Below are 56,976 nucleotides of genomic sequence, written 5' to 3'. Positions count from 1 at the left end.
GCGCCCGCGAACATGCGGAATCCTGGATTGACCGGCTGGGTCCGGCCTGTGCCGACGGTTCCGGGGTACGGTTCACCCCGGCGAATATTTTTGCCGATTCCCTGGGCCAGGACCGGGACGCGGTTCTGCTGTTCTATAATCCGGGCGGGAAAAATCCCGAACTGCTGGAACGCATTTACGCCTGTCTGCGCCCTGGGGGACTGTTCGTGAGCAAACACGCGTTCTATGCCCGGGACGAGGGATCCAAGGACGCGCTTTCGGACGTGGAATGGAACATGACCGCGTTTCCTGGCGTGCGCAAGGGACCGCATGTGTACAGTTTTGCCGGGGATCTCTGCCAGGAGGACTATTTTGATCTGCTGGGGCAGCGTTTTGAAATTCTGGCCGAGTACGGACCCGAGGACTTTGCCTCGCCCGATCTGGGCAAATTCGGGGATCGCCTCGATTCCCGGCTGGTGGTCTGCCGCAAACCTTTGGAGCAACAGGCATGAGTCGTAGTATCTTCCGTTTTCTCACGTTGACGCTCGGCGTCCTGCTCCTTTCAGCCTGGACACCCTCCCAGGCCATGGCCGGGGAACGGCCCTGCGCCCTGGCCGGAACCAGTACCGTGGCCGACATCCTTACGGACCTGGGCGGCGACCGGCTCCAGGTGCGCCTGCTCATTCCGGGCGGTTCCTGTCCGGGGCATTACGACCTGCGGCCCGGGGATCTGCGGTTTTTGGGTCAGGCCGACCTGTTGGTTCTGGAATATTTTCAAAAAGATATGCCCAACATGCGTAATTTGGTTCGGGCTGCGGCAAATCCCGAGCTGGAGTTGCTGAACCTGCCGGAAGAGACCTGCGCCCTGTTGCCCAAGGCTCAGGAACGGCTCACCCTGTTTTTGGCGGATCGGCTCGCTTCGCGTTGGCCAGGGGAGGCAACCGCGATTCGCGGCGCTGCCGACCGGCGCATTGAACGGATTCGGGCTGTGGGTGATCGGGAGCAGCGTCGCCTGGCCGCGCTGGGCCTGCATCCAGGAAAAGCCGCTGCCGATGCTCCGGCCGTGCTCTGTTCCGCCCTGCAGGAGCCGCTGGCGGACTGGGCTGGATTGCGTGTGGTCGGAACCTATGGCCGACCCGAGGATTTGACCCCGGAATGTTTTGAACGCCTGTTGAATCTGGGCCGGGAACACCGGGTCCGGGCCGTGTTGGACAACATTCAAAGCGGTCCTGGAGCCGGGCGGGGGCTGGCCGAATCCCTGGGCGCGGGCCGGGCCGACCTGAGTTCATTTCCGGGCGGCGTTCCTGGCGAGGATCAATGGGAAGCCGTGTTCACGGGCAATATCGACCGGATGATCCGGGCATTGCAACACAACGGCGAATAGAATCATGCTGGTCCGTCAAGCGGGCCGGACACCACACACGGGAGTGGCCATGCGGCATGTGCAGCCAGGCGGCGGAAGCGTTGCCGAAGTAGGGGAGGATTCCCCGGTTTTGATTTTGGAGGACGTGGCTGCCGCCTACGGGCGACATGTGGCCATGCGTGGGGTGAGCCTCCGTCTGCGGCGTGGTGAATTTCTCGGTGTGATTGGTCCGAACGGCGCGGGTAAGACCACCCTTCTGACCGTGCTGAACGGACTTGGCCGCATTGTGGCCGGGCGGGTCGAGGTGCTCGGAATTCCCGTGACCGGGCGCACGGCCCGCCATTTGCGCCGCCGCATCGGGTACGTGGCCCAGTTGCAGGAATTTGACCCGCTTCTGCCCATGACCGTGACCGAGAGCGTGCTCACGGGATGCTACGGACGGCTTGGGCTGCTGCGGCGTGTACCGGCTTCGGAGCGGCGCAAGGCCGAGGAATTTATGCAGTTGGTGGGGCTTTCGGGTTTGGAGCATCGTCCCCTCGGCCATCTTTCGGGCGGGGAACGGCAACGGGCCGCCATTGCCCGCGCCCTGCTCCAGCGGCCGGAGATCCTGCTGCTCGACGAACCCACGGCCTCCCTGGACTGGCAGGCCCAGCGGGGCATTCTCGAATTGATCCGTACCGTGCACGAGCGGTTCGGTCTCACCAGCCTGATCGTCACCCATGATCTGAACACCCTGCCCGACGTGTGCACGCGCATCGCCAGCATGAAGGACGGGCGGCTCGTGCGTGTGGATACGCCCCGGGCCATGGCGGACCCGGAAATGCTCAGTGAGCTGTACGGAACACGTATCCGCGTGATCGAGGACGGCGGCCGCACGCACCTGGTGTACTGAGCCGGATCAAACAGGGAGGACGGGCATGGACTGGGGATTTTTGAGTTACGGATTTATGCAGAAGGCATATCTGGCCGGGCTGCTGGGCGGCGCTTCCTGCGCGGTCACCGGAGTGCTGGTGGTCACCATGCGTATTACGGCCATCGGTACATGCATGGCCCACGCCGCGTTTGCCGGCGCCTTGCTGGGCATTCTGCTCGGCGTGGACTGGCTGCCCCTGGCCTTTGGCTTCAGCATTGCCGCGGCCGGACTGATCGGTCCATTGTCCGACCGTGCGGATTTTGCCCCGGAAACCGTGGTGGGCATCGTGTTTTCCGCCATGCTCGGGCTGGCTTTTTTGTTCCTCGGGCTGATGACCGGGGCGCGCACCAGCGCCCTGAACCTTTTTTGGGGCAGCATCCTTACGGTGGAACGGATGGATCTGGCGCTCATGGGCGTGGTCTGTGGCCTGCTGCTGACAGGGCTGGTGCTGTTTTTCAAGGAGGTCCGGGCTGTGCTCTGCCATCGGAGCGCGGCGTTGGCCGTGGGCATTCCCGCCACAGCGGTCTATTACGTCATGCTGATCTGCACGGGCCTGACCGTGACCGCTTCGCTCCGCAGCATCGGCGGGCTGTTGATCTACAGTCTGGTCATCAATCCGGCGGCGGCCGCCTATCAGCTCTCCTACGATCTTAAACGCATCTTTGTGCTGGCCGCGCTGTTCGGGGTGGCCTCCTGCTGGATCGGGCTGACCTGTTCCTATTGGCTGGACGTGCCGTCCGGCGCGGTCATCGTGCTGGTCTCCACGGTGCTGTTCATTCTGGCCACGCTGTTTTCTCCGAAAAAACGTTCGTTGTCCCGCCGGGAACGACTGGAAATCGGATATTCCGGGCGGATCGGCGCGCCCGCGCAAGAGAAGTGAGGAACCCGTGTACGAAAGCAAGATCAAGTTTTTTGATGCTCAGGCCAGGGCGCCGTGGGCGGACGCTCCCTACGGGGAGGACGAGGAAGGCAAGCTGGAGCGGCTGCTTGCGTTGTTGCCGCCGGGCCGGGGGCATGACCTCCTGGAGCCGGGATGCGGCACCGGGCGGCTGACCGAACGGCTGGCCCAAACCGTTGGACCAAAGGGGTCGGTCACGGCGCTGGACATCAGCCCGCGTATGGTGGAATCGGCCCGAACCCGGCTGACGGGGATGGACAACGCGGAGGTGCTGGTCGCGGACCTGGAGCGTTGCGTGTTGCCGAAGCGGGCCTACGATGCCGTTGTCTGCCATCAGGTTTTTCCGCATTTCAATGATCCGGCCCGGGCGCTGGAGCGCATCAGCAAACTGCTCAAGCCGCGCGGACGGGTCATCGTTTCCCACTTCATCGGCCGCGACGAGGTCAACGATGTCCACCGCAAGGCCGGGACTGCCGTTGAAAACGACCTCTTGCCCGACGCCGAGGGCATGCACGCCATGTTCGAGACCGTGGGGTTCTCCATCGCCGTATTGGAGGATCTGCCGGGGCTGTACCTGCTTTCCGCGTCCCGCGCCTGACAGGTTGGGCGCGGCTTCGGGAGGACGCCCCATGGACAAAAAGGCCGTGTTGTGCGTATGCACGGAAGCATGACTGACGCGGAACTTGAACGTTGTGTGGGATGCGGCTCCCGCGAGAACCTCGGCCTGGGCGTGTATTATTACGGCAAACAGCTTTCCGTGCAGGAACGCATGGAAGGTTCCTGTTGCCGCACAAAACAGACCACCACCGCTTATGAAATCGTAGGACGCGGAAGCGATCCGGTGTGCCCCCGGTGCGTTGCATTGCGCCGGTTGCGGCATGCCGCGTGGATTGTTCCCGTGCTTGCCATGGGCGGGTTTGCACTGGCGTTTCCGCAGTGGATTCCCCCGCACGGACCGCTTCGGCTGGCTTTTTTCGGCACCATGGCCCTGCTGCTGTTCCCGGCCTGGATATGGGGCCGCCGCGCCGTGTATCCGGCGGACCTGCTGCGGGATGAAGTTGCCGCGGCCCGCGCCCGTAAGCGCATGCGTGGCAAGGCCGAGTATGAACGCGAAAATCGGGGCGTGATCCAGGGGGGACTCGGCACGGACCGGGAATGGAGCTGCTCCACACCCATGCGCGACTATGTGTTTTTCACGCGTGCGCAGTACCGCCGCATGGGGGGCGCGGACCGTCCCTCCAAAAAATGACGGACGAATCCCCCAGGCCGCTTGGGGGATGCGGAAAGGAACTTCGCGCCGGGAGGTGCGCGTCTTTCCTGTTCACAACCTCGCGAGGGCGCATACGCCATGAACGAGAACATGACCATCCGCACCTTGCTTGTGGATGATGAACCTCCAGCCCGGGACGAACTGGCATATCTGCTTGCCAGCTTTCCGGATTTGGAACTTTCCGAGGCGCCCAATGCCTCTGGTGCGTTGCGGGCCATCCGTGAGGACGCGCCGGATTTGGTTTTCCTGGATATTCAAATGCCCGGACGGGACGGGTTCTACGTGCTCCGGGAATCGTTGCGTATGCCTCGACCGCCGCTATTCGTGTTCGTCACTGCCTACAATGCGTACGCGGTACGGGCGTTTGAGGAAAACGCGGTGGACTATCTGCTCAAGCCCGTGACCCTGGACCGGCTGCACAAAAGCGTGGAGCGGGTGCGTGGCCTGTTGCGCGGGCGGGCGGATGCGGCTCCTCCACAGCAGCCCGGTGTGGCGGGGCTGGCCCGGACCACGATTCCGGGCGGACTGGTGCGGCTCACCGTGGAGACCGGCGGGCGGATCCAGCTGGTGGACGCGTCCGAGGTGACCCATTGCGAACGGCATGACAAGCGTATTCTGGTGCATACCGGCCGGGACAGCTATCCCTGCCACGGTCCCACCACCTTGGATGAGCTGGAGGATCGGCTGCACGGCCTGTCCTTTTTCCGTGCCAATCGAGGCACCGTGGTCAACCTTGAGCGGGTGCGCGAATTTTCCCCCTGGACCGCGGGCAAATATTGTCTGGTGCTGGACGACGATGCCGGGACCGAGGTGACCCTCAGTCGGGGACGTGTCCGGGACTTCAAGCAACGTCTGGGCATTCTCTGATTCTTTGGCCGGAGTCGTGGCAACGTGACCTATCACATCCTCAATCTGCTGCTGACCCTGATCGAGCGATTCGGCGCCATGCTGGCCATGGGCCTGTTCGTGCTGTCGCTTACGCCCGTGGGCAGGCTGGGGGTCATTCGCAAGCCCGAGCCGCGGTACCGATTGCTGCTGGCCCTGATCTTCGGCTGTTTCGGCATCCTTGGCACGTATGGCGGGGACGTGGTGTTCGAGTCCTACGCCAACCTGCGCGGGGTCTCGGTGATCACGGCCGGACTGCTGGGCGGACCCAGCGTGGGCTTCGGGGCCGGGCTGATTGCCGGGGGACACCGTTACCTTATCGATCCGGGCGGATTCAGCTCTCTTCCCTGCGGATTGGCCACGTTTTTGGAGGGCTGTTTTGCCGGTTGGGTACACCGCCGCTTGCGCGGCAACAGCCTGAACTGGCGCGTGGCTCTTTGGGTCGGACTGGTGGGGGAGACCGTGCACCAGCTCATGGTCCTGACCATGGCCAAACCTTTTGAACAGGCGTTGGAACTGGTCAAGGTCATCACCATTCCCATGATCACGGTGAATACCTTCGGGGCCGTGCTTTTCGTGCAATCTCTGCACATGCTTTTCGAGTACCGCAGCCGCCGGGATTCCAGCCGCATTCATCAGATTCTGGACATCGCCAACAAGACCGTGGGGCATCTGCGCTCCGGCCTGAACCGGGATTCGGCCCGGGCCACGGCATCCATTATCTGGGAACGGGTACCCGTGGCCGCCGTGGACATCGCGGACACCACCAAGGTGCTGGCCCATATCGGGGCGGGCGACGATCATCATGAAATCGGCAAGGGATTGCGAACCCAGGCCACACGCAAGGTCTTGCGTACCGGGGTTCCCATGTTCCTGCGCAACCGGGAGGCCATCGGCTGCGACGTACCCCATTGTCCACTCAGTTCCGCAGTGATCGTACCCATGCGCAAGGGCGGGCGCATTGTGGGCGCGCTCAAACTTTACGGCACCGAGGACGTGCGCCTGGACGAGGTGCATTTCGAATTGGCCAAGGGGCTGGCCGATCTGTTTTCCACCCAGCTGGAGCTGGAGGATATTCAGATCAAGAATCAGCTATTGGCCCGGGCCGAGATTCGGCGGCTTCAGGCCCAGATCAACCCCCATTTTTTGTTCAACGCCCTGAACACCATTGGCTCATTTTGCCGCACCAAGCCGGAGCGCGCCCGTTCGCTGCTGTCGGAGCTGGCATTGTTTATGCGCCGCAACCTGGCCTCGGACGGCAGCTTTGCCCCACTTGAATCCGAGCTGGAACAGGTGCGCTCCTATCTGGAGATCGAAAAGGCCCGATTCGGCGAGCGTATTCAAAGCGAAGTGCGCGTGCAGCCCGGGCTGGAGGACTGCATCATTCCTGCGCTGATCATTCAGCCCCTGGTGGAAAACGGGGTCAAGCACGGTATTCTGGGCCGGGAGCAGGGCGGTGTGGTGCGTTTGGACATCACTGGAGAGAACGGGTTGGTGCGCGTGCAGGTGGAGGACGACGGCGTGGGCATGACCGGGGCGCATGTGCGTTCCCTGCTGGAAGGCGAGGGCGAATACGCCGGGGACGACCATATCGGTGTGCGCAACTGCAAGAACCGTCTGGAGCAGATGTTCGGGCCGGAGCATTCCCTGCGCATCGACAGTCTGCCCGGCCGGGGAACCACGGTAAGCTTTACGGTGCCGCGCCGGTCCGTAAACTGAGTGCGGCCTCCCGGCTTGTTCGCCAGCACCGGCGTGTTCTCCGATTCAGATCTATCCGGTCCGTGCCCGGGCTGGACAATTCCACAGAAATATGGGTTAGTATATTTGAAACACATACTCTTTTGAAGCGAAGGGCGGAGCATGGAGTCAGGGGCCATAGGAAGCAGGCGAAAGACGGGGCTGTTGCGTTCGCCGCGGCGGAAGGCTGCTGTGGCGGCCCTGGTGGTGGCGGCCCTGGTGGGGACGTTGCTGCATGGTTTGGAGCAGCGTTATCGCGGATATCTTTTGGAACAGAATCGCGCCGAGGTCCGGGAGCAGCTCGACCGTTACAGCATTGCCCTGGCCAATGCCGTGAACCGCCGTCTTTCCCTGTTGCAGGGGCTTAAGGTCTTCACTGAAACCGCGGTACAGCGGGGTGAGGCCATGCGGATCCTTGAAGAATCCTTTAATCTTTTTGCCTCGGGGCTGCACTCCTCTGCCTCGGGAGTCCGGAATTTCATTGTGGCGCCCGGTGGGGTGAACACGTTTGTCTACCCGCTGGAGCGCAACCGCAAGGCCGTGGGCCACAACCTCCTTGAGGACAAGCGCCCCCAGGTGCGAAAGGATGTGCGGCGGGCCATGGAAACCGGGCATGTGGCGTTGAGCGGTCCGTATGAACTGCGTCAGGGCGGACTGGGGCTTGTGGCCCGTATTGCCGTGTTTGATGGTGCGACATTCTGGGGGCTGGCCACCATGGTGGTGGATGTGCCGCCCGTGTTTCGGGAAGCAGGCATTGCCTCGGACATGGATCAGATGCATCTGGCCCTTGTGGATGTGGGGGGCAACGTCTTTTACGGGCGGCCCGAGGTGCTGGAGTCGGACCCGGAAACCGTGGACGTGCTGCTTCCCGAAGGAGTCTGGCACCTGGCCATGGTTCCGAAGGACGGCTGGCGTTCACTGATTTCACTCTCCATTCGTGCTTTTCGGACACTTGCCGTGCTCGTGTTGTTCCTCAGCGGGGTTGTGGCGTACCTGCTGGCCTATCGGCAGAGCACGCTGCAACGCGATGTGGGGCGGCGGACCGAGGAACTGGGCCGCACCGTGGAGCGTCTGCACGCGGAGAATTCCAGACGCCGCAAGGTGGAGCATGCCTTGGAGCGGGCCAAGACCGCAGCGGAACAGGCAAATCAGACCAAGTCGGAATTTCTTGCCCGCATGAGCCATGAAATCCGTACGCCGCTCAACGGGGTCATGGGCATGCAGCAGTTGCTCCAAACCACGGATTTGAATCCGGAGCAGGCCGAATATGTGGACCATGCGCAACGGGCCGCCAAGCGGCTGATGACGCTTTTGAACGATATCCTTGATTTGTCCCGTGTGGAGGCGGGACGGCTGGAGCTGGCGGACCAGGTTTTCCAGCCCCGCGAGGTGTTGCAGCAGGTGGAGCACCTTTTTGCTCCGGCCTGCCGCGAAAAGGGCGTGGCCCTGGTGCTGCGAGCGGACAGGGCGCTTCCGCAATTTTTACGCGGCGATGCCCTGCGCTTGCAGCAAATTTGCAATAATCTGCTCAGCAATGCCGTGAAGTTTACGGACGCCGGGAGCGTGGAAGTGGATGTCGGACGGCTTCCCGGGCCTTCCAGCGACAAGATCCGCATGCTCTTTTGCGTTGCGGACACGGGGCGCGGCATTGAGGAATCAGCCCTGGACACCCTTTTCAATCCTTTTGTGCAGAGCCGTCCAGGTGACGCGGCCGTGGGGCGTGGGGCCGGATTGGGGCTGTCCATTGTGCGGCGTCTTGTGGAGGCCATGGGCGGTGGTGTCAGCGTCACCAGCGAAGTCGGACAGGGAACCTGCTTTTGCTTCAGTCTGCCTGTCTCTTTGGTCCGTGAGGAGGAACGGAAAGAGGCCTCACCGTCGTGAGCCGCGACGGGCGGTTGTTCCCGAACGGATGCACATGCTACGGGATGCGGGATCGCAAGATGCGATAACGGTGCGGCCGCGCCCAGCAGTATTCCACCCTGTTGCACGGCTGCATTTCAAGCTGTCGTATCGACCATTCGTTCCGCAAAAATGCAATTTCTCCACTTCATATTGAATGATGCTCGGGATCATGCATAGATCGTGGGCAACATCCGGACCGGGAGGGGCGGCCAGCCCGCATGGCGGCCGCGGGTCCGGACGCAATGCAAAACCAAAGTGGAGGGACGTGTATGGACGCCTTGTTCATGATGCTGATCGCATTTTTTGGCTATCTGATCATGTACCGGCTCTATGGTCGGTACATTGGGAAAAAGATTTTCGCCCTTTCCGGCGACACCAAAGCCCCGTCCGTGGAATTTGAGGACGGCTACGACTTCGTACCAACGAAAAAAGAAATCATCTTCGGTCACCATTTTACGTCCATCGCGGGTACCGGTCCCATCGTGGGTCCGGCCATCGCGGTCATTTGGGGCTGGCTGCCGGCCATGATCTGGATCTTCTTCGGCAGCATCATCATGGGTGCGGTGCACGACTTCGGCGCGCTGATCCTGTCCATGCGCAACCAGGGCAAGTCCGTATCCGAATTCACGGCCAAGTACATCAGCCCGCGCACCAAGATTTTCTTCTTTGTGGTGGTCTTCCTTGATCTGCTGATCATCACCGCCATCTTCGGTCTGGTCATTGCCGTGATCTTCCACATGTACCCCGCGTCCGTGCTCCCGGTGTGGCTGGAAGTGCCCATCGCCATGGGTCTCGGCTACATGATCTACAAGAAGGGCGTGAACAGCCTGACCTGGTCCATCGGCGCACTGATTCTCATGTACGTCACGGTGGTCATCGGCACCTACGTGCCCATTGACCTGCCCACCATCGGTGGCATGCCCGCCACCGGAACCTGGACCCTGGTGCTGCTGGCCTACGCCTTTATCGCCTCGACCCTGCCCGTGACCCTGCTGCTCCAGCCGCGTGACTTCATCAACTCCCACCAGCTGGTGGTGGCCCTGGCCCTTATGGTCGTGGGCGTGTTTGCGGCTTCGTTCAGCTCCGGCGGTCTGGAAATGGTAGCCCCGGCGGTGCAGGCGCATCCGGACGGCGCTCCGTCCATGATCCCGTTCCTGTTTATCACCATCGCCTGCGGCGCCATCTCCGGCTTCCACTCCCTGGTTTCCTCCGGCACCACCTCCAAGCAGGTGCGTAGTGAAGAGGACTCCCTGTTCGTGGGATACGGCGGCATGCTCACCGAAGCGACCCTCTCCACCCTGGTCATCGTGGCCGTGGCCGCGGGCATCGGCCTGGGCTACACCACCAAGGACGGCGCGGCCCTCACCGGTCTGGCCGCCTGGACCACGCACTACTCCTCCTGGGCCGCGGCCGCTGGTCTCGGTTCCAAGGTGGCGGCCTTTGTGGTCGGCGCTGCCAACATGATCGAAACCATTGGCCTGCCGCATAACGTGGCCCTGGCCATCATGGGCGTGTTCGTGGCTTCCTTCGCCGGAACCACCATGGATACGGCCACCCGCATCGAGCGGTACGCGCTGACCGAGCTGTTCAGCTCCACACCGCTCAGCGGCCTGTTCAACAACAAGTTCTTCTCCACTGCCGTGGCCGTGTTCCTGGCCGGTTGCCTGGCCTTCAGCTCCGGTGCCAACGGCAAGGGCGCTCTGGCGCTGTGGCCCCTGTTCGGTTGCGTGAACCAGATTCTCGCGGCCCTGGTGCTCACCACGGTCACCGTGTACCTGAAGCGGCGCGGCGGCCTGGCCTGGCTCATCTCCGGTCTTCCGGCCCTGTTCCTGGCCTCCATGACCATCTGGGCCATCTTCATCAACCAGGGCATCTACGCGGCCAAGGACAACATGCTGCTGATGACCTTGAACATGCTGGTGCTCGGCGTGTCCATCTGGGTCATCCTTGAGGGATTGGTCCGGTTCTTCAAGACCGATGGCTCTGAAGCCATGCGCGACGCCGGCTAGCGGTCCGTACAACGAAACATCCTGTCCCCGGCCGGGTTTGTCCCGGCCGGGGCTTGAATGAAGGAAAGAGCATGCCCCAGACTGTCGATACCCGAGTGGAGCTTTTGGAACAGCTGCGGGGGAATCTGCTCCGCCATTACTTCGTCTTGCTGGTTCCTGCCGCGGCCCTGGCCCTGCTGGGGTTGGTGCTGCGTTTCTTTCAGGCCCAGCCCGTGGACATGATTCCTTTGGATGTGGCCGGCCCTGCGGTGTTGATCGTTGCCGTGGTCCTGGCGCTGGCTTCTCCCTTGTGGATGCGTGTGCGTTTCGTGGGGCGCGTGGCCGAAGCCCGCAGCGTGGATACGCCGGATTTTCTGGCGTTCGAGAAAAATTTGCTGAACACGGCCCTGCCCGCCACCTGGGTCGCGGCCTTGGGCTACCTGCTTGGGGTGAGCCTGTTTCATTTTGCCGGAGCCACCCTGGCCGCGCTCTATGCGGCCTACTATTATTTCCCGTCGCGGGAGCGCGTCACGCACGAGATGCGCCTGTTCCGCGTGGGGCGGGAGTCCGCATGAACGACCTGTTGCGAAATCTGCTGGACAAGCTCCGCCGGGGCTGGAAGCTGGCCGAGGAGGTCCATCGCCACCAGGCCACGGATCGGCTGGAGTGGGAGACCCGGGAACTGGAAAACATCTTCAGCCTGTTGGTGCTGGGATCCTTTGTGGGCATTCAGGCGCCGCCCATGTATATTTCTTTGGAATTGCTGCCCGAAATGGAAAAAGAATTGACGCTCATGGCGAACCGGGCTTGTACGGCCCAGGATCCGCTGGCGGATTTGTTTTCCATGTTTGACGTGCTCTGACAGGCGGCCCGCGGTGATCATGTCGTGGATCAGGGAGTGAACCGATTATGCAACGCTATTATTTTCATGCTGGAAAGGGAGGGGTGGGCAAATCCACCACATCGTCGCTCACGGCCATGCAGCTGGCCCGGTCCGGACGCGAGGTGCTCCTGGTTTCTCTGGACCCGGCCCACAACCAGTCCGACATTTTCGATATGGAATTCGGGGCCAAGCCCATTGCCGTGGCCGACCGGCTGCGCGTGGCCCAGGCCGACATTGACGATTGGATTCGGGAGTACCTGCGCGGCATTGAGGATCAGGTGCGCCGCACCTACACCTATCACGCGGCCTTCAACCTTGGCGACCGCCTGAATGTGATCAAGCATTCCCCCGGCCTGGAAGAATACGCCTTGCTCCTGGCCTTCAAGCATTACCGCGATAAAAATCCCGGGCCGGACATCATCGTCTACGACATGCCGCCCACGGCCCTGACCATGAAATTTTTCAACCTGCCCGCTCTTTCCCTGGTCTGGCTGGAACAGCTCCTGGCTCTGCGCAAGGAGATCATGGAGAAAAAGAAGATCATCACCAAGATTCACATGGGCGCGTGTGAGATCGAATGTGACAAGATCAGCTCCCGGCTGGACAAACAGCGTGTGTTTTTTACGGAGCTGCGTGATTTGTTCCGCAGCGGGGAGCGTTGCCATATCCACCTGGTGGTCAACCCGGACCGGCTTTCCTTTGCCGAGGCCGGACGCATCTGCACCAGCCTGGACGAGATGGAGATCCCCCTTGCCGGCGTGCTCATGAACAAGGTCACGCCGGAAAGCGTCTGGGACGAAGGGCACGACATCTTCCGCCGCACGACAGTGCATCCCCTGGCCCTCTCCAGCGAGCCGCTCATCGGCCTGGACGTGTTGAACGGGTACCTGGACACCCACCAGGACGACTTCGGCTTTGCCGAGTCCGACAATGGATAGCGCAGGCGCGACCGGGAGCCTGCTTTCCCAGGGGGTGTCTTTGTCGGGCCGTTGTCCGGGATCGTTTCTGCGCATGTCCGTTTCTCCTTGGAAGGCGCTGCGGACGTCCGCTCTTTCGCTTTTGTCCGCAACCTGATAGAGCAATCAAGGAAGTGTATGGGCCGCATCCTCGCGGCGGCCCGAACTCACGGAGCGGACATGGCAATAGGAAAGGGACGGCCCGGAAGATTCTGGGGACTGATGTGCGTCGTATTGATGCTGCTGCCGGGTGTGGCACAGGGTCAGGACGATTTCCCCCTGCGTCCGTTTTATCCCGCCGTGTCCGTGGTGGATTCCGAAACCCTGCTGAAAATATATCCCCGCGCCGTGATCGTGGATGTGCGTTCCGAGTTTGAATACGAGGTGGCGCGCATCAACAAAGCCGTGAACGCGCCCATCGCCCATGGCCGTCCCCTGGCCGTGGTGGAACGCATCCGCGCCCGCGACGCATCCTCGCCATTGGTGTTCTATTGCAATGATCCGGCCTGCTCCCGGGCCTTTCGGGTGGCTCAGGAGGCCGTGAACCAAGGCTGGGAAAACGTCTACGTCTATGACGCGGGCGTGTTCGCCTGGATCGCGGCCGCACCGGACAAGGCCACGCTTATGGGCAATTCCCCGGCCAGCCTGGAGCGGGTTATTTCTCCGGCCCTGTATCGTCGCCATTTGCTTGCCTATGACGAATTTGAGCGGCTTTCCTACGAGCCGGGCGCGCTGGTGGTGGATATTCGGGACATCTACCACCGGGAGCGGGAACCGCGCCTGCGCGACGTGCGCAACATCCCCATGGAGTCGTTGCTGCAGGCCGTGACCAACCGGGTCTGGGTGGAGCGGCGACTGCTTATTTTCGATGCGGACGGCGGCCAGACCCGTTGGCTGCAATATTTCCTGCAAGCCAATGGATATACGGATTATTATTTCCTGGACGGCGGAGTGGAATCCCTGGGCCGCAGCGCCAAGACCCGCCTTGTGGATGTGGGGACGTCGTCCGTGTCCTTTAGCCAGCACAATATGTTGCGGTTGTTGAAGGATCGACAAATTCAGGAGTTGGACCGGCGGTTGTTGCTGTATGTGGCGGCGCGGTTGCGTTTCGACAATTACGCCCTGCTGGTGCGTTCCGAGACCATGATCCGGCTGGGTGTGGACGAGGGGGCGTTGTTCGAGGCCTCGGATCGGCTGGCACGAAGCGGCTGGCTGCTCTATACCCGGGTGAACGGTTCCCTGGTCTACCGTGTGAATCCCCGGCTGGCCTGGCGGGGCGAGATGGAAGGCAAGGTCTGGATGTCGCGGGTGCATGAATTTGAAAAGGCCGTGGGGAGGTAAGGGAATGCAAGGCAGACCGCACGGCACCGCGTCTGTTTGGATGGTCCCGGCCTGGCTGCTGATTCTGACGGCGGCTGTTTGCCTGTCGTATGTTCCTGCCCGGGCCGGGCAAAAGCGGCTTGAACGGGTTTCCCTGATGCTGCAATGGTCGCCGCAGGCCCAATTCGCCGGTTTTTACATGGCCGAGAAGAAGGGCATGTACGAACAACGCGGGCTGGACATGCGCCTGATTCCCGGCGGGCCGGACCGGGTGGCCTCGGACTGGCTGGATTCCCGGGACACGGATTTTTGTACCATGTTTCTTTCCACGGCGTTGGAACGCTGGGATTCGGGCATGCCTCTGGTCAACGTGGGCCAGTTCGTGCGGCATTCGGCCCTGATGCTGGTGGCGCGCCGGGGCCAGGGCATCCGCACCGCAGCGGACCTGCACGGCCGCAAGGTTTCCATGTGGGCCAACGAATTTCAAATCCAGCCCCGCGCCCTGTTTCGCAGCTTGGGCGTGCGCCCTGAGATCGTGCCGCTGGGGTCGTCCATGGACCTGTTTTTGCGCGGTGCGGTCCATGCCACCACGGTCATGTGGTATAATGAATACCATACCCTGCTTTCCGCTGGATTGCGGGAGGAGGAACTGCAACCCATCTTTTTCCGGGATACCGAGTATGATTTTCCCGAGGATGGCGTCTACTGCCTGCGCTCCACAGCAGAGCAGCGTCCCGAGGTGGCGCTCGCCGTGGTGGACGCCACGCGGGAAGGCTGGGAATACGCCTTTGCCCACGAAGAGGAAACCCTTGACGTTATCGTGGAACACATGCGGGAGGCCGGATTGCCTGTCACGCGGGTGCATCAGCGCTGGATGCTGCGGCGTATGCGCGATGTGATCCTCCCGAAGGGCGAGACCCGGGTGGACCCGTCGCTCAATCCCGCAACGTTCCGCCGGGTGGCCGGGCAGCTCCTGGAAGCCGGGGTGATCCGGCGTTTGCCGCAGTATGAGCATTTTTACAAGGGACCGGACCATGCCCGCTAAACGTCTGGATCATCACAGTCTGGCCGTCCGGCTGGCCATGATCGTATTGGGAGTCTGCGCGTTGCTTTTTGGCGCGGCCCTGGCCTACAACTACATGGCTTCGCGTGCGATCATCGTGGAGCAGGCCGAGGAAAACAGCCGGACCCTCGGGCGCGAGGTGGCTAACCACATTGCGGCCCAGTTGCGGCCAGTGGAGCAGGTGGTGCGCAACATCGCCCTGGCTCTGGAGGACGCCTCCCTCACCAGCGGAGAGGTCACGTCCCTGGCCCAGCGCGTGGTGCAGAGCAATGATGACATCTTTGCCATGGCCATTGCGTTCGAGCCGTTCGGGATGGATCAGGACCGCCTCTTTTTTGCGCCCTATTGCCACCGCACCGACAACGGGGTCCGGGTCACCGAGCTTGGCGGGCCGGATTATCGGTATTTTTACAAGGATTGGTATCAGCTCCCGCGGGAATTGAACGGTCCGGTCTGGACCGAGCCGTACTTTGACAGCGGGGGCGGCGGCGTAATGATGACCACCTATGCCGCGCCGTTTTACCGTCTGCATCACGGTCAGCGTCGTTTTGCCGGGGTGGTCACCGCAGACATCCCCTTGTCCTGGATGCAGCGCATGGCCCGGGGAACCAAGCTCTATGACACGGGGTACACCTTTCTCATTTCGCGCAACGGCACGTTTATCCACCATCCGCTGAAGGCTTTGATGCTCAACCACACCATTTTTTCCCTGGCTGAGGAGCGGGGAGACACGGAATTGTGGAACGTGGGGCGGGACATGACCGAAGGCGGTACCGCGTTTCTGGAGCGGGTCAGCGTCAAGGGCGGGGTGGAGAGTTTTTTGTTTTATACGCCCCTGCATGTGGGCGGCTGGTCCCTGGGCATGCTTTTCCCCAGGGATGAGGTATTGCAGAAGGCCACCACGCTTTCGCGCAATCTTTTGCTCATGGGGGCACTGGGCTTTCTGCTGCTGGCAGGGGCCGTGCTCTGGGCGGCAGGAGGAGTCACCCGGCCCTTGCGCCGGCTTTCCGCTGCGGCCCGGGAAATAGCGGGGGGCAATCTGGATGCGGCGGTGCCGCCTCCGGCACGGCGCGACGAGGTGGGCGAACTGGCCGAGGCCTTTGACCACATGCGCGGAAGCCTGCGCCAGCATATGCGGGAATTGCGGGAAACCACGGCGCAAAAAGAACGTATCGAGTCTGAGCTGCGCATTGCCCGTGACATCCAGATGGGCATTTTGCCCAAGCTGTTTCCGGCATTTCCCGAACATGAGGAATTCGACGTATTCGCTTCCATTGAACCGGCCAAGGCCGTGGGCGGCGACCTGTACGATTTCTTTTTCATCGACGACCGGCATTTTTGTTTTTTGGTGGGCGATGTTTCGGACAAGGGCGTGCCTGCGGCCTTTTTTATGGCCGTGACCAAGACCCTGCTCAAGGCGGTGGCTCCCCGAAGCGGCGGACCGGCGGATATTTTGGAAAAGGTCAATAACGATCTGGCCGAGGAAAACGATTCCTGCATGTTCGTGACCCTGTTTCTCGGCATTTTGGACATTGATACGGGCGAGGTGCGCTACGCCAATGCAGGCCACAATCCGCCCATGCTGCTTCGGGATCGGCGGGCGCGTCTGGTGCCGCCGATGAACGAGCCTATGGCCGGAGCCATGCCCGGCATGACCTACACCGAACGAAGCATGACCCTGCGGGCCGGGGATGTGTTGTTCCTCTACACCGACGGAGTCACCGAAGCCATGGACCATGACCAGGGGCTGTTCAGTGAGGAGCGGCTTCGCGAACTGCTCGCTTCCATGGAGGATACCGGTGTGCAGCGCGTGGTGGCTGAAGTGGACCTGGCCATCAAGCATTTTACGGGAGGCGCCAGCCAGTCCGACGACATCACCATGCTGGCATTGCAGTATAAGGGGTCCGGGCGCTGATGCGTCTGGTCCGGGCATGCCCGGCAGGACAGTACCCGGTGAACCCGCTTCTCCCGTATTCGGGCGGGGGGAGCATGCCCCAGGCAACAACAACGGATGGCGCGGCCTTCCGTTGAACAAGGAGCGAAACAAATGGAGTGGACGACCGGAACCGTTGGAGAATATGTGTTGCTGGCCGTGAGCGGACGGATGGACGCGGTCACGGCCGGGGATTTTGAAAAAGCCTGCACCGAGATCATGGACCAGGGCAAGACCCATGTGGTGGCCGACCTTTCCGGCGTGGAATACATCAGCTCGGCCGGGTTGCGGAGCATTCTTTCCTCGGCCAAGAAGTTGCGCGGCGTGAACGGGGAGATTCGTTTTTGCGGACTCAACGGCATGGTGCGCGACGTGTTTACGGTTTCAGGCTTTGCCGCCATGTTCAAGCTGTTTGATTCCGCCCAGGAAGCGGCGCAGGACTAACGCGCATGGCGGACGCGTTGCGCCTTGAGGCGAAGCTGGACAACCTGGAACCCCTGCTGGATTTCGCGGCCGGGCAGTTCGAACGGCTGGGCGCCCCCGGCGAATTGGGCGGGCGTCTGCGGCTCGTGCTTGAAGAACTGCTGGTGAACGTGTGCCATTATGCCTACGCCGTGCCGCAGGCTCCCGGCGCACCGCACGAGGGGCTGGTGGAAGTGACGTGTCTGCGTGAGCCGGGGACCGACGGAAAACAACGGTTTTGCGTATGCGTTCGGGATTGGGGCGTTCCTTTTGATCCATTGCAGCGCGAGGCTCCGGACGTGGCTCTGGGAGTGGAAGAACGGCCCGTTGGGGGGCTGGGAATTCTCCTGGCTGTGGAAATGGCCGATCATCTCCAGTATGCGCGGCAGCAGGGAGCCAATGTGCTCACGGCCTGCTTTGACCTCTAGGCGCGTCATGACCAATCACCCGGAATCGCCTGTAAACGCTGGAAAAGAATTGGACGGCATTGGGGTGTCCGGCATTGACGTGGTGCGTTTTCCCACGTTCCGGGAGTGCCTGCCGTTGCTGGAGTCCGTTTGTTCCGCCGGGTCCGGCCATGCACCGTTGCTGCGGCTGATGCGTCCTTCCGGCGACCGGTCACGGCCGGAACCGCAATGGCTTGTGGCCATGTTGCAGGGCAGGCCGTGCGGCGTTGTGACGTGGACCGTGGATGCCAACAACGTGGCGGAGTGCTGTGGTCCTTTGTGTCCGGGGCTTGATCGCAACATGGTCCAGGATTGCGGGGAGCTGCTGCTTCAGGCGCTTACGAGCGAACTGCGTTCCCTTGGCGTGGGACTGGCCCGAACCCATCCGGCCGGTCCCGAAGTGGAATTTGCTCTGCTGCAACGGCTGGCTGTGTTGCCCTGGCAGTCGCCGCACCAAGGGCGCACCGAGCGCACGATCCGCTATTGGCGGCCTTGCCTTGATCCATTGCCGGAAGCGTGGTGCCATCCGGTGCTGGAACATTTCATGGAGCATTTTTTGGAGCAGACCGGGTGGCGGTGCGATCTGAACATGGTTGTCCCTGGTTCCCGGGAAGACGCGGCCGAGCCGGACGACCTGCGGGATTGGCCGAACCCGGCGGATTCTGCCGTGGGCTGGGGCTGCATTGCGGAACAGGAAATAGGCCGGGTCACGGTTTTGTCGGGCCTCTCCGGGGAGCCGGGGACCGGGATGCGGGAAGCGGTCCGCTCCGGTCTGGATGCAAACCTTCCCAATGTTTTTGTGCGGCTCCCACTGGACTGCGCGGCGCACGCGAACCAACTGCCCTGGCTGGTGGGCCTTGGATTCCAACCGCGCTATCTGGAGCCTGGCCAGGTTGTCAGCTGTATATTGCAGTATGAGGATTTGTTGTTCTGACGAATCTTTCCTCCCTTATTTCTTGACGAAAGACATTTCAAATTGACCTTTGTCCGGTTCACGGGCTATTCTTGAGATATAGATACCCTGCTATACACCTGGAAGTGGAATGGCGAACGGAACCTACCGACGCATTTCCTCCGCAGACCTGCTCATGGCAGTGGCTGGCGGAGCCGAAGAACTGTCCCATGCCGATGGCTGGCCAGACGGGGTGAACACCCTGCTTGCCGGCCTGGGGAAGGTCACGGGGGTGAGTCGGGTGTGGATTTTTCAGAAAATCGAACTTACCGACGAATACGTGCTCCAGGATTATGTCTTTGAGTGGGCAGCGGCACCGCGCCATGTGCAGATCGGCATGCCCATGTTCAGCATGTTCCGCAGTTTTCGGGACAATCCCGAGTACGAAACCCTGGTGCAAAGCCGATTGCGCGGCGAAGTTCAGGCCGTAATGGTGAATCAGCTCCCCGAGGGAACCTGGCTGCACGGCAATTTGGCCCGGCAAAAAATCCTATCCATGCTTACCCTGCCCATCATGGTGGACGGCGAGTGGTGGGGGGTTTTGGGGTTCGACGACTGCGAGCGGGAATACTCCTGGTCCGAAACGGAAATGGCGCTCTTGCGCACTGCTGCGGGGCTGATCGCCGGGGCCATTGCCCGAAACAGGCTCAGTGCGCGTGTGCGGCAGTTTCATATCCTGCAAGGATTGACGGACAGCGCCACCTGGGCCTTGGATTGGCGGCGCGGACGGCTGTGGTTTGCGGGCAATCTGGCGGGCCGATGGGACATCCCCGAGGAGGGACGTTATTTTTCCATGCTCGGGGCGTTGCGCATGGTGCATCCGCAGGATCGCCGCGGGTTGCTTCAGGAGTTGCGCTTTGGTTTGGGGAACGGGGCCACGCGGTTGCGGCGCGATGTGCGCGTGCGCGCCAAGGATGGCAGCTTCATATGGGTGGAGCTTATCGGCGAACTGACCCTGGACGGGGAAGGTCGCCCGGTGGAGTTGTCCGGCATTGCCGTGGACATCCGGCACCGCAAGCGCACCGAACACAAGTTGCAACGGGAAGCCGTGACGGACGCCCTCACCGGCGCGGCCAATCGACGTACCTTCATGCGGGAGATTCAGGATCTTTTTGATCAGGCCATGACCTCGAATGATCCTCTGTCCCTTCTCTTGATGGACCTGGATCATTTCAAGGGCATAAACGACACCTGGGGGCATCAGGTGGGCGACGCCATGCTGCACCAATTTGCGACATTTTGTCGGGAAAGCCTGCGGGAGGGGGATGTTCTTGCGCGCATCGGCGGCGAGGAATTCGCCGTACTCCTGCCCGGCACGGATTCCGCCAGCGCCGCAGCTGTGGGGGAGCGCATCCGTGAGGCCGTGGGCCATGCGCCGGTGCAACATGGTGACCAGAATATCCCCATGACCGTGAGCCTGGGGGCGGCCACGGTTCCCGAATCCCTGCCCGGTTCGCCGCTCATTAAGAATGCTTCGGAATTGTTCGTCTGGGCGGATAAGGCGCTCTACGCGGCCAAGCGTCAGGGCCGTAACCGGCTGGTGCGCGCCACTATGGATTTGAAAGAGGATTGATCAGCGGTGATTTTGTTTCCCGGTTTTCCCGGGAGAATCCCCTCTTTTTTCGGGAAGGCTTGCGCATACTCTGATTCCCGGTATGCTGTACGCTCTTGAAAGACTATCCGGTATATTGGGGGGAATCCGCATGAAACGCCACATCCTGTTTTTGACCATCGCTTTTTTGTTGACGATGACTACCACGACATTGGCAGTGCCGTTCAATATTACCTATACAGCTGACAACAGTCTGAGGAATTTTTCCTACTCCGTGGACGGCGGCGTGCTGCAAAGCGTGCCCGGCTTCGTGGATGAAGGGAGTTCCGGAGACTGGACCACGCCGCAGAGCCTGAGTTTTGATATGGCCGTGGGATCGACCTACCAGTTCGTCTGGCAGGTGGACAATACCGGGGCCGTGGGCGCCGATGACAACCCCATGGCGTTCCTGGCGGAAATTTCCAATGCCTGGGGAACCGTTGAAACCTCCTCGATTTGGGAAGTGGCCAACAACAATGGCGGCACACCCGGCACCTGGGGGGCGGCCACGGAATACGCCCTGAACAGCGGCGCATGGCTCACCGGCGAATCCGGAAATAGCATCTGGTTCAAAGGAAACGGCAATAGCGGCGTTGCGGGGATTTCCGACTCGGCCCGCTGGATCGGGCTGGACGAGTATCCCGGTCCCACAGGACAGGAGAGCATGTTCGTGCGCTTGAGCCTGACCACACCCACGCCGTTGCCTGCGGCGGTGTGGATGTTTGGCGCGGGGCTGGCAGGGCTGCTCGGCATGGGCCGGTGGCGTCGCCGTTCCTGAGGATTGTTGTTTGTACGGAAGTATGAAAGGCGGAGCCTCCGGGTTCCGCCTTTTGCGTTGTCCGAACCGGGGGAACGCGCCGTCAGGATTCGCCCTGGTCAGCCCTGTTCAGCCCTGATCAGCCCTGATCTGCGCGGCGAGCCAATGCCTCGGCATCCAGAATGCGGATGCGTCCTTCCGTGACTCGGATCATTCCTTCCCGGTCCAAGCGGCGAAGCGCTCGGGAAAGCGTTTCCGGCGTGGCACCGACGATCTTGGCCAACTCGCGGTGGGTCATGCCCAGGCGGACTTCGTCGTTTTCCACGGGCAAGTGGCGCAGATACGCGGCCACGCGTTGGGGAATTTCGCGTAGAGCCAGGGATTCCACCAACTCCAGGGCCGCACGGAGCCGACCGGAAAGCAACCGCACCATGTTGCGCAGGAGCACGGGATGCGCTTCGGCCGCTTCATCAAAGGCCTTGCGCTGGAGAATCAAAATCCGCCCCTGGCTCAGGGCCACGGCGTCGGCCAGAAACGCGCCCGTGTCAAACACGCCGCAAAGACAAAAGGGTTCCCCCGGTCCAAAAACATAGATGGTCTGTTCTTTCCCTTCCAGGGAGCTGCGGGAGAGCTTGATCTGCCCCTCCAGCACGGCGAAAAACGCGTCCACCTCCTGGCCGCGTTCGGCAATGCGTTCCCCTGCGGCGACATGTCGGACCTGGCCCTTGGCAACCAATTCTCTGCGTCGGTTTTCGGGCAGTCCCTGAAAGATTCCCAAACTGGTGAGCGGTTCGTTGTGCGGCATGACGAATTGTTTCCCGAGCGTTGACGCATGTCAATGCCTCGGGCGCTTGATTCGGGCATTCTACACCGAACATCCCAACCCCGGAGGGACAATTATGTGGAAAACTCTTGCCGCTATTACGCGGAATCTTACTTTGGCCATTCCGGCCTTGTTGATCTTGGGTTTTTTGTACGGGCTGATGGTGAATGCGGCCCCGCTCAAGGCACTCATTGCGCCGTTTACCTTTCTCATGGTGTTCCCCATGATGGTCACCCTGGACGCCCGGCGGGTGTTTGAGGGCGGCGATATCAAGGCCCAGACCCTGGCGCAGGCCGTGAACTTCGGGATCATTCCCCTGCTGGCGTTCGGCCTGGGGATGTTTTTCTTTCATGATGCGCCCGCCATGGCCTTGGGGCTGCTTCTGGCCGGTCTGGTGCCTACCAGCGGCATGACCATTTCCTGGACAGGGCTTGCGCGGGGCAACGTGGCCGCTGCCGTGAAGATGACCGTGCTCGGCCTGACCCTGGGATCCCTACTCACGCCGCTGTACGTGAAGTCGTTTTTGGGAGCCGCTCTGGAAGTGAATATGATGGCCGTGGCCACGCAGATCGGCTTGATTGTATTTTTGCCTCTGGTGGCGGGGCAGGCTGTGCGGCATTGGATGATCCGGCGCTATGGCCGGGAGTGCTTTCGCAAGAAGATCGCCCCCAAGTTCCCGGTGCTCTCCACGTTGGGCGTGCTCGGCATTGTGTTCATCGCCATGGCGCTCAAGGCCCGGGCCATTGCCGCGGCCCCGGAAATGCTGCCCGCCATTTTGGTGCCGTTGGTGCTGCTCTATGCCGTGAACTTTCTGCTCAGTACGCTGCTGGCCAAGACGCTGCTGCCCCGCGGCGACGGCATCGCCCTGGTTTACGGCACCGTGATGCGCAACCTTTCCATTGCCCTGGCCATTGCCATCAATGCGTTTGGCGAGCAGGGATCCGGAGCAGCCCTGGTCATCGCCCTGGCCTACGTGGTACAAGTACAGGCGGCAGCCTGGTATGTCCGCTTTACGGCCCACATCTACGGACCGGCCCCTGCATGACAACGGGCTGAAGCACGTTGCCGCCCGTTGAGAAGGGGTGGTTGTTTCACTGCGAAAATGACGAATTGCCGGGTAGTTTGAATACGTTTTGGCCTTGAGTGCTCTTACCCGCGCTGTCCTGCGTTTTTTTAAGGATACGCTGCGGTTTCGAGTCGCTTACGTCACACAAGCCCAACGGAGGAAAGCATGTCGACCTTGCATTTGGAATGTCCGTTTTGCGGTCAGGCCATGGACGTGGATCACGACGGAAGCTATGCGCCCCGGTATGCCCGATGCGCATCCTGCAACGAACGGTTCATCTATGAACCACTGCGCGACGGGGTGCGCACTCTGCGCCCGTCCGAGGCCGACAGTTGCAGCGACCCGGAACAGCGGGAGCTGGAGACCGGCGGATCCTGCGAAGATTGATTGTTCGCTACAAGCCCGACGGGCTGTACAAAGCAGGCAAATGGGGTACACTGATTCAGTGACCCCATTATCTTTTTTGCAACAATGAGAAGGAGAATAAATCATGCAAGAACGGCAAGGCCTCGTGACCATTGACGGAAATCCCTTGACCCTGGTGGGTCCGGAACTGCGTCCCGGCGACGCCGCACCGGGCTTCACGCTGCTGGATACCGACATGAACCCTAAAACATTGGAAGATTACCGGGGCCGTCCCCTGATTATCTCCAGTGTGCCGTCCCTGGATACACCGGTATGCGACATGGAAACACGTCGGTTCAATCGCGAAGCCGCCTCCCTGGGCGACGGCGTGCGCGTGCTTACCGTGAGCATGGACCTGCCCTTTGCGCAAAGTCGCTGGTGCGGGGCTGCGGGCGTGGACAATGTGGTCACGCTTTCGGACCACAAGGACGCTTCGTTTGGTGAAAATTGGGGCGTGCTGCTTCGGGAGCTGCGGCTGCTGGCCCGGTGCGTGTTCGTGGTGGACGCCGATGCCGTGATCCGTTTTGTGCATCTGGTCCCCGAGGTGACGGACGAACCGGACTACGATGCGGTGCTGGCCGCTGTCAGGGACGTGGTTTAGCTGGATTTTGCTGTTGGGAACGTGAACGAAAAACGCCCGCGTGGTCTGACCGCGCGGGCGTTGTGTCATGTTGGAGGCGGTTATTTCCCGAAGGGACACTTGGGGAAAGTGCAGGACTTGCAACCCAGGCAGTAGCCGCCTTCGGCCATGTCCGCCAGATCGCGGCGGGTGATGTCCAAGCCGGCCAGCAATCGGGGCAGAAGCAGATCCAGGCTGGTGGTCTTGTGAAACAAGGCGCAGGCAGGAACCCCGAGAACGGGAACATCGGTTTCGTTGTTGGTCAGCCGTCCCACCAGGGTCATGGCACCGGGCAGAACAGGCATGCCGTGCAGGGCATCGGTGAGTCCCGCGTCCAGCAGGCCGGGCCGGGTCACATCGCCGGGATCCACGGACAGCCCTGCCGTGGTGATGAGCATGTCGCAGCCCTGCTCCAGAAGCTCTTCCACGGCCTGGGTAATGGCGGCGCGGTCGTCCGGCACAACACAGGAGGCCGTGACCCGGGAGCCGAGGGCTTCGGCCTTGGAACGGATCACCGGTTCAAATTTGTCCTGCACAAGTCCTTTGAATACTTCGGTTCCGGTTACCAGAACGCCGATGTTCGCCGAGCGTAGCGGCAGCACCTCAAAGAGCGGGGCAGCGCCGAGCACGGCCAGGGCGCGTTGGAAACCGGCCTGAGGAAGGTAAAGGGGAATGGCCCGGCATCCGGCAAAGCCTTTGCCTTGTTCCACCATGATGGCGTGGTGCCGTGTGGCGCACATGACGTCCGGCACCATGTTGAAGGCACGCAGAATGTCGCGGTCAAGCCGCAGCAGTCCGGTACGTTCGGCGTGGAATTCGATTTTGCCTTCATTCGGCGTCTGCGTGTGGGTCACGCCGGGACCGGCCATGCGCCGGGCAAAGGCCAGCACCGCGTCGTTTTCATGCACCCACTCGTCGCCGGGGATGTTGTCCTCGGCCACGAATACGTGAGCACGGCCCATCTGGTGCAGGCGGCAGAGGTCGCCCACGCCGAAATTCTGGCCCGCCTTGAATTCCGGTCCCTTGGAGACACCGGGTTCAATGCGGGTCATGTCGTGCAGGGCGGTTTTGCCCACGGCCTCTTCCACAGGCACGGCCCGGAGCGGGGGCAGGGCGCGGTCGTCGCCATCGGTCCCCGGTGCCTGCCAAACGCCCAGGTACGGGGCTTCGCCCTGGCAACCACGGCAGATGCCGCCGTCGCTTGCGGGGTAGGCTTCGTTGCAGGCCGGGCAGATGCGGATTTCCCGCATGGAATGGCGCTGGAGCATGCGTTGCGGGATGGTCACGGGATGGGTGGAACAGATGGTGTGCCCGGCTTCTTCGATTTCCGCAAACAACCGATCGGAGTCCTGGTCCTTTTTGGGCTTGAGCTTCAGGAACCAGGAGCGGATTTCCGGCCAGTCTTCCAGACGGTTCGTATCCACGAAGATGCGGTGGCCTTCGCCGGTGAATTTGTCGTACAGGGACAGGGCGTAGCGGCCCAGGTTGATCACCTTCATCCAGCTGTTGCCCGTGGAGAGCGGCGTCAGAATCTGCACGGCGTCGGGCAGACATTTGCTGGTCTCCACCACGGCCTCGAAAAGAATATCCTTGGGCAGCAGACTGCGCGCCGCCTCCACCATGTATCCGCCGATGAGCAGACCCGGCGCGGGGTAGCCGTGAAAATCCTTAGCCTTTTGCTTGAATTCCTCAAAAGTGTGGGGTCCGATATTCATGTTCTGTGGTTTCCGGGGTTGGGGCGGTATGCAGGGCCAGTCGGGCCAGCCGCCAGGGGTGGGTGTAGATGTTCATGCCTTTGGGTTTGAGTCGCCCGATCAGGGTCATGCCTTTGCTGTGGGCCAATTCCACGGACGGGGCCGTGGCAACGGAAAAACCGGCCAAAAGGCCGATGCCCGCGGCAATGGCTTTGCGGGTCAACGCAAGGGCCAGTCTGGAGGAGAGCACAGCCAGGTCCACGCGATCAAGCAGCCCTTGGTCCAGAACCATGCCGATGGCCTTGTCCAGGGCGTTGTGGCGTCCAATGTCCTCGGCAAAGGCGAGCAGAGTTCCGCTACCGTGGAAGAGGGCGGCTCCGTGCATGGCTCCGGTGGCGCGGTGCATTTTTTGCTGTTGCTCGAAACGGGTCCGCAAAGTGAGCAGGCGCTTAGCACCGCGGGCCAGCAGAGCGTGCTCACCGCTTGTGGCCGCTCCGTAGCCAGATTCGTTCGGATCAGCGCATACCGTACCCGGACGTTGTGCGGGCCGGATCGTGGGTTCCAAAGTGACCTGGACAAGAGTTTGGGAAGTATACTCGCAAACCACCATTCCGGCAACATCACGGGCGGATTGAATCCAGCCCCTGGTGAACAGCGCGCCGAGCACGAGTTGTCTGTCCTTTCCAGGGGTTCGGCTGAGGTGGACGGACTCGCGTCCGGGTATCCGGATTTCCATGTCGCGTTCCATGCCGAGCACGTCGGGAGCGGTATAAAGGCGTCCGGCTTCGTAGCGCAGTAGCCGGGCATTGTCCGTATGCCCTGCCGGGGAGCGATCCGTCCAGGAGCGTTCCGGGACAGGGGCGGAAATGGCGGCGGAATTGGTCATGGCGCGTCCTTTTTGCAAAAGATTGTTCCGGTCCCGGGGTCAGTCCTGCGGCAGCACGTTCCAAATGGTACGAAATAAGGGCCGCAAGCCCCGCTCCCGGGCCACCATGTCCAGGTGCAGCAGCGCCAGGGGGACGGTCTCCAATGCCGGAACAGGGTCGAATTCCCGCAGGTCCACACACAGGGCATATCCGTTGCAGCTATGGCAGATCTCGATGCGCTCCCGGGCCGCGTCCCGGGCGAAGAGCAATTCGCGTTGCTCGGAGTCGGCCTGGCCGCAGCCGGGACAGGCGTCGCGCCGTATCCGCCAGTGGTGGCCGCACAGTCCGCAATGCAGGTGCTTGCGTCCGCCGCCGCTGACGATTTGTTCCGTATGCACCGGCTCCCGGGGTGAAAGGGTGGCAAAGGCGGGCAGGGAGCCGCAAATAGGACAGATCGGTTCTTTCCAATCCCCCCAGGTTTCCGGCTCGGGAAGGGTGGCCGCGGCCGCGCTGAGCACCGGGGAAAGCACGTGGTGCAGAAAAAAACCGAGGCGGCCAGGGTCAATGGCCGGTTCGTCGCGGCCCTGTTCCAGTGCTGTTGCCAGGCGGTTGAGAGCGGGTTCGTCCCCCTGGAGCAGGGGGAGCACCAGGTGGGCCGGTGTCAGGCCGGTGCGTTCCATCTGGTCGCGCAAAAGGGCTTCCAAATCGGGGCGTTCCAGGAGGGTTTCCAACACGGGAGCCATGCGTGCCAGGCTTTGGTCCAGGGGCTGGTTCCAGGTTGTCAGATCGTTACCGGTGAGCAGCGGGATGCCCTGGGCCTTGAATGTTTCGCCGTGGGGCGGCAGGGCGGGACAGGTGGGGGTCAGGTCGGCCCGCAGGGTTTCGGCATGTTCCAGCAGGGGGGCGAACACCTCGGTAAGTTGTCGGTAGGCAGGGCGTTCCTGGCAAAGGCGTTGCAGGCTGGAGCGGACCGAATCGGTGCGGAGCTGGGTGGAGGTGTTGGTGTGCATGGCACCTTCCTTGCGGGTTGGGGTGTGGTTCGGGGCGCGGCCCGAAGACCGCGCCCTTTTTTGGAGGGAGTGACGTCCCGAACTATCCCAGGCCGTCAGCGATCCGCCGCAGGGGTCGGCCCAGCACGGCAAGGAAGCTCTTGCGGTCCATGGGCCGCACCGGAACCAGAGAGGCCACGGCATAGTCGTGGTAGTTTTCCGGCGCGTCCGTGAGCAGGTAGATCACGTTCACGTCGTCGGGATCCGCGAGCATGGCTTCGGGGAAGGTCTTGCGCACCCGTTCCAGCCGTTGCGCGGCCAGTTTGAGCATCTCTTCGCGTTCGCCGAAGTTCATGGTTCCCGTGGGGCAGGCCTTGACGCAGGCGGGCAGCATACCGCTGCGCACGCGGTCGATGCACATGGTGCATTTGGACAACTGCCCGGTTTCGGGATCCCGCCGAGGGATGTTGTAGGGACAAGCGTCGCGGATGTCCTCGAAGTCCAGTTCGCTGAACTTGCGAGTGGCCTCGGTGAAGAGCACCGCGCCCGTGGCCTTGTCCTGTACGATGGCGTTTTCGTGGGTCATGTCCCCCACTTGCTTACACGGCGGGGAAACACAGTGGCGGCATTGATCCGGGAAGAAGTTCCAACGGATCACGTCGCCGTCCAGGTGTTCGCTGAAGCGCACCAGCTTATAGTTGTTGGGGTTCAGATCCTGGGGATTCTGGTGACTGCCCCAGCCGAACTGCGTGGTTTTGTTGGCCGGGAGTTCGTGCCATTCCTTGCAGGCGATCTGGCAGCCCCGACACGCGGTGCATCGCGATGTGTCGATAAAGAACGTCTTGGGCATGATCTGCTCCTTTGCAGGTCCGGGCGGCCTTGGGCCGCCCGGGTCGCACGTTAGGTGGCAAGCTCGGTGAGCTTGTCGGCCTTGCGGATGTTCACGCAGCAGGCCTTGTATTCCGGGATGGTGGTGTTGGGGTCGCCCACCGACGGCGTGAGCCGGTTGGTGGAGTCTCCGGTTCCGGGGGTGGTCCATCCGAAACAAAACGGCATGCCGATTTCGTGAACGATTCTGCCGTGCACCTTGAGCGGGCGCATGCGCACCGTGACCATGGCTATGGCCTCGACGCGTCCGCGGACGCTTTCGATGATCACGCCTTCGCCGTTGTTGATGCCTTTTTCCTTGGCCAGTTCCGGGCTGATCTCAACATAGAGCTGCGGCTCGGTTTCCAGCAGGTTGGGTACGTTGCGGGTTTCCCCGCCGCCGCACCAATGTTCGGTGACGTTGTAGGTGGTCAGCACGATGGGGAAGCGCGGATCCGCCGGGGGAGCCAGTTGGTCCATGTCGCTGTCAATGGCCTTGTAGCATGGGCTGCTGAGCTGGCCGGAGAACAGGTTGCTGTCCACCGGGGTTTCCACGGGTTCGTAATGTTCGGAGAAGGGACCGTCCTGCCGCCCGGGACCGAAGATCTGGCCGTAGCCGTGGCGGGACATGATGAACGGGTTGCGTCCCTTGCCCGTGGCCAGGGGGGGCCAGCCGCCGTCAGGTACATCCCCCACCCATTTGCCGCCCTTCCAGGCGATGACGGCCTTGGCCGGGTTGAAGGGGCGTCCCTGCTCATCCACGGAGGCGCGGTTGTAGAGGATGCGCCTGTTCACGGGCCAGCACCAGGACCAGTTGGGGTACAGGCCGATCTTGGCCTGCATGGGGGTCTGTTCCGCACTGCGCCGCTTGGACTTGTTGCCGTCTTCTTCGGTGTAGCTTCCGGCGTAGAGCCAGTTCAGACTGCTGGTGGAGCCGTCGTCGGCCAGGGCCGTGAAGGAGGGTACTTGCTGGCCCTTCTTGTAGAGCTTGCCCTTGACTTCCGTATCCCGGGTGAAGTGGCCGTTGATGCGTCGGCAGACTTCCTCGGCGTCATAGGATTGGGGCCAGTTCAGCTTGAGCAGCGCCTCGGGCAGCACGCCGCCGTCCTTGGCGTAGAGGTCGCGGACACGGTTGAGCATGTCCACGAACATCTGGCCGAAGTTGCGGGCTTCGTACCCGGGCTTGATGGCCTGGTAATGCCAGAGCAGCCAGCGGCCCGAGTTGGTCACGGAGCCTTCCTTTTCCAGCCGGTGGGCCGAAGGCAGCAGGAAGACCTCGGTCTTGTTCTTTTTGGGATCAACGCCGGGCCGGCGCCAGTTGTCCGTGGTCTCGGAGTGGTGCAGTTCCGCGGTTACCAGCCAGTCCAGGTTGTCCAACGCCTTGCGGACCTTGTTGGTGTTGGGCACCGAGTTCATGGGGTTCAGGCCGATGATGATGCCGCCGCGGATCTTATTCCGGTACATGCGGTCGAAAAGGAACATATAGGAATAGTCCTCGCCCTTTTCGATCTTGGGCAACAGCTCGTAGCAGAAGCCGTTGTCCTTGGTGGCGTTTTGGCCGAACCAGGCCTTGAGCAGGCTGGCAAAGTACTTGGGTTTGTGTTGCCACCAGTTGGCCGAGAGCGGATCATTGCTCACCGGGGTGTTGGCCTTGACGTACTCTTCGTAGGTCTGCCAGCCGTTGTGGGGCATGGCCATGTAGCCGGGGATGATGTGGTAGAGCAGGGTGTGGTCCGTGGAACCCTGTACGTTGGGTTCGCCCCGCAGGGCGTTGATGCCGCCTCCGGCCACGCCGATATTGCCCAGCAGAAGCTGGATGATGGCGGCGGAGCGGATATTTTGCACGCCCACGGTATGCTGGGTCCAGCCCAGGGCGTACATGACGGTTCCGGCCTTGTCCGGCTTGCCCGTGGCCGCGAAGGTTTCATACACGCGCTGGAGGTTTTCCTTGGAAACGCCGGTGGTGGCGGAGACCTTGTCCAGACTGTAGCGCGCGTAGTGCTTCCGCATCAGCTGGAAGACGCAGCGTGGGTGTTGCAGGGTCACGTCCCGCACGGGTACGCCGTTTTTGTCTAGCTCGAAGTCCCATTTGCTCTTGTCGTAGAGCCTGGTCTTCGGGTCATACCCGGTAAAGAGTCCGTCCTTGAAGCCGAATTTTTTACCCACCACCAGGGCGGCGTTGGTGTATTCGGCCACGTATTCCTTGAAGTAGGATTCACTTTCCAGAATGTAATGGATCATGCCGCCGAGGAAGGCGATGTCCGTGCCGGACCGCAGGGGAACGTGGAAATCCGAGCGGGCCGAGGTCCGCGAGAATTTCGGATCCACGTGCATGACGGTGGCGCCGGCGTCCTTGGCCCGCAGCACCCATTTGAACGAGATTGGATGGTGTTCGGCAGCATTGCTGCCCATGATAAGGATGGAATCGGCATTCTTGATGTCGATCCAGTGGTTGGTCATCGCGCCGCGTCCGAACGACTCTCCCAGAGCCGCAACTGTGGCGCTGTGTCAAATACGTGCCTGGTGGTCCATGTGGACGACCCCCAGGCCGCGCATGGCCTGATGGGCCAGGGCGCATTCTTCGTTGTCCGCGTGGGAGGTTCCGAGCAGGAACATGGATTCCAGGCGGTTCACGGTGTTGCCGTGTTCATCCTTGAGGATGAAATCTTTGTCGCGCGTTTCCTTAACGCGCCGGGCAATGCGGTCCATGACCCATTCCCAACTTTTTTCTTCCCATTTGTCGCTGTAGGGCGCGCGGTACAGGGGTTTTTTTACCCGGTGTTCGCTGGTGGTCATGGTGAACATGGCCGCGCCCTTGGCGCAAAGGGATCCTTCGTTGACGGGATAGTCCGGGTCACCCTCGGTGTTCACCAGCTTGCCGTTCTTGACGTAGCCGATGGCGTTGCAGCTCACAGAGCAGAACGGGCAGACCGTAAAGATCTCCTTGGCGCCGTCGATCTTGAGCTGCGCGGCATAGGCCTCCACCGGCGTGAGATCCACGCCGAGCTGACCCAGGGAAAGCCCTACGGCCCCCACTCCGGCCAGCTTGAGGAAATTTCTTCGATTACACTGCATTCACGACCTCCTTTGCCTGCTCCAAAGCCATTTCAGAGCAGTAGCCTTTCGTTGGGAATTGGAGATCATCGTAGCATTAAAATCTTTTATTTCAATATGTTATTATTAACATGTTGGGGCGTGTTCTCAGCCTCTTCCGTGGCGGTGTCGTTGAATTTCCGCACCTCAAGAGGAACCGCCCGCCGAGCCTGCTCCAAGGCAAAGCGCTCCACTGAAGCGAACCAACGCTCGTACTCTACGGCCAGGGTATGCCCATATTCCGTGAGTTGACATCCGGACCGGCGGCACCCATTGCGTTCTATAAGGTTGATGCCGAGCACCTGTTCTGTTTTTTTTATTTTGCCCCAGGCTGCCCGGTAAGACATGCCCAGGCTGGCGGCTGCGGCCGAAAGGGAGCCGCTGGTATGAATTTCGCGCAGCAGCAGCAAGCGGCCCATGCCGAACAGCACGCCCTGGTCGTTTTCCAGCCAGAGGTTAAGGCGCAACACCCCCCGGGGTCTGTCCGGGTGCTGCCGGGCCGTGTTGCCCTGGGATGCGACCGACTCGGAGAGGAATGTTGTTTGGTACATGCTGCCCCACAGTGGCTGAGTAGCCAGGCTCTAAATTATGTCTTTTTGAACATAAAAAAAGACTATAGACAGGAGCAATGAAAAGGCAATCGGTCTACTCTTGCTTTCGATTTGACACTGAGACCGTGTTCGGGGGGCGGACGCCGCAAGGTGCGGGGGCGAGGGGAGGAAATGGTGGTCCGCAATGAAAAAAAAGAGACCGGCCCGAAGCGCTCTCGGACCGGTCTGCAGGGGTTCGTCGGCTGTCGCAGGGCAGCCGCGGGGAGAGACGTTTTAAGCTTTGCGCACCTCGATGAAGTGCTCCTGCATGGAAACCGCACCGCCGGCCTTGTCGTACTTGGCAATGCCTTTGGGCATGAGCAGGTTGTCGGCCGCGCCTTTGCCTTTGGCCCGGCTCTCGCAGGGCAGGTCATGGCCGAAGCCGTGGATCATGAACACGCATTCCGGGTGGATGAACGGGGTGACAAAGGCTTTGATGCGGCCCTTGTGACCGTTATTACCCACCTCCACGTATTCTCCGTCCTCAATGCCCAGTTTCTGGGCTTCGTCGGCATTGATCCAGAGCGTATTTTCGGGCATGCGCTCAAAGAGGAGCGGGTTGTTCACGGTGTGGCCCTGGGTGTGCAGGGCGCAGCGGCCGAAGGTGATGCGGTAGCGGCCCTTGGGCGGGCGCTCCGGGGACTGGTAGGGCGGCAGCGAGGGCAGACCGCTTTTCTCCAGCCGGGGCGAGTGGACCTCGATCTTGCCGGATTCGGTCTTGAATGTGAAACCGTCCATGTCGCGGTACAGGGCTTCATCCGCCAGGGAAACCAATCCCGTGGCCTGGAAGTCCTCGATGGACACGCCCGTGCCGTCGAGCTGGAAGTTCCAAACATCTTCGACCTTGTCATAGGCCAGCTTTTCAATTCCCATCTTTTTGGCCAGCATGGCGTAGATTTCCCAGATGGCCTTGGTGTCGAAGCGGGGTTCCATGACCCGGGCGCGCCGGATGAACGAGGGCTTCAGTCCGTTCTTGGTGGCCAGGATGGAATCGCGTTCCAGGTAGGGCGAGATGGGCAGGACCACGTCCGCGAACCAGGCCGTGTCCGACCAGGTGAAGGTCACGGCCACGAGCAGATCCAGGTTGGCCCACTTGCGTTTGACGTCGTCGCGGTCCGGGAAGGCCATGAGCGGATCATGCCGATGGGCGATGTATGCCTTGATGGGATACGGCTCGCCGGTTTCAATGGCGTCGTAGGAGAGGTTTACCAGGCCCGGACCCGCGTCGAAGTGAGTACGGCCGTCCATCCAGCCCACGCCGTCCACGCGTTTTTCCTCGGGCTTGGGAAAGAGGTTCATGAAGCTGTTCAGCCCTTTGCGTCCCACGTCTCCGGGCTTGTTCATGATGGGCAGACCGCCCTTGGCTCCGATGCTGCCCAAAAGGGCGTTGATCAGGTAGGCCGTGCGGGACATGTAAAAGGAGTCCGAGTAGCGGGCGGTCATCCAGCCGGGATGCCAGAGCACGGCCGGGGCGGCCTCGGCCAGCTGGCGGCAGAAGTCGCGCAGGCGTTCGGCCGGAATGCCGGTTTCCTCTTCGGCCCATTCCGGGGTGTAGGGTTGGACAAAGTCCACCAGAACCTGGAAGTCGTTGAAATGCTTCTCCACAAAGGCGCGATCGTACAGCTTCGCATTGATCAGCTCATGGATGACGGCCAGGTTGAAGGCGTAGTCCGTACCGGGGCGGATCATATAGAAGTTGTCGGCCTTGGCCGCAGTGACGCTGGCGCGGATGTCGATACAGCTGATCTTGGCGCCGTTGGCCACCGCGTCCAGGGTGTTGTTCACCTCGGCCACGTTCACGGCCTCGAAGATGTTCCGGGTCTGCACCACGAGGTGCTTGGTGTTCTTCAGGTCGTAGGCCACGCCCTTGCGCCCGAATCCGAACACGGAAAGGGCCGCGTTCTGCACGTTGCGGGCGCATGCCGCGTCATGGTTGTTGTAGTTCGGGGTTCCGATGGCCCGGAGAAAGGCGCGGTGGAAGTCGCGGAACGGACCGCCGCGGTCCGAAAAAAGCACGGCGCGGTCTCCGTATTCAGCGCGGACCTTGTTGAGTTTGGCGGCCACGTAATCCAGCGCCTCGTCCCAACTCACCTTGCGCCATTTGCCTTCGCCGCGTTCCCCCTCGCGGATCATGGGATGCTGGGGGCGTTCATCGTCTTCGGTAAGGGCCACCCCGGCGGCACCGCGCGGACAGAGCGCTCCGGCAATGCCCGCTGCATGGGGGTTGCCCTGGATGTACACGCAGCGGCCGTTCTCCACCTCCGCCTCGATGGGGCAGCGCACCGAGCACATGCCGCAAATGCTGTAAACTTTTTCTTTTGCCATGGCTTCCTCCAAAAGATGCCGTCCGTGCCCGAAACCAACGGCGTACTCCCTCGTATACACCAAAACCGCAGGAAGTTCACCCGGCTTCCCGCAAGTGAGAGGTATAATTTTGCGTCAGATGTACAGGAAGTTGCGTAGGGGGAGAAGGTATGTGAAAAAAATAACATGACCAGACCGGGGGAACCCCTATTTCCCACCAATTTAGGCGGTCAAGCAATGAGAAAAAAATAACGAACGGGTTTCGACATTGACACCAATACGGCGTTATGATTCTAGACTGAATCATAGACGTGTGCCCGAAACGCACGGTGAAAAGCCTGTCGAGGTGAACAATGGCTGTTTACAGGATCAAATTGGACAAGAAGCGCTGCATCGCGTGCATGGCCTGCCTGGTCCACTGCAAGCAGAAGAATCAGGTGCCTGAGGGCTTGTCCCTGAATCGGCTCATGGCCGGACTGGGCGAGAAGGACGGCAAGCCCGTGCTCAAGGTCAAGTACCAGCCCTGCTTGATGTGCAAGAAACCGGAATGCGTTCCGGCCTGCCCCACCGGGGCCATGCAGAAGCGGGATTCCGACGGACTGGTGTTCATTGACGAGGATCTGTGCATCGGGTGCGGCGACTGTATTGAGGCCTGCCCCTGGGATGTGCCCGTTTTGGACGAGGCACGCGGCAAGGCCATCAAGTGCGACTACTGCATGGACCGCATCGAGGAAGGCCGCGATCCGGCCTGCGTCACGGGCTGCACCGCCCAGGCGCTGACCTTCGTGCGTCCGCAATAAGGCAAATCGGCAATGCGCGGGCGGTTTCCGTCCGCACGATGTATAATAGGATCATTCTAAGGAGGAAGGGATGAAATCCAAGAAAATGTATCTTCTTCTGGCGCTGGCCGTTCTGGCCGTGTGCCTGTTCGCCCTGCCCGCGTGGGCGAACGAACGTCTGGCCACGGCCATTGCCGAGGCACAGGCCAACATGCCGGACAAGGTCACCGGCGAACCCGGTTACCTGGGCATTCCCGGCGGTCCCCAACTGCAGTGGTGGTGGGGTCTGCTCTGGGCTGTGTGGGTTGGCTGGATCTTTTCCACCGTTGGTGCCTTCGGCGGCATCATGGCCGGTGTGGGCCACATCACCATGTACGGCCTGGGCGACTACGCCAAGACCTTCGGCAAAGACGCCAAGCTGAACAAGGTGCTCACCGACTCCATCCGCGTGTCCAACCAGTGGCTGGTGGGCTGCTCCGCGGCGCTGTCTTCCTTCAACTACTGGAAGGCGGGCCGTCTGGTGGCTCCTTTGGGCATCGCCCTGGCCATCGGTTCCGTGGCCGGTTCCTGGCTGGTTCCCTGGCTCACCGCCGGTAAGATCAGCCTGAAGGCCTACCTCGGTTACTTCGGTCTGTTCGTGCTCTTCCTGGGCTGCTACCTCTTCTACGAAACCACGCCTGCCGGTCAGGGCAAGAAAAAGGCCGCCAAGGCCGCTGCCAAGGCCTTCCAGGACAGCGTGAAGAAGCAGCGTGACGGCGGTGAAGTGGACATGTCCGAAATGGGCGTGAAGGTTCAGAAGTTCACCCCCACGGCCTGCGAATTCACCTTCTTCGGCGTGGAATTCAATTTCAATCCGGTCATCCCGGTGATCGGCGGCTTCATCATCGCGGCCCTGGCCTCCTTCCTGGGTGTCGGCGGCGGCTTCCTGCTGGTGCCGTTCCTGACTTCCGTGGCCGGTCTGCCCATGTACCTGGTGGCCGGTACGTCCGCTGCCGCCGTGTTCATCGGCATGATCAACTCCATCGCTTCCTACATGATGCTCAAGGGTACGCCGGTGCAGTGGTCCCTCATCGGCGCCGAACTTGTGGGTATCGTCATCGGTTCCATGATCGGCCCGCGCACTTCCAAGTACATCCCCGACGTTTGGCTCAAGCGACTCTTTGTGGTCCTGGCCTTGTACGTTGGTGTGCGCTACTGCTCCAAGGGCTTCCTGGGCTACAGCCTGGTGCCCCCCTTCTAGGCCGCACGGCAACCGTCACCTTCGCGGGGCCGCCCGAATTGTCGGGCGGCCCTTGCTTTCTTTGCCCCGCACGCCGCGACTTGGTTTTCCTGGCGGGTTTGGGTACAATACAGCGAACCACAACCGAGGAAACAGCAGATGGTCAGCGAATTTTACGCCTTCATCGACCCGGTGCTGATTGCGGCGTTCCGCGTCTTTGCCAACGAATATCTGGGCCTGGTCCTGGGGTTGGTCTGGGTGGCGCTTCTGGCCACGGTGTTGGGCGAACTTTGCATGGCCGGGGTGTATTTTTTCAATCGTCGCCACTTCGGTGAGATGCGCCGGGAAATGATCCGGCATAACAATCTTTCCATCCGCGCCCTGGGCTACAAGGACAAGGAAAGCTACAAGGCCTGCAACTCCATTGCCAACGAGGAGTTTGGCCGGAATTTCTTCTCCGGCATCGCCCTGTTCGCCTCCTCGGTCTGGCCCGCGTTTTTCGGCATGGGCTGGCTGGACTTCCGTTTCCACGGCGTGGAGTTCGTGCTGCCGCTCATGGGGACCGTGGGTGCGGGCTTTTTGTTCGTCCCGATTTACATTCTTGTCCGCATCGCTTTTCACAAGGCCAAGCCCTGGCTGCCGCTGTTCTCCTTTATCCGTCGCAAGATCAAGGAAAACGAGGGGGGCGAGGACTGGATGACCTACATGGACATCGTGAAAAAGGAAGAGGCTGCGGATTCCGTGGGGGCAACGGCGACGGAATCCAATGGTTCGTGCGGCACCCGCGGCTGAGCCGCAAGGCAAAGATCCATGGCAAAGCCCCCGATCCTGTTGCAGGATCGGGGGCTTTGCTGTGGTGGTGCTTGGACCTGGTGAGCGTTTCGTGTTTTGGACTGTGGTGGCGTTTGGTTAGCCCGGTTCCCCGTTTTCCTGGTAATCCCTTGCTTCCAGGGCATTGAAGAACTCGTCGGGATCGTCGGGCGCGAGCAGAATGCGGGTGTCGCTGGTGCGTACCAGCACGCCTTGATTCTTATTGCCCAGGACATGGGCTGTCTCGCCGTTTTTGATGGAAAAGACGCCGCAACGGTAGCCGCCGAATTTCATGCCCCGTTTGGAGTCCCGCACGGCCAGGTCATGGTCGCCGTTCAGCTCCAGGGAGCGGATTTCCTGGATGGCCTCCCAGGGGACGGCCAGGTCCAGAAAAGGCGGTCCCAGGACGTGCAGTCCTTCCTCACCGAGTCGCACCTCGGCCCGGGCCGGATTGACCAGCAGCATATACCAATAGAGCAGGGACAGGGGACCGGCCACGGCGATGAGGCAGATACCGGTCCAGGTCAGGCCCGAACGGAACGCCCAGGCCGTGGCAGCGGCCACCACGGCCACCGCCAGGAAGAACCCGAAGATGACCCAGCGGTTCATGGGAACCCGAAATACGCGCATGCCTTACCTCCGTAGACTGATGATGGCCCGAATGTAATACGTTTCCGGGGCGCGGTCAAAAAAGCGTTGGAATGGCCGACTTGTTCAGGTATCCTGAAAAAGGCTTTGCCGCGTTGATGCGCAGGGCTTGATTCTTTTTGATGGGAGAGAACATGGGGCAAAGGGCGCGGGTAGCCTGTTTCGCAGTATTCCTGATCGTTGTTTTCGGGTGTTTGAGCGGTTGCGGGGATGACGAGCCTTTTGTCCGGGTGGACCTTTCCCGCCGGGAGGAACTGGCGGCCCGTCCTCCACGGGAGGCCGTGACCTACGCGTATCTGCCCCAGTATTCCCACGCGGTTTCCTATGAGCGCCACCGGCAGCTTCTGGAATATCTGCGCCGCGAGACCGGACTGCCTCTGCGGCAGATTTTCCCGGACACGTTCGATGAACATATCGAAATGGTCAAACGCGGGGAAATCGACATTTCCTTTTCCAACCCCTTTGTCTACATCCAGCTGGCCCGGGACGGCGCACGCGCCTTTGCGCGCATTGTGGAGCCGGACGGCCGGCCGTTTTTCCGGGGGCAGATTATCTGCCGTTCGGACAATCGTTCCATCCATACCCTGCAGGACTGCCGGGGCAAGCGCTGGATCGCGGTGGATCCCAATTCCGCGGGGGGCTACCTTTTCCCGCTGGGATTGTTCCTGGAGCGCGGGCTGCGGGTGGACGATTTTTCGCAAATCGCCTTTGCACCCGGTCCGGGCGGTAAGCAGGAAAAAGTCGTGCTCTCCGTGCATTCCGGCACCTATGATTTGGGATCCATCCGCAAAGGAACCCTGGACATTCTGGCGGACAAGGTGGACCTCTCCAAGATTCGCGTGCTGGCCGAAACCCGCGACTACCCCGGCTGGGTGTACGCGGCGCGCAGGGGGCTTGATCCCGAGGTGGTGCGCAAGGTGCGCGAGGCCATGTTCGCCCTTGATCCTGCCCGTCCCGATGACGAGCGTATCCTGACCATTGCGGGGATGCGAGGCATTGTTCCGGCTGCGGACCACGACTATGACGAGGTGCGTGCGCTGGTGCGGCGTCTGGACGATAACGGCAGCAGCCCCGGGGAGGTGCGCTGATGCGGGTTATCTCCAGGCTTCGGTTCCGGTCCAAGTTGATCCTGGGCATCACTGCCATTGTGGTCTGTACGACCTTGGGGCTGACGCCGCTGGTGGCGCGCATGACGGCCACGGCCCTGTTGGACGAGAGCAAAAAACGGGGCGCGGCCCTGGCGGAAAGCCTTGCGGCCCGCGCTGTTGATCCACTGCTTTCCGGCGATTTGCTGCGGCTGAAAAATATGGTGGATGAGGCCGAAGACCTGGGCGAGGAAGTGGTCTACGCCTTTATTCTGGACCAGACCGGCTATGTGCTGGCCCAAACCTTCCAGGGCGGGTTTCCCGTGGATCTGCTGGCCGCGAACCGGGCCGGTCCGGACGCGAAAGCGCGCATCCAGCTGTTGGAAAGCGATCAGGGGCGCATTGACGACTTTGCGGCGTCCGTGCGGGTCGGCGGTGCCGATTTCGGGGAGGTGCGCCTTGGATTGTCGCGCAAGCCCATTCAAGGGCGGGTGAACCGGCTCATTTTGACCATGGGTACGCTTTCCGCAGGCGGATTGGCTCTGGCCATTGCCTTGTCCACGGTGTTTGCCAATAAGGTCACCAGCCGCATCGGCCGGTTGCGGGAACACGCCGAGGACATGGTCAAAGGCGATTTGGATCTGCATTCCGCACCGCCGGCCAAGCGCAATTGCTGGGAGATTATGGATTGCGGACTCAAGGCCTGCCCTGCCTACGGCGATACGGACCGGCGATGTTGGTATCTTGCGGGAACCCAGTGTCCGCAGTGTCGTTCCGGGGAGGAGTCAGCCGGACGCGACTCCTGCCGTAATTGTCCCGTATACCGGGAGAACGCCGGGGATGAAATTCAGGATCTGGCCGAGACCTTTGACGCCATGGCCCTGAGTCTTAAGGCCTACATCGGGGAACTCAAGGAAGCGGAGCGTGTGCTCTCCAACCAGGAGCGGCTTATGCGCACCATTCTGAACGTGACCCCGGATCTGGTGTCCCTGGTGGATACGCGCATGGTCTATCAGGCGGCGAACACCGCCTTTGCCGCGTTTGTGCAGCGCGATGTGCGTGATATCCGCGGCAAGACCGATTTTGATATTTTTCCGGAGCACCAGGCCGAACAACGCCATCTGGAAAGCCGGGACATCCTGGCCACGGGCCGGCGCCTGGATCGCCAGGACTGGATCGACAGCCCCCAGGGACCGCGCTGGTTCCACACCGTGAGCATCCCGGTGCGCGACCAGGAGGGCGGCATCACCGGACTGCTGCGCACGGACCGGGATTTGACGGACCTGAAGCGCTACCAGGAACAGCTTATCCAATCGCAAAAGATGGAATCCGTGGGCAAGCTGGCCGGGGGGGTGGCGCATGAGATCAATACGCCCCTGGGCGTGGTGCTGGGGTATGCCCAGCTGCTTATGGAGGACGTGGAAGAAGGCTCCCAAATGCATCAGGATCTGGCCACCATTGCCAAGCAGGCCAAGGTCTGCCGTAAGATCGTGGCCGACCTGCTCGGATTTTCCCGTCAGGCCGAGAGCGAAAAGCGCGAAATGTGCTTCAACAACTCGGTCATGGAGGCCGTGAGCCTGGTGCGCCATACGTTCGAGATGGACAAGGTCACCATTGAAGAGCGTCTGGACGACCGCATGCCCATCATCTACGGCGACCCGGAAAAGCTCAAGCAGGTCTGGATTAACCTGCTCAACAACGCGCGGGACGCCATGGCCTCCGGCGGCAAAATAGTGGTCAAGACCGTGCTGGACACCCCCGCGCAAAAGGTTACATTGTGGCTGGCGGATACGGGAACCGGCATCGGCAAGGAAGACATACGGCAGATTTTCGACCCGTTTTTCACCACCAAACCGGTGGGCAAGGGAACGGGGCTGGGGCTTTCCGTGTCCTTCGGCATTATTGAGGACCACGGCGGTGAGATCCATGTGGAAAGTCCGGCGCCTGAGGAATTCGCGATTTCGGACTCCTCCGGCACCGGACCGGGAACCGTGTTCATCGTGGACTTGCCCCTGGATCATGAAAGCATGGTGGAGGCGGGCAGCCCCGCCATCAAGGATGAAATGGAAGCGACTCCGGCCACGACCGAAGGCGGGTAATGCGAATTCACAGGACGGGCGTTCGTGGCGTCCGTTGAGCAGGGAGAAAGGCTTTTATGGCTGAAATCATCGTGGTGGACGACATCTCCGACGCCGGAGTGCTGGTCAAGCGTATTCTTGAACGCAAGGGACATACCGTGCATGCCTTCACCGAAGAGGAGGAGGCCATTGCCCATGCCGCGACCCGGCAGGCCGATCTGGCCATCCTGGACATCAAACTCAAGAAGATGACCGGGGTGGAGGTGCTGGAGGAACTTAAAAAAGTGCGGCCGGAAATCAAGGCCATCATGCTGACGGGCTACCCCACGTTGGAAACCGCCCGTGAGTCCCTGCGGCTGGGAGCCAGCGAATATTGCGTCAAGCCCATCGACAAGGACGAGCTGGAGGCCAAAGTGGCCGAAGTCCTGGGCGGCTGATCAAGGAGACGGGTGCCCGAGCGTGTTCATCGCCGAATTATTCAAGCATTGGACCTATCAGGTTTTTTCTCCGGGCGCGCTGCTGCGGAGCAAGTACAACGCGTTCAAGGAATTGCTGGAATTCGACGACCGCTGTCTTGAGGGCATCGCCGACCTGGAGGAGATTGCCTACGGCCGGGAAAAGGCGGACTGGGCGCGCATGCATCGGCTTTCGCTCCAGCTTACCCGCGATGTGGGCGAGATGGTCCGGCGACTCAAGCTCATGGGACCGTCCCGCTATGTGGGACTTCCCGACTATTTCAATAAGTTCCGGTTCTACGTGTCCATGGGCATGGACACCCCGGACCCGGCCATTGCCCCGCCGCACGTACTGAGCCTGGAAGAGGCTGCGGACGCCCCGGCCCTGGCCGGAGGAAAAGCCCGCAATGCCGGGCTTATGGCCGCGGAAACCTACCTGAACGTTCCTACGGGGTTCGTGGTCACGGCCACGGCCTTCAATTACTATCTGGAGGCCAACGGCCTGCGCGCCGAAGTGGATGATCTGCTCGGGCGCATGGAACTTTCCCGGCCTACGGAAATGGAGCGCCTCTGCGCCGAAATCCGCGAGTTGGTGTTGCAAGGCACGGTCCCGGTTCCCATTGCCGAGGAGATCGTCAGCCGCTCCAAGACCCTGGCCGGTGATTCGGGCGTATTGGCCGTGCGTTCCAGCGCCGTGGCCGAGGACGGGGAACTTTCCTTTGCCGGACAATATGAGAGCCTGCTTTCCGTGGACCCGGATCAGGCCTTGAATGCCTATAAGCGTGTCCTGGCCGGGAAATACGCGCCCCGGGCCGTGACGTATCGCGTGCTCAACGGGTTGAGCGATGTGGAAACACCCATGGCCGTTTTGTTCATGCCCATGGTGGAGGCCCGCGCCGCCGGCGTTGTCTACACCCTGGATATGGACCGCTCCCAAGCGGTCTGCGGCATGCTTTCGATCTATGCCGTGCCTGGTGTGGGCGAGCATTTGGTCAGCGGTCGCGCCGTTCCCCAGATTTATTGCCTGACCCGCGAGGCTGATCCCCTGCTGGTGCAGGAACCCACTGCCGATGCCGTGCTTTCCCCCGAGCAGGTGGCGAGCGTGGCCAAGGCTGCCATGGAGCTGGAACAAATGTTCGGCGAGCCGCAGGATGTGGAATGGGCCTTGGATCAGCAGGGCGGGTTGCATATTTTGCAGTCGCGGCCTTTGGGAGGGCGACACAAGGCCCAGGCCGCGCCGGAGCGAAGTGTTTCCCCCGAGGCCCGGCCGCTGTTGGCCGATGCGAGCCGCGCTTCGGGCGGCGCCGCGTATGGCCGGGTGTTTCATTACGATCCGCCGGAACATACCCTGGAGGATATTCCCCGGGACGCGATTTTGGTTGTGGGCGCATTGGATCCGGCTTTGGCCGGGACCGTGGGCAAGATTCGCGGTGTGATCGCTGAGGCGGGCAGCCGGGCCAGCCATTTTGCGTCCGTGGCCCGGGAGTTCGGTCTGCCCGTGCTGGTGGGGGTGGAAAACGCCTTTCAGCGGTTTTCCCCGGCCCTGGAAGTGACCGTGGATGCGGATACCGGGGCCGTGTATCACGGCCGGGTGGAAAGCCTGCTGCAAAACGATGAAGAGGAATCCCGCCCCAGCCCGGCATTGCAGCGCCTGCGCCAGGTCATGCCGCACATTTCCCGGCTTACCCTGGTGGATCCGGAAGGTGCGGATTTTGCTCCGGAGCATTGTCGCTCCCTGCATGACATCGTGCGTTTTTGTCACGAAAAGGCCGTTGCCGAGATGTTCCGGCTGGTCGGACGCGGCGGTCGGGGATTGGGCGCGGCTCGCAAACTGGAGACCGGGCTGCCGCTGGTCATGTATCTTTTGGACGTGGGCGGCGGGTTGTTCGACCAGGCCACGCAGAAACGTTCCATCACCCCGGATGATATTAAAAGTCCGCCCATGTGGTCCCTGTGGCAGGGGCTTTCCTCCAAGGACATCGTCTGGCAGGAGGGGCTGACCCACATGGATTGGGAGGAGTTCGACCGGGTCAGCGCGGGCATCTTCAAGCACGACTCCGCGTTGCTGGCCAGCTACGCTGTCGTGGCCGAAGATTACGCCCATCTGATGGTGCGGTTCGGGTATCATTTTTCCCAGGTCGATTCCTTGTGCGGACCGGACGAACGGAAAAATTATGTGAATTTTCGGTTCAAGGGCGGCGGCGGGCTGATGCGTCAGCGGGAGCTGCGGCTTCTGTTTTTGCGGCGGGTGCTGGAAAGCCAGGGCTGGCGCGTGCGGGTGCGGGGCGATATGCTGGATGCGGGCGTGGGAAACGGTAGTGAGGCCATGACGCAACGGCAGCTGCACCTTTTGGGCCGCATCCTGGGCCGGACCCGGCTCATGGATATGGGGCTGGAGGACGAGTTGCAGGTGGACCGGCTGGTGGAGGAATTTTTGCATCCGCCCGCCAGTGAGGACTATTAGAGCGAAGGTGGCCGGTGTGCGGTGTTGCGCAGCATGGTGCCGGACCGCCAACCGCGGCGGGATACGCTCCTGTTTTTGGGTTCGGCGGTCTGCCGCGTGTCGTCACGGGCGGCAACACAAGGCGTGAAAAAAGCAGACCGGCGTGTAGTACACTAGGCAAGGATTGAATCGTCATGGAGCAGGCTGGCGCACACCGGGTTGCCCCTGAGCATGGATCCGCAAAAACGGCGACGACCGGGTACAGCGTGCCACGCGGCCCGGCGGACCGCCTTCTGAAATGGAAGCGGCATGAGTGAGAAAAAAAGCGCCTACCATCTTGACTGGGTCACGGATCATTTGGCCGTGGGCCAGGCTCCCATGTCCGTGCGGCAGCTGGATGCCCTCCATGCGCAGGGGGTGGACGCCATTTTGAATCTGTGCGGAGAGTTTTGCGACCTGCACGACATCGAAACCGAACATGGATTCGAGGTGTATTATCTCCCCCTGCCCGACGAGGAAGCCCCGGAGCTTGCCGAGCTTGAGAAGGCCTTGGAATGGTTGGACGAATCCATTTATTTGGGCAAGCGCGTACTCATTCACTGCCGCCACGGCATCGGCCGCACAGGAACCGTGCTGAACGCCTACCTGCTCCGTCGCGGCCTGGGGCACAAGTTGGCGGGCCGCGCCCTCAAGGGGCTAAAATCCAAGCCCGCCAATTTCGATCAATGGTGGGCCATCCGTAAATACGGTCGGCACAGCGGCAGGCTTACCCTGCGTGAACCCTCCCTGGAATTCAAACACCTCGTTGATCTGGCGCCATATTTTCGGGACTATGAAGCCCTGGTCCGTCGTGCCGAGGATTTGTTCGACTATGAGGCGTCCGAGTCTTCGGAGCGCAAGGCCCGGGGACGATGCGGCCTGGATCACGCCGCCTGTTGCCGGACCCCGGTGCAGTTGAGTCTGGTGGAGACCGTGTACGTGGCCCATAAAATCAATGCCCAGCTCACCAGCGCGGAGCGGCTCGAGGCCATTGAACGCGCCGTGACCGCGGCACGCAAGGAACGCCGGGAACAGGCCCGGCACCAGGGACGGGACGTGTGTCTGGCCGAGGCCGGGGCATTGTGTCCCCTTTCCGTGGACGGGCTGTGCACGATTTTTCCGTATCGGCCCCTGCAATGTCGATCCTTTGAGCTTTCCGAGGAAGTGAAACAGGAATTGTGGGCGGACCTGCTGGCCCCGGAATTGGATAAGGGATCCCGCGACCTCTTCTTTTCCTTCACATCCGAGTTCCCATCGGATGAAACCATGGTCTTTGCTTTGCCGGATGTTGTTTCCGGCCGGTATGTGCAGACCTTTTTCCACTACATGATGCAGAAAAACGCCGATGGCGGGGAAGGAGTCTGACATGGCGCCCCTGGCCGAAAAGATTGCCGCCGGCATTGAACTGTTGACCGCGCTGTTGGACGAGCATGGTCCGGGACGTGTGGCCGTGGCCTGGACCGGGGGGAAGGATTCCACCGTGGCGCTGCATTTGTGGCGGCGGGTGCTGGCCGATTCCGTGCGGCCTGGAACCAGCTTGCGCGCCCGGGTGGTCAGCGTGGATACGGGGCTGAAATTTCCGGAGGTGGTGGATTTTCGTGACCGCTGGGCCAGGCAATGGGATCTTAATTTGGTGGTGGCCCGGCCGGAGGAGAATCTGCGGGCGTATCCCGTGGCCGTGGACAAGGTGGCCTGTTGCCATGATCTCAAGGTGCGCCCCCTGCAACGGGCCGTGCATGAGATGGGACTGCGGGCGCTGATCACGGGGCTTCGGCGGGACGAACATCCCAGCCGGGCAGGGCGGAAAGCCCAGGAACTGCGCTCCTGCGCGGACGGCAAGGGGTATGTGCAATGCAATCCGCTGCTGGACTGGAGCGAGATGGACATCTGGGCCTATACCACGGGCCGGGAAGTGCCGTTCTGCGAGCTGTACGGCCGGGGATACCGTTCCCTGGGGTGCGTTCCCTGCACTGCGAAATCCAGCGTGGGCGAGCGCTCCGGCCGGGACGCGGACAAGGAGTCCCATCTTGATGCCCTGCGTGCGTTGGGTTATTTTTAATAGGTTGATTCAGATGGTATAAAAAACCGGCGTGAGCAGACGTTCACGCCGGTTTTTTGTGTGCGGAGCCGGGAGGATGATCAGGAATCACCGTTCTTGGCGTCTCCGAGATAGGGGTTGAAATATCCGAACCGGAGCCAGTCGTGGGCCTTGCGCAGCCGTTTGCGAAAGTTCACGAAGCCCATGGCCGGTCCTGGGAACTGCGGACCAAGCAGCTCCAGAGCCAGTTGGGGATCCAGGTTCAGGTTGCGCAGCTGGATGAAGTCCAGCCGTGTTTCGTCCACCAGTTCATGCAGTGCCCGCAATTCCTCTTCGGTGTCGTTCAACCCCGGGAAGAAGAGATAGTTTAGGGAGACGAACATGCCGTTGGCCTTGGCCCGGCGGATGGACTCCAACACGTCGTCAAAGGCGTAGCTCACGGGGCGGTAATAGGCCTCGTACGGTCCTTTGCGCACGGAGTTCAGACTCACGCGGATGGAATCGACCCCGGACTCGGCCAGGGGCGCCATGGCCTCGGGAATGGAGGCGTTGGTATTCACGTTCACGGTGCCGCGTCCGCCCTGTTCGCGGAAGACGCGAGTGGACTCGGCCAGCAATTTCCAATTGGTCAGGGGTTCGCCTTCGCAGCCCTGCCCAAAGGAATAGACCGCCCGTTTTTCACGGGAGTTGTGATGCAGCATCACCTCGGTGATTTCTTCTACCGTGGGCGTGAATGCAATGCGTTCCTGGGGGGAGGGAAAGCCTGATTGTTCCGGCTGGTGGGAAATGCACCCCACGCAGCGGGCATTGCAGGTCTGGGCCGTGGGCAGGGGGCATTCGAACCGGCCCAGGGCCAGGTTTTTTGCCGCAGGGCAGCCGTAGTTCAGGGCGCAGCCCGCGAGGTGGCGAATCAACCGGTTGTCGGGAAATCGTTTCATGAGCCGGTGCGCACCGGACTGGACGCGTTCGGGGTCGATGTTCTGGAAGATCTGGCGTTTATCTTCGTCCACTTTTTTGGCGCAGACCCAGAATTTCCCCTCGGCATAGCCAATGGCCGCATAGGAGAGCAGGGGCAGGGCCGGAGCGCCTTCGTCTTCGGCGTAGGCGGCCACTCCCGTGACCGTGTGGGCCGGGCAGACGAATGCAGCCACGCCTAAATCCTCCATGACCTCAATCTCTCCGGCTTCGGGATCAAAGCCCACGGCAAAGCGGCCCGGAAGCATGAAAAATTCGCTTTCCGGGGGCAGGGGCATGATTTCATCGGGCCGGGGCAGGGCCATTTCCTCCCCGCGCCGACAGAGCATCAATAGGTCCGGATGATCGTAGATATTGCCGTCACGGTCGGCCACGAGCAGGCGCGGCCTGGGTTTTTCGCGTTTTGCCATGCGCGGACCATAGTGGAAGCGCGGCGGCTCGGCAAGCCTGGAAAACAGGAGGAGCAGCCAGCAAAACAAAGGCCGTGGAAAGCGTATTATACCGGGGGCGCTGCAACGAAGCGTGGTTAGGAATCGGTCTGCCGAATTTCAGGAGCCGGACCAACGCGATACCAATAGCGGTAGGCTTCATGAAAGCCCATGGAGGCGTAAAGCTCCCGCGCAGGGGTGTTGTGGGCCACCACCTGGAGATAGGCGTGGGTGGCGTTCAGGCGAATGGCTCCGCGCAGCAGCTCGCGCATGAGCCGGGAGGCATGTCCCTGGCGACGCAGGTTCGCACGGGTAACCACATCGAAAATGCCGAACAAGGGAAAGAGGCTGTCCGGCACGCCCAGGCCGCAGCTGGCAGGGGTCTGGCGACGGGTCACACTGCCGAACAGGGTGCCGGGAGCGGCGAGCCGCAGCAGTTTGGCGTGTGTTTCCGTGTGCTCGGGGTTGCCTGCGCATTCTTTCCAGCCGGGAAACCAGCGGTCCGGTTCCCGGAGTTCGAACCGGCAGTCCATGCCTTTGGTGGCGATGTTGGAAGGGGAAACGCGGGGGCGCGAGGGCATGGGCGCCGCGCAGGAGCCGTCCAGCGGGCGAAGCAATACCAAGGTGGTGTCCTGGCGGTCATATCCTTTTTGGTCCAGGGCCATGTCCAGTTCCGGGGGAAGAAAATCCGGAATTTTGAAGATGGCGGGCTGGCCCGCTTCGGCATAGGCGCATTCCACGTCGTTCAGAGCGTTCAGGGCGTGGGGCAGGCGGTCCGGCGGCAGATCCTGCACGATCCAGGCGGAGTTGGACCGCTTGCTGTACCCTTCGGCAAAGCGCAGGGTCCAGGGACCGGCCTCGCGGTTGATGAGTGCGGGCCAGGCCCGATGGGTGGCCGCTTCCACATGCTGGGGCGGAAGCATGGCAAACGTACTGTCCGGCAGCGGACTGGACGCAACGGGAGATGCCTCGGGGGACGGGACGGGAAAAGGTGACCGTACGGACATGAGCGGGGTCTGGCTGGTGGAGGTGGTACGGAAAAAGGCCGACGCAATTCACTGCGTCGGCCTTTGGATGATCGTAACAGGCTCCGTGCAGATTAACGCTTGGAGTACTGGTACTTGGCGCGGGCGCCAGGCTGACCGTACTTTTTGCGTTCTTTGACGCGGGAGTCACGGGTGAGCAGGCCGGCGCGCTTGAGCGCGGGGCGAAGCTCGGGATCCATTTTTTCCAGGGCGCGGGCAATGCCGTGCCGGACGGCCTGGGCCTGGCCGGAGATGCCGCCGCCGGAGCAATTGACCTTCACGTCGACCTTGTCCAGCAGACGCACGAGCTTCAGAGGCTGCTCGATGATCATCTGCAGGGCTTTGCGCGGAAAGTATTCGTTCACGGGACGATTGTTGATAAGAATCTGGCCGGTGCCGGAGGGGTAGATCCGGGTCCGGGCGGTGGAAACTTTACGTTTGCCGGTGCCGTAGCTGAAATCGCTCATGGTCATTCACCTGCGTTAAATATCAAGGGTTTGGGGCTGCTGGGCCTCGTGCGGATGATTGGGGCCAGCATAGATCTTGAGCTTTTTGAGCTGCTTGCGGGCCAGACGGTTTTTGGGGAGCATACCCTTGACCGCCGCCATCAACACGTTTTCAGGCTTTATTCTCATCATCTCGGCCAGGGTCTTGGATTTGAGACCGCCGGGATGGCCGGTGTGCTTGTAGTAGCGCTTTTGTTCCAGCTTGTTGCCGGTGACCTTGATTTTGTCGGCGTTGACCACGACCACGAAATCTCCACTATCCATGTGGTTGGAGAATTCGGGCTTATGCTTGCCGCGCAGACGACGGGAAATTTCCGTGGCGAGGCGACCCAGGATCTTGTCCGTGGCGTCGACCACGATCCAATCGTGGCTGAGGTCTTCGGGCTTCGGGGTGTATGTCTTCATTACTTAAAGCTCCTTCTCGTAAAACCGGAAGGGGATACTTACGGACTTTCGCGCATGCTGTCAAGCAGGCGTCATGGAGAATGTCCCACCGCAATCGGGGGAACGGGCCGCACCTTTTGTAACGGGGCTGCCGGAGTCGATGCCTTGAAGAGGGGCACCGGCGTTTTCGGCGGCGTTGGGACTCATGCCATTATCTGAACAGAAAGTCACGTAAAAAATGGTCCGTGCGTATCCGCGGCGGGAGAGAGGAGTGGGAAGGAAAATAACGGTACTGCCTCCCCGGAACAATTGGAAAAACAATGTCGAGCCATAAAAAAATGGAATCGCGGATTGTTTTTTTTGTCGGTTTTCTGGTAACATGATTCGGTAATAGGAGGTTTTTTTTATGAAACAGCTATTGATTGTACTCTCGTTGCTCTTGTTGGCGGGAACCGCCGTGGTTGTGCACGACGTTCAGGCAGGTTCGGATGCGGAGATGTTGTACGCCCGCTGCAAGGGATGTCATGGAGCCGACGGTTCCAAGCCCCAGGACGGCCATGTGATTCAGGGTATGAGCGTGGAGCAGCTGGAAGAGACGCTGCTCGGTTATAAGAACGGCACCTACGGCGGCAAGAAAAAAGCCATCATGATGGGACAGATGTCGCGTCTTTCCGAGGCGCAGATCAAGTCCCTGGCTGCATACATCGCGGAATTCTAGCCATGCATCCGGTAGTGAAAACCGCGCTGACCCTGGCGTTGGCCGTGGTCATGATCGGTGTGTTCGTTTCGGCACACGCCGTGGACCACGATCCGCCGCCCGGGGAAGCAGGCATGGACCACGCTGTGCAGCCTGGAGCAGCGTCCGTGGATACGGGCATGGGGTCCGGCATGGATCATGGGGAGCATGGCGGGGAACCGGCCATGCCCCCGGACCCGGCTGTTCCGGCAATGGACCATGCGGGCCACGCCCCGGAACCGACCATGCCCATGGATTCGGACGCCCCGGACATGGACCATGCCGGACACGGCCAGGACGACGAGCATGTGCATCCTACGCAGACTTCGCCGGAAGTGGGCGTGACCGAACATTTAGGCGAGCATCTGCCCGAGGGAATGCGCTTTACGGACAGCCAGGGCCGCGAAGTGGATTTGTTGGAACTGATCGACAAGCCCACGATTATTGCGCCCATTTATTTCAATTGTCCTACGGTGTGCAATCTGCTGCAAAGCTCTCTGGCCCGGGCCTTGCCCGAGGTCGGATTGACGCCTGGCGAGGACTATCAGGTTTTTTCCGTGAGCTTCGACGAACTGGATACCCTGGAGATCGCGGCCCGGAAAAAGCGCCAATATCTTACAGCCATGCAGACAGACTACCCGCCCGAAGCCTGGAAGTTCCTGGTGGGGGATTTGCCGAACATCCACGCCTTTACCAAGGCCATCGGGTTTGGGTTCCAGCGGATGGACCGGGATTTCGCCCATCCCGTGATCTTGGTGGCGGTTTCTCCAAAGGGGCGCATCGTCCGCTACCTCTACGGCAATGGCTTTATGCCCTTTGATCTGGCCATGGCCGCCACGGAAGCGGCCGAGGGCAAGGTGGGGCTTTCGGTCAAGCGGCTGCTGTCGGTCTGTTTTTCCTATGATCCCGAAGGACGGCAGTACACCTTCAACATCATGCGCGTGGCTGGTGCCGCCGTGTTGATCGGGCTGGGGATTCTGCTTCTGGCCCTGCTTCTTGGCGGTCGTCGCAGGCGTTCGCGCAAATGAACCCGAACCGTTCCATGCGGAGTACACATGACCCAGCACGTGGCTTCCTTTCTTGAAGCGCCTGCCGGAGCCGGTTGGCTGCGGCGCGTAGGCACCTGGATTTTTTCCACGGACCACAAGCGCATCGGGCTGCTCTATTTTTACAGCATCGCCGCCATGTTCGCGGTGGGCGTGATCCTCGGGTTGCTGATCCGGCTGGAGCTGATCGCCCCGGGCGAAACCATCATGGGCGCGCAGACATACAACGCGGTCTTCACCCTGCACGGGGTGGTCATGATCTTTATGGTGGTCATTCCGAGCATCCCGGCCGCCTTTGGCAACATCTTTCTGCCCATTCAGATCGGGGCCGAGGACGTGGCCTTTCCACGCCTGAATTTGTTTTCCTGGTGGCTTTACATGGCGGGCGCGTCCCTGGCCGTGGTGTCACTTTTCACCGGGAACGGTCCGCCGGATACGGGCTGGACCTTTTACGTCCCCTTTTCCAACGTGACCACAACCAACGTGGATTTGGCGGTGCTGGCCGTGTTCATCCTCGGGTTTTCCTCCATCCTCACGGGGTTGAACTTCATCATCACCATCCACCGGCTGCGGGCCGAGGGCATGACCTGGGGACGGCTGCCCCTGTTTGTCTGGTCCCTGTACGCCACGGCCTGGATTCAACTTCTGGCCACGCCCGTGCTGGGCATCACGGCTCTCTTGATCATGGCCGAACGCATGCTGGGCATGGGACTGTTTGACCCGGCCAGGGGCGGGGATCCCATTTTGTATCAGCATCTGTTCTGGATCTATTCCCACCCGGCCGTGTACATCATGATCCTGCCCGCCATGGGCGTGATCTCGGACATTCTGCCCGTGTTCTGCCGCAAGCACATCTTTGGGTACACGGCCATTGCCATTTCCAGCATCGGCATTGCCCTGGCCGGTTCCCTGGTCTGGGCGCACCACATGTTCACCTCGGGCATGAGCGATACCGCGGTGCTCGTCTTTTCCCTGCTGACCTTCATTGTGGCCATTCCATCCGCAGTAAAGGTCTTCAACTGGGTGGCCACCATGTATAAAGGCTCCATCGCCCTGGAACCGCCCCTCTGGTACGCCATGGCCTTTATCGTGCTCTTTTCCATCGGCGGGCTGACCGGGCTGGTGCTCGGCTCCGCAGGAACAGACATCCACGTCCACGATACCTATTTCGTGGTGGGGCATTTTCATTACGTGATCTTCGGCGGTACGGGCTTTGGCATGTTCGCGGCCCTGCATTACTGGCTGCCCAAAGTCTATGGCCGAATGTACAACAAGTTCTGGGCCGTGGCCGCCTGCCTGATCATGTTCGCGGGTTTTCATGTGCTCTACTTCCCCATGTTCCTGCTGGGCATGGATGGCATGCCCCGCCGCTACTACGACTACCTGCCCCAGTACACGGACATGCATGAACTTTCCACGGTCGGCTCCTGGCTGTTGGCCGTGGGATTGGTGATCATGACCGCCAACCTGGTCACGGGGATGCGCCTGGGCCGCCGCGTCAAGAACAACCCCTGGGGCGGAGCCAGCCTGGAATGGACCATTCCCTCGCCGCCACCCACGCACAATTTCCTGGAAGAACCCGTGGTGGAACGGGGACCGTATGATTTTGCGGGAATCGAACCGGAAGAGCCGTCCATGCGGGTTCCCGCCGGGGCGACAAAGCCCGGAGGAGGTGAGGCATGAGCGCACCGTTCAAGGACCAGGTGGGCGCACGCATGGGCATGTGGCTGTTTTTGTTCACGGAGCTGCTGTTGTTCGGCGGGCTGTTCGTGCTCTACGCCGCCTACCTGCACCGCTGGCCAGCGGAGTTTCACCACGCTGCCGGAGAATTGTCCCGAACGTTCGGCGCGGCCAATACCGTGGTGCTGATTACCTCGAGTTTTACGGTGGCAGCTTCCATCACAGCCCTGCGCACCGGGCGAAGCACGTTGGCCAGGATGCTGATCTGGCTGACTTTGGCCCTGGCTTTGGTGTTTTTGATCAATAAGTTTTTTGAATGGTCCGCCAAGTTCGACCACGGCTTGTATCCGGGCGGGCATGAGCTGGTGCTGCGCGACGCCGGGGAGCAAATCTTTTTTGCCATGTACTTCACCATGACCGGACTGCACGGCCTGCATGTGCTCATCGGCATGGCCGTGCTGGGCTGGGTGCTGTCCATGATCGGCGGCAAGGTCCGGCGCGACGAACCCGTGGCTCTGGAAAATGCCGGGCTGTACTGGCATCTGGTGGACCTGATTTGGATCTACCTGTTCCCGCTGTTTTACCTGGTGACCTGAAGGGGGAAGGCATGCATTCGAGTGAAGAACACGTACTGGGCTTCCGGCCGTTGGCTCTGGTGCTGGCCGCCTTGCTGGTGCTCACGGGCGTCACGGTCTGGGTGGCGGGGTTCGATTTCGGGTTCTTGAACGTGCTGGTGGCCATGAGCGTGGCCAGCACCAAGGCCGCCCTGGTGGTGTTTTTTTTCATGCACCTCAAATACGAAGGGCGGGCCTTGCAGCTCATGGTGCTTACGGTGTTCATTCTTCTGGCCATTTTCATCGGTTTTACCTTTTTCGACGTGGCCTACAGGTAGGTGACCATGTATTCACAAGCTCTTAGCGCAGCACAGCAAGTGGATCGGGCCTTTGCCCTTATCTTCGGCGTTTCCGTGCTTCTGCTCGCGGGCATCGTGGGCTGCATGCTCTGGTTCGCCTGGCGCTACCAGCGCAAACGTCATCCCCAGGCCGCGGACATCCACGGCAATACGCTGCTGGAAATCCTCTGGTTCGTGCTGCCCACCATCATCGTGCTGGGCATGTTCTATTTCGGCTGGACCAGCTACAAGGCGCTGCGTTCTGTTCCGGCCGACGCCATGACCGTGCAGGTCACGGGCCGGATGTGGTCCTGGGCGTTTGAATATCCCAACGGCCGACGCGCCGCGGAACTGGTGGTACCCGTGGGCCGGGCCGTAAAGCTGGATATGACCTCCACGGACGTGATCCACAGCTTTTACGTACCCGCGTTCCGCATCAAGACCGATACCGTGCCCGGCATGCAGACCTATGCCTGGTTCCGGCCTGAGGAAAAGGGGGAATACGACATTCTCTGCGCGGAATACTGCGGGCTGAAGCATGCGAACATGCTTTCCGTGGTCCGGGTCGTGGAGGCGGAGGAATTCAACCAGTGGTATCGGGGCGAGACCGACATGACCGGCGGTGCGGGACCGGATCCACTGGCCGTGTTCGAAAACCAGGGCTGCACCGGCTGCCACAGCCTGGACGGGACCATTCTGGTCGGTCCCACGCTCAAGGACATCTGGATGCGCGACACCGTGGCGGTGTTGCCCGACGGACGCACCAACAGCATAAAGGCGGATGGACCGTATCTGCGCCGGGCCATTTTGGATCCGGGCGCGGAGGTGGTGCAGGGATACGATGACATCATGCCCGGCTATGAAGGGCAGGTCACGGACGAGGAACTCAAGGCCATGCTGCACTGGATGAAGGGCGCGGCCGCACCGGTGCCGCCGCAGGGACGAACAGTGGCCGAAAACGAGGGGTGCCTTTCCTGCCACTCCACGGACGGCACCATCATTGCCGGACCCAGCTTCAAGGGACTGGCCGGAAGCCGCATTCAGGTCTTGGACCAGGGAAAGGAACGGGAAATCGTGGCAGACGATTCCTATCTCAAGGAATCCATCCTCAAGCCCGAAGCACTCCTGCGCAAGGGCTATGATCCCATGATGCCCGGATACGATTATTTGTCCCCCGGGGATCTGGAGTCCCTGGTGGAGTACATGCAGAGCCTGGGGACATCTCCATGATGCCGCACCGGGAAATCGCCCAAGCCCTGGATCGCTTTGCTCCGGCCGCGTTGCTGCGTTGGCGCGTGGCGCTTATGGCCGGGCTATCCACGGCCCTGGGGGCTTTGCTGGCCGGAGCCTCCGCCAGCGTAGGGGCGGGAGCCTTGGTCGTTGGCATGCTGCTCTGCATGGGGTGTTCCGTGTTCAACCAGGTGCAGGAACGGCGTATCGACGCGCTGATGGAGCGTACCCGCAACCGTCCCCTGGCCTCGGGCGCGCTTTGCCCCGGCACGGGGCTGGTGTTGGGCGGGTTGCTGACCATTGCCGCGCTTGCCGGATGCGCTTTGCTGGGGGGCGTCCCGGCATTGGTGGCTGCCCTGGTGGTGCCGCTGCTGTATAACGGCATGTATACGCCTCTGAAGCGTGTTTCTCCCCATGCCATCCTTGTTGGCGGGATTCCCGGGGCCATGCCCCCGTTGCTGGGTTGGCTCCTGGCCGGACCACTCGTTCCGCCGGAGAGCGTGTACGGCATTGGAGCGCTGTTTGCGGTGTACTATCTCTGGCAGGTGCCGCACTTTTGGTGCCTGGCGGAAAAGCGCCGCTCGGATTACGCCCGTGCCGGGCTGGCCGTGGCTCCGGTGCGCATGGGGCGTCGGTACGGTTTGGCCCGTACCTTTTGGACCGCTGCATTCATCGCGGGATTGGCCGCTTCGGTTCCGCTGGGGGTGGTGCCGGACGGGCCGTTGCGCTACGCCGTGCTGGTCCTGGCCTTGCTTTCGGGATTGGCCGCCGCAGTACAGTCCCTGCCCCGTCCCTTGGGGACGGCTTTTCTGCGTCGGTTTCGCGTGGCGGACGCGGCCATGGCCGCTTTTCTCGTGCTTGTGAGCTTTGGCGCTGTCAGTGGCTGACCCGTATTTCCACAGGAGAATTGATTATGCTCTGGGTGCATCCCGCCATACAGCTTCTGGCCACGCTCATGGCCGTGTATGTGCTCCGGCTGGGGTGGAAACGATTCTGCTCCGCCCACTTGGGAATTAAATGCCTGTTCCAATGGAAAGACCATGTTCAATGGGGGGAACTGACCCTGGGACTCTGGGCCTTGGGATTGTTGCTCGGCATTTGGGCCGCGCATTGGAAATGGTCCGTCTACGGACTGACAGGCATGCACTACTGGGTGGGCCTGCTCATGGGAGTTCTGATACCGATTTCGTTTTTTACGGGCCTGCGTATGGATCGAGTCAAAAAAAAGCGGAAAGCTATGCCGTTGATCCACGCTGGAGCCGGCTTCCTGCTTATGGCGCTGGCCGCGGTGGAGCTTGTTACCGGACTGGTGGTGTTGTCACGATTTGTTGTTTCTTAGGAGGAGAGCCTTCCGGGGGCAAACCTTTCTGAAGAAAGGTTCTTCCCCCGGACCCCCTTTCCAAAGACTTTCCCTTGCTCCAGGCCTGCGGCCTGTCGCGGGTATCGTTTTTTTGTTTTGTTTCCCCCCCCCCTTTTTTTCCCTCCCCAAGCAAAAGAGCGGCCTGGGCCGCTCTTTTGCTTGGGGGCGCACCGTTGCCGCGAGTTTCGGGAGGGCGGAGCCATCCCGGAAATCGCGGCAACAGAACGACACGCCGCCGCGCTGCTCCGCCTGTTCACGCTTCATACGTCTTCCCACCGCACGCCCCCGGCCGCGCGCAGCGCGAGACCGGGAAATGGGATTCCAAAGGGTCGCGGACCCTTTGGCCGCCGGAGGCATGCCTTTCTCCCTGCATGCCTGCTCCACAACAAAAGCAACGCCCTGTCCGCGTGGGGCAGGGCGTTGCAGATAGCGTATTTATTCTGATCCGGTCAGCCTTGGGCCACCAGTTCCTTGACTTTGGCGAGCGCGGCGGGGATGCCGTCGGG

54 protein-coding genes (1 of these 54 only partly in view) are annotated in these 56,976 nt (G+C 61.4%); 41 read left to right on the top strand and 13 right to left on the bottom strand.

The features are described 5' to 3' along the window. The 21 genes from B5D49_RS07465 to B5D49_RS07365 all read left to right on the top strand — a co-directional run. Positions 1-491 carry the 3' portion of a methyltransferase gene (locus B5D49_RS07465; protein ID WP_078717062.1) on the top strand. It extends 613 nt beyond the left edge of the window, so only the last 491 of its 1,104 coding nucleotides appear in the window; its start codon lies beyond the left edge, outside the window; its stop codon occupies positions 489-491. Continuing rightward, entirely contained in the window at positions 488-1,363 is an 876-nt protein-coding gene (locus B5D49_RS07460) for a metal ABC transporter solute-binding protein, Zn/Mn family (protein WP_078717061.1), read from the top strand. Before B5D49_RS07465 ends, B5D49_RS07460 begins: the two co-directional genes overlap by 4 nt. A 49-nt stretch (positions 1,364-1,412) precedes the next feature. Then, entirely contained in the window at positions 1,413-2,234 is an 822-nt protein-coding gene (locus B5D49_RS07455) for a metal ABC transporter ATP-binding protein (protein WP_078717060.1), read from the top strand. A 25-nt stretch (positions 2,235-2,259) separates the two neighbouring features. Continuing rightward, complete coding sequence (locus tag B5D49_RS07450; protein WP_078717059.1) at positions 2,260-3,135, top strand: metal ABC transporter permease; 876 nt, start codon at positions 2,260-2,262, stop codon at positions 3,133-3,135. 7 nt (positions 3,136-3,142) lie between these two features. Next, complete coding sequence (locus tag B5D49_RS07445) at positions 3,143-3,751, top strand: class I SAM-dependent methyltransferase (protein ID WP_159447161.1); 609 nt, start codon at positions 3,143-3,145, stop codon at positions 3,749-3,751. Positions 3,752-3,820: 69 nt separating this feature from the next. Further along, the gene (locus B5D49_RS07440; protein WP_078717057.1) at positions 3,821-4,402 is read left to right on the top strand and encodes a hypothetical protein; all 582 of its coding nucleotides are present in this window, start codon (positions 3,821-3,823) and stop codon (positions 4,400-4,402) included. A gap of 99 nt (positions 4,403-4,501) precedes the next feature. Further along, positions 4,502-5,290, top strand: coding sequence for a LytR/AlgR family response regulator transcription factor (locus B5D49_RS07435; RefSeq protein ID WP_234990656.1), 789 nt, complete (start codon positions 4,502-4,504; stop codon positions 5,288-5,290). 24 nt (positions 5,291-5,314) lie between these two features. Further along, positions 5,315-7,027, top strand: a complete 1,713-nt coding sequence (locus B5D49_RS07430) for a LytS/YhcK type 5TM receptor domain-containing protein (RefSeq protein WP_327083012.1) — start codon at positions 5,315-5,317, stop codon at positions 7,025-7,027. A 183-nt stretch (positions 7,028-7,210) separates the two neighbouring features. Next, on the top strand, positions 7,211-8,926 hold the full coding sequence (locus B5D49_RS07425; RefSeq protein WP_159447160.1) for an ATP-binding protein: 1,716 nt from the start codon (positions 7,211-7,213) through the stop codon (positions 8,924-8,926). A 290-nt stretch (positions 8,927-9,216) separates the two neighbouring features. Further along, entirely contained in the window at positions 9,217-10,956 is a 1,740-nt protein-coding gene (locus tag B5D49_RS07420; protein WP_078717055.1) for a carbon starvation CstA family protein, read from the top strand. Between the two features lie 71 nt (positions 10,957-11,027). Beyond that, positions 11,028-11,510 carry a hypothetical protein gene (locus B5D49_RS07415; RefSeq protein WP_078717054.1) on the top strand — a complete coding sequence of 161 codons (483 nt, stop codon included), beginning with the start codon at positions 11,028-11,030 and terminating at the stop codon, positions 11,508-11,510. After that, positions 11,507-11,797: a hypothetical protein gene (locus tag B5D49_RS07410; RefSeq protein ID WP_078717053.1), complete on the top strand. Its 291-nt coding sequence runs from the start codon at positions 11,507-11,509 to the stop codon at positions 11,795-11,797. The genes B5D49_RS07415 and B5D49_RS07410 overlap by 4 nt, the downstream gene beginning before the upstream one ends. Before the next feature lie 47 nt (positions 11,798-11,844). Continuing rightward, complete coding sequence (locus B5D49_RS07405) at positions 11,845-12,756, top strand: ArsA family ATPase (protein WP_078717052.1); 912 nt, start codon at positions 11,845-11,847, stop codon at positions 12,754-12,756. 198 nt (positions 12,757-12,954) lie between these two features. Then, on the top strand, positions 12,955-14,115 hold the full coding sequence (locus B5D49_RS07400; protein ID WP_159447159.1) for a rhodanese-like domain-containing protein: 1,161 nt from the start codon (positions 12,955-12,957) through the stop codon (positions 14,113-14,115). 4 nt (positions 14,116-14,119) lie between these two features. After that, a complete protein-coding gene (locus B5D49_RS07395) occupies positions 14,120-15,139 on the top strand; it encodes an ABC transporter substrate-binding protein (RefSeq protein WP_159447158.1) in 1,020 nt (339 codons plus the stop codon). Then, positions 15,129-17,072, top strand: a complete 1,944-nt coding sequence (locus B5D49_RS07390) for a SpoIIE family protein phosphatase (protein ID WP_078717049.1) — start codon at positions 15,129-15,131, stop codon at positions 17,070-17,072. Before B5D49_RS07395 ends, B5D49_RS07390 begins: the two co-directional genes overlap by 11 nt. Positions 17,073-17,204: 132 nt before the next feature. Next, entirely contained in the window at positions 17,205-17,534 is a 330-nt protein-coding gene (locus B5D49_RS07385) for an STAS domain-containing protein (RefSeq protein WP_078717048.1), read from the top strand. Positions 17,535-17,539: 5 nt separating this feature from the next. Continuing rightward, positions 17,540-17,980, top strand: a complete 441-nt coding sequence (locus tag B5D49_RS07380; protein ID WP_078717047.1) for an ATP-binding protein — start codon at positions 17,540-17,542, stop codon at positions 17,978-17,980. Positions 17,981-17,987: 7 nt separating this feature from the next. After that, on the top strand, positions 17,988-18,932 hold the full coding sequence (locus B5D49_RS07375) for a hypothetical protein (RefSeq protein ID WP_078717046.1): 945 nt from the start codon (positions 17,988-17,990) through the stop codon (positions 18,930-18,932). Positions 18,933-19,041: 109 nt separating this feature from the next. After that, on the top strand, positions 19,042-20,523 hold the full coding sequence (locus B5D49_RS07370) for a sensor domain-containing diguanylate cyclase (RefSeq protein ID WP_078717045.1): 1,482 nt from the start codon (positions 19,042-19,044) through the stop codon (positions 20,521-20,523). A gap of 130 nt (positions 20,524-20,653) precedes the next feature. Next, a complete protein-coding gene (locus tag B5D49_RS07365; RefSeq protein ID WP_078717044.1) occupies positions 20,654-21,319 on the top strand; it encodes a VPLPA-CTERM sorting domain-containing protein in 666 nt (221 codons plus the stop codon). 118 nt (positions 21,320-21,437) lie between these two features. Here the strand turns inward: B5D49_RS07365 and B5D49_RS07360 are convergent, their stop codons facing one another. Continuing rightward, on the bottom strand, positions 21,438-22,103 hold the full coding sequence (locus B5D49_RS07360) for a Crp/Fnr family transcriptional regulator (protein WP_078717043.1): 666 nt from the start codon (positions 22,101-22,103) through the stop codon (positions 21,438-21,440). Positions 22,104-22,197: 94 nt separating this feature from the next. Here B5D49_RS07360 and B5D49_RS07355 point away from each other — a divergent pair, with 94 nt between their 5' ends. The 3 genes from B5D49_RS07355 to tpx all read left to right on the top strand — a co-directional run bounded on the left by B5D49_RS07355 (position 22,198) and on the right by tpx (position 24,193). Continuing rightward, a complete protein-coding gene (locus B5D49_RS07355) occupies positions 22,198-23,166 on the top strand; it encodes an arsenic resistance protein (RefSeq protein ID WP_078717042.1) in 969 nt (322 codons plus the stop codon). Positions 23,167-23,352: 186 nt separating this feature from the next. Beyond that, positions 23,353-23,574, top strand: a complete 222-nt coding sequence (locus B5D49_RS07350; RefSeq protein ID WP_078717041.1) for a hypothetical protein — start codon at positions 23,353-23,355, stop codon at positions 23,572-23,574. A 103-nt stretch (positions 23,575-23,677) separates the two neighbouring features. Beyond that, entirely contained in the window at positions 23,678-24,193 is a 516-nt protein-coding gene (gene tpx / locus B5D49_RS07345; protein ID WP_078717040.1) for a thiol peroxidase, read from the top strand. 80 nt (positions 24,194-24,273) lie between these two features. On the opposite strand, the gene B5D49_RS07340 is transcribed toward tpx, so the two are convergent. The 7 genes from B5D49_RS07340 to B5D49_RS07305 form a co-directional block, all read right to left on the bottom strand. Next, the gene (locus B5D49_RS07340; protein ID WP_078717039.1) at positions 24,274-25,926 is read right to left on the bottom strand and encodes an FmdE family protein; all 1,653 of its coding nucleotides are present in this window, start codon (positions 25,924-25,926) and stop codon (positions 24,274-24,276) included. Then, entirely contained in the window at positions 25,901-26,791 is an 891-nt protein-coding gene (locus tag B5D49_RS07335) for a formate dehydrogenase accessory sulfurtransferase FdhD (protein ID WP_078717038.1), read from the bottom strand. The genes B5D49_RS07340 and B5D49_RS07335 overlap by 26 nt, the downstream gene beginning before the upstream one ends. 39 nt (positions 26,792-26,830) lie before the next feature. Next, positions 26,831-27,781 carry a formate dehydrogenase accessory protein FdhE gene (locus B5D49_RS07330; protein WP_078717037.1) on the bottom strand — a complete coding sequence of 317 codons (951 nt, stop codon included), beginning with the start codon at positions 27,779-27,781 and terminating at the stop codon, positions 26,831-26,833. An 82-nt stretch (positions 27,782-27,863) separates the two neighbouring features. After that, positions 27,864-28,610 carry a 4Fe-4S dicluster domain-containing protein gene (locus B5D49_RS07325; RefSeq protein ID WP_078717036.1) on the bottom strand — a complete coding sequence of 249 codons (747 nt, stop codon included), beginning with the start codon at positions 28,608-28,610 and terminating at the stop codon, positions 27,864-27,866. Between the two features lie 50 nt (positions 28,611-28,660). Beyond that, positions 28,661-31,702, bottom strand: coding sequence for a formate dehydrogenase-N subunit alpha (fdnG, locus tag B5D49_RS07320; RefSeq protein ID WP_144019264.1), 3,042 nt, complete (start codon positions 31,700-31,702; stop codon positions 28,661-28,663). A gap of 86 nt (positions 31,703-31,788) precedes the next feature. Continuing rightward, the gene (locus tag B5D49_RS07310; protein ID WP_078717033.1) at positions 31,789-32,271 is read right to left on the bottom strand and encodes a winged helix-turn-helix domain-containing protein; all 483 of its coding nucleotides are present in this window, start codon (positions 32,269-32,271) and stop codon (positions 31,789-31,791) included. 273 nt (positions 32,272-32,544) lie between these two features. After that, positions 32,545-34,635 carry a molybdopterin-dependent oxidoreductase gene (locus B5D49_RS07305; protein WP_078717151.1) on the bottom strand — a complete coding sequence of 697 codons (2,091 nt, stop codon included), beginning with the start codon at positions 34,633-34,635 and terminating at the stop codon, positions 32,545-32,547. A gap of 332 nt (positions 34,636-34,967) precedes the next feature. Between B5D49_RS07305 and B5D49_RS07300 the strand changes: the two genes are divergently transcribed. The 3 genes from B5D49_RS07300 to B5D49_RS07290 all read left to right on the top strand — a co-directional run bounded on the left by B5D49_RS07300 (position 34,968) and on the right by B5D49_RS07290 (position 37,404). Beyond that, entirely contained in the window at positions 34,968-35,414 is a 447-nt protein-coding gene (locus tag B5D49_RS07300) for a 4Fe-4S dicluster domain-containing protein (RefSeq protein WP_078717032.1), read from the top strand. A 70-nt stretch (positions 35,415-35,484) separates the two neighbouring features. Then, a complete protein-coding gene (locus B5D49_RS07295; RefSeq protein WP_078717031.1) occupies positions 35,485-36,633 on the top strand; it encodes a sulfite exporter TauE/SafE family protein in 1,149 nt (382 codons plus the stop codon). A gap of 138 nt (positions 36,634-36,771) precedes the next feature. Continuing rightward, the gene (locus B5D49_RS07290) at positions 36,772-37,404 is read left to right on the top strand and encodes a hypothetical protein (protein WP_078717030.1); all 633 of its coding nucleotides are present in this window, start codon (positions 36,772-36,774) and stop codon (positions 37,402-37,404) included. Between the two features lie 117 nt (positions 37,405-37,521). On the opposite strand, the gene B5D49_RS07285 is transcribed toward B5D49_RS07290, so the two are convergent. Further along, positions 37,522-38,052, bottom strand: coding sequence for a PH domain-containing protein (locus tag B5D49_RS07285; RefSeq protein WP_078717029.1), 531 nt, complete (start codon positions 38,050-38,052; stop codon positions 37,522-37,524). A gap of 152 nt (positions 38,053-38,204) precedes the next feature. Between B5D49_RS07285 and B5D49_RS07280 the strand changes: the two genes are divergently transcribed. The 6 genes from B5D49_RS07280 to B5D49_RS07255 all read left to right on the top strand — a co-directional run bounded on the left by B5D49_RS07280 (position 38,205) and on the right by B5D49_RS07255 (position 46,229). Next, a complete protein-coding gene (locus tag B5D49_RS07280; protein ID WP_078717028.1) occupies positions 38,205-39,158 on the top strand; it encodes a phosphate/phosphite/phosphonate ABC transporter substrate-binding protein in 954 nt (317 codons plus the stop codon). Continuing rightward, a complete protein-coding gene (locus B5D49_RS07275; protein ID WP_200806775.1) occupies positions 39,158-41,254 on the top strand; it encodes an ATP-binding protein in 2,097 nt (698 codons plus the stop codon). The genes B5D49_RS07280 and B5D49_RS07275 overlap by 1 nt, the downstream gene beginning before the upstream one ends. Positions 41,255-41,310: 56 nt before the next feature. Beyond that, the gene (locus B5D49_RS07270) at positions 41,311-41,670 is read left to right on the top strand and encodes a response regulator (RefSeq protein ID WP_078717026.1); all 360 of its coding nucleotides are present in this window, start codon (positions 41,311-41,313) and stop codon (positions 41,668-41,670) included. Positions 41,671-41,692: 22 nt separating this feature from the next. Next, positions 41,693-44,152: a PEP/pyruvate-binding domain-containing protein gene (locus B5D49_RS07265; protein WP_078717025.1), complete on the top strand. Its 2,460-nt coding sequence runs from the start codon at positions 41,693-41,695 to the stop codon at positions 44,150-44,152. A gap of 288 nt (positions 44,153-44,440) precedes the next feature. After that, on the top strand, positions 44,441-45,535 hold the full coding sequence (locus B5D49_RS07260) for a protein-tyrosine phosphatase family protein (RefSeq protein ID WP_078717024.1): 1,095 nt from the start codon (positions 44,441-44,443) through the stop codon (positions 45,533-45,535). Between the two features lies 1 nt (position 45,536). Further along, positions 45,537-46,229: a phosphoadenosine phosphosulfate reductase family protein gene (locus tag B5D49_RS07255; protein WP_078717023.1), complete on the top strand. Its 693-nt coding sequence runs from the start codon at positions 45,537-45,539 to the stop codon at positions 46,227-46,229. A gap of 80 nt (positions 46,230-46,309) precedes the next feature. Here B5D49_RS07255 and B5D49_RS07250 read toward each other — a convergent pair whose 3' ends face one another. The 4 genes from B5D49_RS07250 to rplM all read right to left on the bottom strand — a co-directional run bounded on the left by B5D49_RS07250 (position 46,310) and on the right by rplM (position 49,547). Then, on the bottom strand, positions 46,310-47,593 hold the full coding sequence (locus tag B5D49_RS07250; protein WP_078717150.1) for a radical SAM family protein: 1,284 nt from the start codon (positions 47,591-47,593) through the stop codon (positions 46,310-46,312). Between the two features lie 116 nt (positions 47,594-47,709). Further along, the gene (locus B5D49_RS07245) at positions 47,710-48,534 is read right to left on the bottom strand and encodes a GNAT family N-acetyltransferase (protein ID WP_159447157.1); all 825 of its coding nucleotides are present in this window, start codon (positions 48,532-48,534) and stop codon (positions 47,710-47,712) included. Positions 48,535-48,710: 176 nt separating this feature from the next. Further along, positions 48,711-49,103 carry a 30S ribosomal protein S9 gene (gene rpsI, locus B5D49_RS07240; protein ID WP_078717021.1) on the bottom strand — a complete coding sequence of 131 codons (393 nt, stop codon included), beginning with the start codon at positions 49,101-49,103 and terminating at the stop codon, positions 48,711-48,713. Positions 49,104-49,118: 15 nt separating this feature from the next. After that, the gene (gene rplM / locus B5D49_RS07235; RefSeq protein ID WP_078717020.1) at positions 49,119-49,547 is read right to left on the bottom strand and encodes a 50S ribosomal protein L13; all 429 of its coding nucleotides are present in this window, start codon (positions 49,545-49,547) and stop codon (positions 49,119-49,121) included. A 385-nt stretch (positions 49,548-49,932) separates the two neighbouring features. Here rplM and B5D49_RS07230 point away from each other — a divergent pair, with 385 nt between their 5' ends. The 8 genes from B5D49_RS07230 to B5D49_RS07195 are packed head-to-tail and all read left to right on the top strand — an operon-like array spanning position 49,933 to position 56,449. Next, positions 49,933-50,244, top strand: coding sequence for a c-type cytochrome (locus B5D49_RS07230; RefSeq protein WP_078717019.1), 312 nt, complete (start codon positions 49,933-49,935; stop codon positions 50,242-50,244). Positions 50,245-50,246: 2 nt separating this feature from the next. Next, positions 50,247-51,290 (top strand): SCO family protein, encoded by a 1,044-nt coding sequence (locus B5D49_RS07225; RefSeq protein WP_234990655.1) that lies wholly within the window; start codon positions 50,247-50,249, stop codon positions 51,288-51,290. Between the two features lie 27 nt (positions 51,291-51,317). Continuing rightward, on the top strand, positions 51,318-52,991 hold the full coding sequence (gene ctaD / locus B5D49_RS07220) for a cytochrome c oxidase subunit I (protein ID WP_078717018.1): 1,674 nt from the start codon (positions 51,318-51,320) through the stop codon (positions 52,989-52,991). Beyond that, positions 52,988-53,584 carry a cytochrome c oxidase subunit 3 gene (locus B5D49_RS07215; RefSeq protein ID WP_078717017.1) on the top strand — a complete coding sequence of 199 codons (597 nt, stop codon included), beginning with the start codon at positions 52,988-52,990 and terminating at the stop codon, positions 53,582-53,584. Before ctaD ends, B5D49_RS07215 begins: the two co-directional genes overlap by 4 nt. Positions 53,585-53,595: 11 nt before the next feature. Beyond that, entirely contained in the window at positions 53,596-53,880 is a 285-nt protein-coding gene (locus B5D49_RS07210) for a cytochrome C oxidase subunit IV family protein (RefSeq protein WP_078717016.1), read from the top strand. 6 nt (positions 53,881-53,886) lie between these two features. After that, entirely contained in the window at positions 53,887-55,110 is a 1,224-nt protein-coding gene (gene coxB, locus B5D49_RS07205) for a cytochrome c oxidase subunit II (protein ID WP_078717015.1), read from the top strand. Then, positions 55,107-55,997, top strand: coding sequence for a protoheme IX farnesyltransferase (locus tag B5D49_RS07200; protein WP_078717014.1), 891 nt, complete (start codon positions 55,107-55,109; stop codon positions 55,995-55,997). The genes coxB and B5D49_RS07200 overlap by 4 nt, the downstream gene beginning before the upstream one ends. Positions 55,998-56,023: 26 nt before the next feature. Then, the gene (locus tag B5D49_RS07195) at positions 56,024-56,449 is read left to right on the top strand and encodes a DUF4079 family protein (protein WP_078717013.1); all 426 of its coding nucleotides are present in this window, start codon (positions 56,024-56,026) and stop codon (positions 56,447-56,449) included. Positions 56,450-56,976: the final 527 nt, after the last annotated feature.

It is taken from the genome of Paucidesulfovibrio gracilis DSM 16080, from assembly GCF_900167125.1.
GTDB lineage: Bacteria > Desulfobacterota > Desulfovibrionia > Desulfovibrionales > Desulfovibrionaceae > Paucidesulfovibrio > Paucidesulfovibrio gracilis.
The sequence above is the reverse complement of the archived record's forward strand: the minus strand, read 5'-3'. Positions and strand labels throughout refer to the sequence as shown.

Coding starts and splice junctions, on each gene's coding strand:
- B5D49_RS07460 (WP_078717061.1), top strand. CDS start 488: ATGAGTCGTAGTATCTTCCGTTTTCTCACGTTGACGCTCGGCGTCCTG.
- B5D49_RS07455 (WP_078717060.1), top strand. CDS start 1,413: ATGCGGCATGTGCAGCCAGGCGGCGGAAGCGTTGCCGAAGTAGGGGAG.
- B5D49_RS07450 (WP_078717059.1), top strand. CDS start 2,260: ATGGACTGGGGATTTTTGAGTTACGGATTTATGCAGAAGGCATATCTG.
- B5D49_RS07440 (WP_078717057.1), top strand. CDS start 3,821: ATGACTGACGCGGAACTTGAACGTTGTGTGGGATGCGGCTCCCGCGAG.
- B5D49_RS07435 (WP_234990656.1), top strand. CDS start 4,502: ATGAACGAGAACATGACCATCCGCACCTTGCTTGTGGATGATGAACCT.
- B5D49_RS07420 (WP_078717055.1), top strand. CDS start 9,217: ATGGACGCCTTGTTCATGATGCTGATCGCATTTTTTGGCTATCTGATC.
- B5D49_RS07415 (WP_078717054.1), top strand. CDS start 11,028: ATGCCCCAGACTGTCGATACCCGAGTGGAGCTTTTGGAACAGCTGCGG.
- B5D49_RS07410 (WP_078717053.1), top strand. CDS start 11,507: ATGAACGACCTGTTGCGAAATCTGCTGGACAAGCTCCGCCGGGGCTGG.
- B5D49_RS07405 (WP_078717052.1), top strand. CDS start 11,845: ATGCAACGCTATTATTTTCATGCTGGAAAGGGAGGGGTGGGCAAATCC.
- B5D49_RS07400 (WP_159447159.1), top strand. CDS start 12,955: ATGGCAATAGGAAAGGGACGGCCCGGAAGATTCTGGGGACTGATGTGC.
- B5D49_RS07395 (WP_159447158.1), top strand. CDS start 14,120: ATGCAAGGCAGACCGCACGGCACCGCGTCTGTTTGGATGGTCCCGGCC.
- B5D49_RS07390 (WP_078717049.1), top strand. CDS start 15,129: ATGCCCGCTAAACGTCTGGATCATCACAGTCTGGCCGTCCGGCTGGCC.
- B5D49_RS07385 (WP_078717048.1), top strand. CDS start 17,205: ATGGAGTGGACGACCGGAACCGTTGGAGAATATGTGTTGCTGGCCGTG.
- B5D49_RS07380 (WP_078717047.1), top strand. CDS start 17,540: ATGGCGGACGCGTTGCGCCTTGAGGCGAAGCTGGACAACCTGGAACCC.
- B5D49_RS07375 (WP_078717046.1), top strand. CDS start 17,988: ATGACCAATCACCCGGAATCGCCTGTAAACGCTGGAAAAGAATTGGAC.
- B5D49_RS07370 (WP_078717045.1), top strand. CDS start 19,042: ATGGCGAACGGAACCTACCGACGCATTTCCTCCGCAGACCTGCTCATG.
- B5D49_RS07365 (WP_078717044.1), top strand. CDS start 20,654: ATGAAACGCCACATCCTGTTTTTGACCATCGCTTTTTTGTTGACGATG.
- B5D49_RS07360 (WP_078717043.1), bottom strand. CDS start 22,103: ATGCCGCACAACGAACCGCTCACCAGTTTGGGAATCTTTCAGGGACTG.
- B5D49_RS07355 (WP_078717042.1), top strand. CDS start 22,198: ATGTGGAAAACTCTTGCCGCTATTACGCGGAATCTTACTTTGGCCATT.
- B5D49_RS07350 (WP_078717041.1), top strand. CDS start 23,353: ATGTCGACCTTGCATTTGGAATGTCCGTTTTGCGGTCAGGCCATGGAC.
- tpx (WP_078717040.1), top strand. CDS start 23,678: ATGCAAGAACGGCAAGGCCTCGTGACCATTGACGGAAATCCCTTGACC.
- B5D49_RS07340 (WP_078717039.1), bottom strand. CDS start 25,926: ATGAATATCGGACCCCACACTTTTGAGGAATTCAAGCAAAAGGCTAAG.
- B5D49_RS07335 (WP_078717038.1), bottom strand. CDS start 26,791: ATGACCAATTCCGCCGCCATTTCCGCCCCTGTCCCGGAACGCTCCTGG.
- B5D49_RS07330 (WP_078717037.1), bottom strand. CDS start 27,781: ATGCACACCAACACCTCCACCCAGCTCCGCACCGATTCGGTCCGCTCC.
- B5D49_RS07325 (WP_078717036.1), bottom strand. CDS start 28,610: ATGCCCAAGACGTTCTTTATCGACACATCGCGATGCACCGCGTGTCGG.
- B5D49_RS07310 (WP_078717033.1), bottom strand. CDS start 32,271: ATGTACCAAACAACATTCCTCTCCGAGTCGGTCGCATCCCAGGGCAAC.
- B5D49_RS07305 (WP_078717151.1), bottom strand. CDS start 34,635: ATGGCAAAAGAAAAAGTTTACAGCATTTGCGGCATGTGCTCGGTGCGC.
- B5D49_RS07300 (WP_078717032.1), top strand. CDS start 34,968: ATGGCTGTTTACAGGATCAAATTGGACAAGAAGCGCTGCATCGCGTGC.
- B5D49_RS07295 (WP_078717031.1), top strand. CDS start 35,485: ATGAAATCCAAGAAAATGTATCTTCTTCTGGCGCTGGCCGTTCTGGCC.
- B5D49_RS07290 (WP_078717030.1), top strand. CDS start 36,772: ATGGTCAGCGAATTTTACGCCTTCATCGACCCGGTGCTGATTGCGGCG.
- B5D49_RS07285 (WP_078717029.1), bottom strand. CDS start 38,052: ATGCGCGTATTTCGGGTTCCCATGAACCGCTGGGTCATCTTCGGGTTC.
- B5D49_RS07280 (WP_078717028.1), top strand. CDS start 38,205: ATGGGGCAAAGGGCGCGGGTAGCCTGTTTCGCAGTATTCCTGATCGTT.
- B5D49_RS07275 (WP_200806775.1), top strand. CDS start 39,158: ATGCGGGTTATCTCCAGGCTTCGGTTCCGGTCCAAGTTGATCCTGGGC.
- B5D49_RS07270 (WP_078717026.1), top strand. CDS start 41,311: ATGGCTGAAATCATCGTGGTGGACGACATCTCCGACGCCGGAGTGCTG.
- B5D49_RS07260 (WP_078717024.1), top strand. CDS start 44,441: ATGAGTGAGAAAAAAAGCGCCTACCATCTTGACTGGGTCACGGATCAT.
- B5D49_RS07255 (WP_078717023.1), top strand. CDS start 45,537: ATGGCGCCCCTGGCCGAAAAGATTGCCGCCGGCATTGAACTGTTGACC.
- B5D49_RS07250 (WP_078717150.1), bottom strand. CDS start 47,593: ATGGCAAAACGCGAAAAACCCAGGCCGCGCCTGCTCGTGGCCGACCGT.
- B5D49_RS07245 (WP_159447157.1), bottom strand. CDS start 48,534: ATGCTTCCGCCCCAGCATGTGGAAGCGGCCACCCATCGGGCCTGGCCC.
- rpsI (WP_078717021.1), bottom strand. CDS start 49,103: ATGAGCGATTTCAGCTACGGCACCGGCAAACGTAAAGTTTCCACCGCC.
- rplM (WP_078717020.1), bottom strand. CDS start 49,547: ATGAAGACATACACCCCGAAGCCCGAAGACCTCAGCCACGATTGGATC.
- B5D49_RS07230 (WP_078717019.1), top strand. CDS start 49,933: ATGAAACAGCTATTGATTGTACTCTCGTTGCTCTTGTTGGCGGGAACC.
- B5D49_RS07225 (WP_234990655.1), top strand. CDS start 50,247: ATGCATCCGGTAGTGAAAACCGCGCTGACCCTGGCGTTGGCCGTGGTC.
- ctaD (WP_078717018.1), top strand. CDS start 51,318: ATGACCCAGCACGTGGCTTCCTTTCTTGAAGCGCCTGCCGGAGCCGGT.
- B5D49_RS07215 (WP_078717017.1), top strand. CDS start 52,988: ATGAGCGCACCGTTCAAGGACCAGGTGGGCGCACGCATGGGCATGTGG.
- B5D49_RS07210 (WP_078717016.1), top strand. CDS start 53,596: ATGCATTCGAGTGAAGAACACGTACTGGGCTTCCGGCCGTTGGCTCTG.
- coxB (WP_078717015.1), top strand. CDS start 53,887: ATGTATTCACAAGCTCTTAGCGCAGCACAGCAAGTGGATCGGGCCTTT.
- B5D49_RS07200 (WP_078717014.1), top strand. CDS start 55,107: ATGATGCCGCACCGGGAAATCGCCCAAGCCCTGGATCGCTTTGCTCCG.
- B5D49_RS07195 (WP_078717013.1), top strand. CDS start 56,024: ATGCTCTGGGTGCATCCCGCCATACAGCTTCTGGCCACGCTCATGGCC.